Source organism: Paractinoplanes toevensis, assembly GCF_018332695.1.
Taxonomy (GTDB): domain Bacteria; phylum Actinomycetota; class Actinomycetes; order Mycobacteriales; family Micromonosporaceae; genus Actinoplanes; species Actinoplanes toevensis.
Window position 1 is genome coordinate 165,635 of record NZ_BOQN01000087.1, and the last position, 47,075, is coordinate 212,709.

The 47,075-nt window shown below is 72.6% G+C and carries 47 protein-coding genes and 1 pseudogene (1 of these 48 cut by a window edge); 23 read left to right on the top strand and 25 right to left on the bottom strand.

Annotated elements, in window-relative coordinates:
• The 6 genes in view from fxsT to Ato02nite_RS33775 are tightly spaced (at most 60 nt apart) and all read right to left on the bottom strand, a layout consistent with a single transcriptional unit that may run on beyond the window.
• On the bottom strand, positions 1-2,466 hold the 5' portion of the coding sequence (gene fxsT, locus Ato02nite_RS33750; RefSeq protein ID WP_213010721.1) for an FxSxx-COOH system tetratricopeptide repeat protein. 1,404 nt of this gene lie to the left of the window's left edge; the window shows 2,466 of its 3,870 coding nt (coding positions 1-2,466); the start codon lies at positions 2,464-2,466; its stop codon lies beyond the left edge, outside the window.
• Positions 2,459-3,646 carry a TIR-like protein FxsC gene (locus Ato02nite_RS33755; RefSeq protein ID WP_213010722.1) on the bottom strand — a complete coding sequence of 396 codons (1,188 nt, stop codon included), beginning with the start codon at positions 3,644-3,646 and terminating at the stop codon, positions 2,459-2,461. Before Ato02nite_RS33755 ends, fxsT begins: the two co-directional genes overlap by 8 nt.
• A complete protein-coding gene (locus Ato02nite_RS33760; protein WP_213010723.1) occupies positions 3,643-4,311 on the bottom strand; it encodes a TIR-like protein FxsC in 669 nt (222 codons plus the stop codon). Before Ato02nite_RS33760 ends, Ato02nite_RS33755 begins: the two co-directional genes overlap by 4 nt.
• 55 nt (positions 4,312-4,366) lie before the next feature.
• Positions 4,367-6,427, bottom strand: a complete 2,061-nt coding sequence (locus tag Ato02nite_RS33765) for an FxsB family cyclophane-forming radical SAM/SPASM peptide maturase (RefSeq protein WP_213010724.1) — start codon at positions 6,425-6,427, stop codon at positions 4,367-4,369.
• 5 nt (positions 6,428-6,432) lie between these two features.
• Complete coding sequence (locus Ato02nite_RS33770; RefSeq protein WP_213010725.1) at positions 6,433-6,591, bottom strand: hypothetical protein; 159 nt, start codon at positions 6,589-6,591, stop codon at positions 6,433-6,435.
• Positions 6,592-6,651: 60 nt separating this feature from the next.
• Entirely contained in the window at positions 6,652-7,500 is an 849-nt protein-coding gene (locus Ato02nite_RS33775; RefSeq protein ID WP_213010726.1) for an EamA family transporter, read from the bottom strand.
• 83 nt (positions 7,501-7,583) lie between these two features.
• Here Ato02nite_RS33775 and Ato02nite_RS33780 point away from each other — a divergent pair, with 83 nt between their 5' ends.
• Positions 7,584-8,435: a LysR family transcriptional regulator gene (locus Ato02nite_RS33780; protein ID WP_213010727.1), complete on the top strand. Its 852-nt coding sequence runs from the start codon at positions 7,584-7,586 to the stop codon at positions 8,433-8,435.
• 27 nt (positions 8,436-8,462) lie between these two features.
• On the opposite strand, the gene Ato02nite_RS33785 is transcribed toward Ato02nite_RS33780, so the two are convergent.
• From Ato02nite_RS33785 to Ato02nite_RS33795, 3 genes are all read right to left on the bottom strand, one after another.
• On the bottom strand, positions 8,463-9,140 hold the full coding sequence (locus Ato02nite_RS33785) for an NADPH-dependent F420 reductase (RefSeq protein WP_213010728.1): 678 nt from the start codon (positions 9,138-9,140) through the stop codon (positions 8,463-8,465).
• Between the two features lie 57 nt (positions 9,141-9,197).
• Entirely contained in the window at positions 9,198-10,139 is a 942-nt protein-coding gene (locus tag Ato02nite_RS33790; RefSeq protein WP_213010729.1) for a WD40 repeat domain-containing protein, read from the bottom strand.
• 107 nt (positions 10,140-10,246) lie between these two features.
• Entirely contained in the window at positions 10,247-10,870 is a 624-nt protein-coding gene (locus tag Ato02nite_RS33795) for a nitroreductase family protein (protein ID WP_213010730.1), read from the bottom strand.
• Between the two features lie 21 nt (positions 10,871-10,891).
• Between Ato02nite_RS33795 and Ato02nite_RS33800 the strand changes: the two genes are divergently transcribed.
• Positions 10,892-11,230: a VOC family protein gene (locus Ato02nite_RS33800; RefSeq protein WP_213010731.1), complete on the top strand. Its 339-nt coding sequence runs from the start codon at positions 10,892-10,894 to the stop codon at positions 11,228-11,230.
• Between the two features lies 1 nt (position 11,231).
• Here Ato02nite_RS33800 and Ato02nite_RS33805 read toward each other — a convergent pair whose 3' ends face one another.
• Both Ato02nite_RS33805 and Ato02nite_RS33810 read right to left on the bottom strand, forming a co-directional pair.
• Complete coding sequence (locus Ato02nite_RS33805) at positions 11,232-11,870, bottom strand: hypothetical protein (RefSeq protein WP_213010732.1); 639 nt, start codon at positions 11,868-11,870, stop codon at positions 11,232-11,234.
• 74 nt (positions 11,871-11,944) lie between these two features.
• A complete protein-coding gene (locus Ato02nite_RS33810; protein WP_213010733.1) occupies positions 11,945-13,711 on the bottom strand; it encodes an ABC transporter ATP-binding protein in 1,767 nt (588 codons plus the stop codon).
• Positions 13,712-13,798: 87 nt separating this feature from the next.
• On the opposite strand from Ato02nite_RS33810, the gene Ato02nite_RS33815 reads away from it, so the two are divergent.
• Positions 13,799-14,206: a MarR family winged helix-turn-helix transcriptional regulator gene (locus tag Ato02nite_RS33815; RefSeq protein ID WP_213010780.1), complete on the top strand. Its 408-nt coding sequence runs from the start codon at positions 13,799-13,801 to the stop codon at positions 14,204-14,206.
• Here Ato02nite_RS33815 and Ato02nite_RS33820 read toward each other — a convergent pair.
• Complete coding sequence (locus tag Ato02nite_RS33820; RefSeq protein WP_213010734.1) at positions 14,181-15,026, bottom strand: tetratricopeptide repeat protein; 846 nt, start codon at positions 15,024-15,026, stop codon at positions 14,181-14,183. The genes Ato02nite_RS33815 and Ato02nite_RS33820 overlap by 26 nt on opposite strands.
• Positions 15,027-15,190: 164 nt before the next feature.
• On the opposite strand from Ato02nite_RS33820, the gene Ato02nite_RS33825 reads away from it, so the two are divergent.
• Together Ato02nite_RS33825 and Ato02nite_RS33830 are read left to right on the top strand one after the other, a co-directional pair.
• On the top strand, positions 15,191-15,400 hold the full coding sequence (locus Ato02nite_RS33825; protein WP_213010735.1) for a hypothetical protein: 210 nt from the start codon (positions 15,191-15,193) through the stop codon (positions 15,398-15,400).
• 38 nt (positions 15,401-15,438) lie between these two features.
• Complete coding sequence (locus Ato02nite_RS33830; protein ID WP_213010736.1) at positions 15,439-16,644, top strand: sulfite oxidase; 1,206 nt, start codon at positions 15,439-15,441, stop codon at positions 16,642-16,644.
• Here Ato02nite_RS33830 and Ato02nite_RS33835 read toward each other — a convergent pair.
• Entirely contained in the window at positions 16,631-20,410 is a 3,780-nt protein-coding gene (locus Ato02nite_RS33835) for a PAS domain S-box protein (RefSeq protein ID WP_213010737.1), read from the bottom strand. The two genes, Ato02nite_RS33830 and Ato02nite_RS33835, sit on opposite strands and share 14 nt — an antisense overlap.
• 75 nt (positions 20,411-20,485) lie before the next feature.
• On the opposite strand from Ato02nite_RS33835, the gene Ato02nite_RS33840 reads away from it, so the two are divergent.
• Positions 20,486-22,510 carry an ATP-binding response regulator gene (locus tag Ato02nite_RS33840; RefSeq protein ID WP_213010738.1) on the top strand — a complete coding sequence of 675 codons (2,025 nt, stop codon included), beginning with the start codon at positions 20,486-20,488 and terminating at the stop codon, positions 22,508-22,510.
• On the opposite strand, the gene Ato02nite_RS33845 is transcribed toward Ato02nite_RS33840, so the two are convergent.
• Genes Ato02nite_RS33845 through Ato02nite_RS33855 form a run of 3 tightly spaced genes read right to left on the bottom strand, consistent with a single transcriptional unit; the run spans position 22,476 to position 24,559 of the window.
• Entirely contained in the window at positions 22,476-23,063 is a 588-nt protein-coding gene (locus tag Ato02nite_RS33845; RefSeq protein WP_213010739.1) for a TetR/AcrR family transcriptional regulator, read from the bottom strand. The genes Ato02nite_RS33840 and Ato02nite_RS33845 overlap by 35 nt on opposite strands.
• Positions 23,063-23,932 carry a class I SAM-dependent methyltransferase gene (locus Ato02nite_RS33850; protein WP_213010740.1) on the bottom strand — a complete coding sequence of 290 codons (870 nt, stop codon included), beginning with the start codon at positions 23,930-23,932 and terminating at the stop codon, positions 23,063-23,065. Before Ato02nite_RS33850 ends, Ato02nite_RS33845 begins: the two co-directional genes overlap by 1 nt.
• Before the next feature lie 54 nt (positions 23,933-23,986).
• Complete coding sequence (locus tag Ato02nite_RS33855; protein WP_213010741.1) at positions 23,987-24,559, bottom strand: peptidase inhibitor family I36 protein; 573 nt, start codon at positions 24,557-24,559, stop codon at positions 23,987-23,989.
• A 52-nt stretch (positions 24,560-24,611) separates the two neighbouring features.
• Between Ato02nite_RS33855 and Ato02nite_RS33860 the strand changes: the two genes are divergently transcribed.
• Together Ato02nite_RS33860 and Ato02nite_RS33865 are read left to right on the top strand one after the other, a co-directional pair.
• Complete coding sequence (locus Ato02nite_RS33860) at positions 24,612-25,382, top strand: phosphotransferase family protein (RefSeq protein WP_246607763.1); 771 nt, start codon at positions 24,612-24,614, stop codon at positions 25,380-25,382.
• 21 nt (positions 25,383-25,403) lie between these two features.
• Positions 25,404-26,228: a GNAT family N-acetyltransferase gene (locus tag Ato02nite_RS33865; protein ID WP_213010742.1), complete on the top strand. Its 825-nt coding sequence runs from the start codon at positions 25,404-25,406 to the stop codon at positions 26,226-26,228.
• A 543-nt stretch (positions 26,229-26,771) separates the two neighbouring features.
• Here the strand turns inward: Ato02nite_RS33865 and Ato02nite_RS33870 are convergent.
• The 5 genes from Ato02nite_RS33870 to Ato02nite_RS33890 are packed head-to-tail and all read right to left on the bottom strand — an operon-like array spanning position 26,772 to position 31,147.
• Positions 26,772-27,608 carry a TauD/TfdA dioxygenase family protein gene (locus Ato02nite_RS33870; protein ID WP_213010743.1) on the bottom strand — a complete coding sequence of 279 codons (837 nt, stop codon included), beginning with the start codon at positions 27,606-27,608 and terminating at the stop codon, positions 26,772-26,774.
• On the bottom strand, positions 27,605-28,366 hold the full coding sequence (locus tag Ato02nite_RS33875) for an ABC transporter ATP-binding protein (RefSeq protein WP_213010744.1): 762 nt from the start codon (positions 28,364-28,366) through the stop codon (positions 27,605-27,607). The genes Ato02nite_RS33870 and Ato02nite_RS33875 overlap by 4 nt, the downstream gene beginning before the upstream one ends.
• Positions 28,353-29,378 carry a taurine ABC transporter substrate-binding protein gene (locus tag Ato02nite_RS33880; RefSeq protein WP_213010745.1) on the bottom strand — a complete coding sequence of 342 codons (1,026 nt, stop codon included), beginning with the start codon at positions 29,376-29,378 and terminating at the stop codon, positions 28,353-28,355. The genes Ato02nite_RS33875 and Ato02nite_RS33880 overlap by 14 nt, the downstream gene beginning before the upstream one ends.
• A 14-nt stretch (positions 29,379-29,392) precedes the next feature.
• Entirely contained in the window at positions 29,393-30,244 is an 852-nt protein-coding gene (locus tag Ato02nite_RS33885) for an ABC transporter permease (protein WP_438873090.1), read from the bottom strand.
• Between the two features lie 45 nt (positions 30,245-30,289).
• Positions 30,290-31,147, bottom strand: a complete 858-nt coding sequence (locus tag Ato02nite_RS33890; RefSeq protein WP_213010747.1) for a LysR family transcriptional regulator — start codon at positions 31,145-31,147, stop codon at positions 30,290-30,292.
• A 99-nt stretch (positions 31,148-31,246) separates the two neighbouring features.
• Here Ato02nite_RS33890 and Ato02nite_RS33895 point away from each other — a divergent pair, with 99 nt between their 5' ends.
• The 6 genes and pseudogenes from Ato02nite_RS33895 to Ato02nite_RS33915 all read left to right on the top strand — a co-directional run bounded on the left by Ato02nite_RS33895 (position 31,247) and on the right by Ato02nite_RS33915 (position 37,338).
• Entirely contained in the window at positions 31,247-31,954 is a 708-nt protein-coding gene (locus Ato02nite_RS33895) for an alpha/beta hydrolase (protein WP_213010748.1), read from the top strand.
• Positions 31,951-32,841, top strand: a pseudogene (locus Ato02nite_RS53350) (ketopantoate reductase family protein); the annotation flags it as partial. The gene Ato02nite_RS33895 and the pseudogene Ato02nite_RS53350, both read left to right, overlap by 4 nt.
• A gap of 99 nt (positions 32,842-32,940) precedes the next feature.
• Positions 32,941-33,780, top strand: coding sequence for a sulfurtransferase (locus tag Ato02nite_RS53355; RefSeq protein WP_438873091.1), 840 nt, complete (start codon positions 32,941-32,943; stop codon positions 33,778-33,780).
• Positions 33,777-34,931, top strand: a complete 1,155-nt coding sequence (locus Ato02nite_RS33905) for an acyl-CoA dehydrogenase family protein (protein WP_213010750.1) — start codon at positions 33,777-33,779, stop codon at positions 34,929-34,931. Before Ato02nite_RS53355 ends, Ato02nite_RS33905 begins: the two co-directional genes overlap by 4 nt.
• A gap of 22 nt (positions 34,932-34,953) precedes the next feature.
• Entirely contained in the window at positions 34,954-36,264 is a 1,311-nt protein-coding gene (locus Ato02nite_RS33910; RefSeq protein WP_213010751.1) for an FAD-binding oxidoreductase, read from the top strand.
• 69 nt (positions 36,265-36,333) lie between these two features.
• Positions 36,334-37,338, top strand: a complete 1,005-nt coding sequence (locus Ato02nite_RS33915) for an aminoglycoside phosphotransferase family protein (RefSeq protein WP_246607765.1) — start codon at positions 36,334-36,336, stop codon at positions 37,336-37,338.
• A 1,487-nt stretch (positions 37,339-38,825) separates the two neighbouring features.
• Here the strand turns inward: Ato02nite_RS33915 and Ato02nite_RS33920 are convergent.
• Positions 38,826-39,668, bottom strand: coding sequence for an SDR family NAD(P)-dependent oxidoreductase (locus Ato02nite_RS33920; protein ID WP_246607767.1), 843 nt, complete (start codon positions 39,666-39,668; stop codon positions 38,826-38,828).
• 61 nt (positions 39,669-39,729) lie between these two features.
• Here Ato02nite_RS33920 and Ato02nite_RS33925 point away from each other — a divergent pair, with 61 nt between their 5' ends.
• Together Ato02nite_RS33925 and Ato02nite_RS33930 are read left to right on the top strand one after the other, a co-directional pair.
• Entirely contained in the window at positions 39,730-40,296 is a 567-nt protein-coding gene (locus Ato02nite_RS33925) for a TetR family transcriptional regulator (RefSeq protein ID WP_213010752.1), read from the top strand.
• Positions 40,293-40,694 carry a GNAT family acetyltransferase gene (locus Ato02nite_RS33930; RefSeq protein WP_213010753.1) on the top strand — a complete coding sequence of 134 codons (402 nt, stop codon included), beginning with the start codon at positions 40,293-40,295 and terminating at the stop codon, positions 40,692-40,694. The genes Ato02nite_RS33925 and Ato02nite_RS33930 overlap by 4 nt, the downstream gene beginning before the upstream one ends.
• On the opposite strand, the gene Ato02nite_RS33935 is transcribed toward Ato02nite_RS33930, so the two are convergent.
• Entirely contained in the window at positions 40,691-41,083 is a 393-nt protein-coding gene (locus Ato02nite_RS33935; protein WP_213010754.1) for a hypothetical protein, read from the bottom strand. The genes Ato02nite_RS33930 and Ato02nite_RS33935 overlap by 4 nt on opposite strands.
• A 137-nt stretch (positions 41,084-41,220) precedes the next feature.
• On the opposite strand from Ato02nite_RS33935, the gene Ato02nite_RS33940 reads away from it, so the two are divergent.
• The 6 genes from Ato02nite_RS33940 (at position 41,221) to Ato02nite_RS33960 (ending at position 45,206) form a co-directional block, all read left to right on the top strand.
• Positions 41,221-41,553, top strand: coding sequence for an NUDIX hydrolase (locus Ato02nite_RS33940; RefSeq protein ID WP_213010755.1), 333 nt, complete (start codon positions 41,221-41,223; stop codon positions 41,551-41,553).
• Complete coding sequence (locus Ato02nite_RS52660; RefSeq protein WP_281419867.1) at positions 41,523-41,654, top strand: hypothetical protein; 132 nt, start codon at positions 41,523-41,525, stop codon at positions 41,652-41,654. The genes Ato02nite_RS33940 and Ato02nite_RS52660 overlap by 31 nt, the downstream gene beginning before the upstream one ends.
• 109 nt (positions 41,655-41,763) lie before the next feature.
• Positions 41,764-42,486, top strand: a complete 723-nt coding sequence (locus Ato02nite_RS33945) for an ABC transporter ATP-binding protein (protein ID WP_213010756.1) — start codon at positions 41,764-41,766, stop codon at positions 42,484-42,486.
• Complete coding sequence (locus Ato02nite_RS33950; RefSeq protein ID WP_213010757.1) at positions 42,483-43,256, top strand: ABC transporter permease subunit; 774 nt, start codon at positions 42,483-42,485, stop codon at positions 43,254-43,256. Before Ato02nite_RS33945 ends, Ato02nite_RS33950 begins: the two co-directional genes overlap by 4 nt.
• A gap of 16 nt (positions 43,257-43,272) precedes the next feature.
• A complete protein-coding gene (locus Ato02nite_RS33955) occupies positions 43,273-44,559 on the top strand; it encodes a sensor histidine kinase (protein ID WP_213010758.1) in 1,287 nt (428 codons plus the stop codon).
• Entirely contained in the window at positions 44,556-45,206 is a 651-nt protein-coding gene (locus Ato02nite_RS33960) for a response regulator transcription factor (protein WP_213010759.1), read from the top strand. The genes Ato02nite_RS33955 and Ato02nite_RS33960 overlap by 4 nt, the downstream gene beginning before the upstream one ends.
• A 10-nt stretch (positions 45,207-45,216) precedes the next feature.
• Here Ato02nite_RS33960 and Ato02nite_RS33965 read toward each other — a convergent pair whose 3' ends face one another.
• Complete coding sequence (locus tag Ato02nite_RS33965; protein ID WP_213010760.1) at positions 45,217-45,531, bottom strand: hypothetical protein; 315 nt, start codon at positions 45,529-45,531, stop codon at positions 45,217-45,219.
• A 22-nt stretch (positions 45,532-45,553) separates the two neighbouring features.
• A complete protein-coding gene (locus Ato02nite_RS33970) occupies positions 45,554-46,240 on the bottom strand; it encodes an SDR family NAD(P)-dependent oxidoreductase (protein WP_213010761.1) in 687 nt (228 codons plus the stop codon).
• A gap of 104 nt (positions 46,241-46,344) precedes the next feature.
• Here Ato02nite_RS33970 and Ato02nite_RS33975 point away from each other — a divergent pair, with 104 nt between their 5' ends.
• Complete coding sequence (locus Ato02nite_RS33975) at positions 46,345-47,004, top strand: NADPH-dependent F420 reductase (RefSeq protein ID WP_213010762.1); 660 nt, start codon at positions 46,345-46,347, stop codon at positions 47,002-47,004.
• Positions 47,005-47,075 lie beyond the last annotated feature (71 nt).

The following is a 47,075-nucleotide window of genomic DNA, read 5'->3' on the forward strand; positions in this document are numbered from 1 at the left end:
CCGCCAGTTGCCCGGGTCGTCGACCTCGCCGGACGGGCGGGCCGCGGCCAGCACCAGGTGCACCTCGCGGCGGGCCTCGTCGCGCTGCTGCGACGTCATCTGCTGGCGCACCACGTGCTGCACGATCCGGTGCACCCGGATCTGGCCGCCGCTGACGTCCACCTTGAGCAGAGCCAGCCGGTTGATCTGCTGGACCAGCGCGCCGCGGTACATGGTCTCGGTGACCATCGGGTCCAGCGGCCGCAGCAACTCGGCCATCCGGTCGCTGTAGACCAGGTCGAGCGCGACCTCGGGGGCCAGCACCGAGCACAGCTGCAGCAGCCGGTAGGCGGCCGCCGACCGCTCCTTGAGGCGCTGGAGCGACAGGTCCCAGATCGGCTGGAGGTCGGACGGGCCGTACTCGTCGAGGTGACCGAGGTATTCGGCGACCGGCTTGCCGGTGTCGGCGAGCCAGGCGCCCGCGGCCGCCACCGCGATGGGCAGGTCGCCGAGCGCGTCGGCGAGCCGGCCGGCGTCGTCCGGCCGCATCGCCGGCACCCGGCGGCGCAGGTGCGCGATGCTCTCCCGGCGGTCGAACACGTCGACCTGGATGGATTCGGCGCGCTCCGCCCAGCCGGCGTCCCGGGACGTGATGATCACGTGGCCGCCGGGGCCGCGGGGCAGGAACCGGGTGACCGTCTCGACGTCCTCGGCGTTGTCCAGAATGACCAGCCAGCGGCGCAGCGACTCGCCCCGGGCCAGCGCCGACAGCACCGCCCGGGCCTGCTCGACGATCGAGCCGCCGCCCGGCAGGCCGAGTTCCCGGCCGAGCTCGGACAGCTGGGTGTCGATGAACGTCACCGGGTCCGAGTTGATCCACCAGACGAAATCGTAAGCGTTGCGGAAGCGGTGGGCGTACTCCATCGCGACCTGGGTCTTGCCGATACCGCCCATGCCCTGCAGCGCCACCGGGGAGGCGCCGGAGAGCACCACCGGGCTGGAGGTGGTCTCCAGCCGGCTGCGCAGCTCGATCAGGTCGTCCTCGCGGCCGGTGAACTGCACGTTGCGGATGGGCGCGTTGAACAGCAGCGTCGCCCGGCCCGGGTAGCGCAGGCCGACCCGGCCGCGGTCGAAGTTGTCGACCGGGTGGCCGACCAGCTTCAGCAGCCGGGTGATCGCGATCTCCTCGGGCTGGCCGACCAGGAAGGCGGAGTCGGCATCGGACTGTCCGCGCAGCGGCCGCACGTCGGCCACGTAGACGACCAGCGGGGCACGCGGGTCGGTGCGCTCCCGCGGCACCCGCGCCTCCTCCCGCTCGGCGTTGGCCGGCGAGATGACGGTGAGCAGGCGGCCGTCCGGGATCGCCCCGCTGTCCGCGTCGAGCCCGCTGGTGACCAGGTTGACGGTCACCCCGGCGGTCTCCAGCACCCGGGCGATCCACTCCGCCCACAGCCGGTCGTCGGGGGCGTGCCGCAGCGCCACCGTGGTCTCCGGCAGCACGGCCGCGCGCACGAACCGGGCCGCGGTGCGTTCCCGCAGCGACTCGTCCATCAGCGGCAGGCCGGTCACCTCGCCGCCGGTGAGGTAGTCGGTCAGCGTCTCGTAGGCGGCCAGCATCGAGGTGCGCGAGCCGGGCCGGTCGCCGAACGTCGCGAGGGTCTCCTCGTACGCGTAGAAGGGCTGATAGGGCACCTCGACGGTGGCCCAGTACGCGTCCCGTTCGGACGGGTTCATGCCGGCCGGCAGGCTGGTGAAGCGCTGCCGGGCGACGAGCCGGCCGGCGTCGGCGCGTTTCTTCTCGGCCAGGTCGACCCGCATCGGCACCGGCAGGATCCGGATGGGCCGGCGGCCGGTGAGCCGGGTGACGTTGGCGGCGACCGTGGCGGCGCCGTCGATGCCCTGCTCGCTGAAGGTGAAGCAGTCGATCAGCACGTCCGGCATGTGCACGGTGCAGATGCCGGCCACGTCGCTCCACCCGGTACGGCTGTCGATCAGCGCGTAGTCGTAGTGCGCCTTCATGTCGTCGCGGAGCGCGTCGAACAGCTGGCCGCCGCCGTAGCGTTCGTAGAACTCGTCCCAGTCCCGCTCGTAGATGCTGCGCGCGTAGTTCTGGTCCTGGTTGCCGGCCGCCAGGAAGTCGATCACGCCGCCGGCCGGGAAGTGCGGCCAGTCGATGCTGAACGCGTGCCGGCTGACCCGGGCGAAGTCGCGGTGCCAGTCGCCGGGCCGTTCCACGTTCTGCATGGTGGCCTGCTCGTAGCGGCGGACCAGCTCGACGACGCCGCCGGAGGAGGCGAGGGCGCCCGGGTCGATGAAGGGCCGGAAGAAGCGGTGCAGGCCGGGTGAGTCGAGGTCCCAGTCGGCGACCAGCACGCGCTTGCCGTTGGCGGCCAGGATCCAGGCCACGTTGGCCAGGGCCATGGTCCGGCCGGTCCCACCCTTGTACGAGTAGAACGTGACGACCTTGCCGCCCGAGTCCTCAAGCATCTGGTGATCCCTCTCCCCCGGAAATCCTGGGCAGGACGGAGTCGGCGCCCTTGGGCAGGAACACCGGGGCGTTCTTCCGGTAGACGGTGCAGGCGTTGTCGATGATGGACGGGAGCCGGTCGACGAGCCGGCCGATGTCCACGATGAGCGTGATCCGGCTCTGGGCCACCCCGGCGGCAGTCAGCGTAGCGGCGACCGACTCGTACAGGCGGGCGCCGCGCGCGACGTACTGCGGATCGGAGTGGTCGGCGACCAGCAGCACCGTCGCCCAGTCGGGCAGCCGGCCGGCCAGCTCACGCAGCCGCTCCTTGCCGCCGGTGGTGCCGGCCAGCCACGGGTCGATCAGCACGAGGGCGGCGCCCTCGGCCAGCCGCAGCAGATCGGTTGCCCGGTCGGCGATCCGGGCCGGCTGGCCGAGACGCTCGGCGACGTTCGCGACGTACTCCGCGATGGGGAACTTCTGCACCCCGCGGTACGGGTTCCAGCTGCGCGGGGACGACCCGTAGGGTGCGGCGGCCCGCCCGCCGGGCCGCTCGGCGCGGGACGGCGCGAGCACCCCGACGGTGAACTGGATGTCGGTGGAGTCGGTCGGTTCGACCTCGACCTCGTCGATGGCGACCGCCTCGCGCCCGGGTCGCGGCGCCGCGGCGGCGGCCGTCACGATCTCGCGGGCCATCCGGGTCACGACGGTGCGGTACTGCCGGCGGTACATGGCCAGCCGGACCATCGCCTGCAGGCCCTCCTCGGCGTACTCCGGGATGCCGGCGCCGAGCCGCAGCGCCGCCGCCCGTTCCGCCTCGCGTTCCCAGCGCGGCCAAGGCACCCACAGCACCGGCAGGACGAACCGCTCGGCGTCGGCCTCGCCGTCGAACCGGCCGGTGAACGATGCCCTCTCGCGCAGCGGCCACGACTTGTTGAAGTAGCCCGGCGAGTAGAGCGCCACGAACACGTCGGTGCTGCTGAGCACCCCGGTCAGCTCGGCCTTCCAGTCGCTCATCGGGCGGACCAGGTCGTCGTAGTAGCCGACCGGGGTGGACGGTTCCGCCCCGGTCAGCTTCGCCACCTCGGCGGACAGCTCGGTGAACAGCCGGCCGGCCCAGTGGTCGGTGTCCGGACGGTCGTCGGCGCGCAGCCGCACCGAGTGGCCGTAGGAGAGGTAGAAGTAGTAGCGCGAGGTCACGGGCCACTCCTCTCGAACGTGGTGCGCAGGCCGTCCTCGCGCTCGAGGTACAGCGGTTTCACCCAGTAGGTGCGCCGGATCCGTTCCACGTGCTGCGCGATCCGCCAGACGACCGCCTCGTACACATTGACCTGCCCGGTCTTGAGCAGCCCGAGCATGCCCTCGGCCTCGTAGGCGGCGCGGTCGGCCGACGGCAGCCGGGGTGGCCGGAAGTAGTTGACCTCGGCCACCACCGGCGGCAGGTCACCGGTCACCGGGGTCCACAGCACCGGGACGATGGCGCTCTCGGCCGGGTCGGCGTCGGGCGCCCGGGGCACCACCTCGCGGCGGGCGAACAGGTCCCACTCGCGGGCGCACCACTCGCTGCGATGCAGGTAGGGCATCGAGAGCAGGCAGACGAACACCTGGCAGGAGCCGGCCGCATAGAGCACCCGGCGGCGCCACAGGTCGCCGCCGGCGGTGTCCACGTCGATGAAGCCGGCGCCCCGGCCGGGCATCGCGCCGACCAGATCGTTGACGTCGGCGGTGAGATCGTCGAAGAACCGGGTGACGAACCGCCCGGCCTCGCGGGGCGGGCCGACCGCGCGCAGGGGCGGCTTGGGGCGCGAATAGCTCAGGAAGAAGACCGGTGCGGCCGGATCCTCGTTCTTGAACTCGCCAGTCACCCGTCGTGCCTCCCCAGGACCCGGTGATCTCAGTCAACCATGCGCGGGCAACCGGTCACGACCACCCGGCCACCGTCTCGGCCATCCGCGCGGTGAACCGGCGGCCGGCCTCGGTGAGCCGCTCCCCCGATCGCAGGGCGGTCAGGGCGGCGGCCGTCCAATCGCGATACATCACATAGTTCGGCCGGGCCCCGGGAACCCCCCGCTCGGTGCGCCGCCGCCAGATGTCGGCGATGGCCAGATGGGCGTACGTGCCCTGGATGGCGGCCTCGATCGGGCGCGGGTCGGGCCGCCAGCCGACGGACAGCCGGTCGGCCACCGCGCTGTCCGGGACCAGGTCGATCAGGTCGAGCACGGCGCCGAGCTTGGTGTGCTGGAACTCGTGCACCAGCATCACGGCCATGGCGGCCGGATCGTCGGTGTAGGCGATACCGAGCGCGCCGTACGCGTGCCGGGAGGTGGCGCTGCGCAGGGTGCCGTCCGGGGCGGGCACCAGCGGGGTGATCACCGTGACGCCGCGGCGCAGCCCGTCCGCCTGGTCGGGGGCGTCCCGCTCGACCCATTCCCACGCCCGGTCCAGCACGGACACCCAGGCCGAGGCGTCGCCGACCGGGCCGGCAGCCGGATATCCGAACCGGTCGCGGTACGGGTCGGCGTCGTCCAGCCGCACCGGCTTCCCGCCCAGCCGCACGTAGGTGGCGGCGGCGGACTTCTCCACCTCGGCGGCGAGCACCCCGAGGCGCCCGAAGTCGGGTTCGGAGTTGGACTCGTCGAGGCAGGTCACCGCCCAGGACCGCACGAACGGGCCGGCGATGACCTGGTTGAACGCGACCGGCGACCGGCGCTCCACCTCGGGCAGCGTCTTCCAGTCCCCGGCAAGCGCCGCCACCTCGCTCACCAGCGCCCGGTTGATCGCCAGTTCGGCGTCGGCCAGCAGCTCGACCGCCTCGGCGTCGCCGAATCCGTAACCGAGCTGGTCGAACACCGCGGGCGGGAGCGAACCGAGGTCGCCGGGCGGCGCCGGCCGTTCGTTGATGGTGATGATGAGCTCCTTCAGGTCGTCGCAGTAGACCGACGGATTGTCGAAGCCGTTCGCGGCCCGGTAGCGGTGCGCGGTCATCCCGCCGCCGCACTGCCGCACCACCGGGCAGGCCCGGCAGGTGGCCGAGAGCACGGCCAGGCCACCCCGGCGGCGGCGCATGGCGGGCTGCTCGGTGACCTCGTCGGCGCCGGCGGTGAAGACGGTGAGACCGGTCGCGCCGCCGCCGTCCACCGTGGTCTTCATCGAGTCGGGTTCCTCCCAGGCCCCGTCGGTCTCGATCACCACGATGTCGCCGGCGTCGATCCCGATGGCCTCGGTGGCGCTCGGGCCGCCGGCCGCGAGTGCGGCGATCGAGTCGAACAGCCTGATCGGCACCGGCCGGCCGTCGGCGACCCAGCGCTCGTGCACGGCCAGCAGCCAGGCCGCGTACGAGCCCGGCGGGGGCGGGTCGGCCCAGGTGGCGTGGGGCAGCAGCAGATCGATGCGGGGCGCCTTCTCGGCGAGCAGCGCCTCGTAGACGGCGATCGGGTCGTTGGTCAGGTCCACCGTGCACAGCAGGCCGGCGTAGAGCGGCCGGTAGCGGGGCTGCCGCAGCAGGGCGAGGGCGCGCAGCGTCTGCGGATGGCTGGTGGCGCCGTTGCGGAACCGCCGGTGGAGATCGTTGGCGGCCCGGTCGCCGTCCAGCGACACCCCGACCCGGACCCCGGCCTCGAGCAGCACCTCGGCCATCGGGGCGTCCAGGCGTACGCCGTTGGTCTGCATCCGCAGGCTCAGTTCGGCGGCCGGGCCGATCGTCTCGCGCAGCTCGCGCAGGACCTCGCGAAGGCGCGCAGCGCCGAGCAGCAGCGGTTCGCCGCCGTGCAGGATGACGCCGACCCGGGCGATGTCGTGCGCCCGGGCGTGATCGGCGATCCGCCCGGCGGCCGCCCGCACCGTCGCCATGCTCATCACCGGTGGACGGCCGCGCCACGACTGGTCGCGATGCTCGTAGACGTAGCAGTGGTCACATGCGAGGTCGCATCGGCTGGCGACCTTCAGCACGAAGTGGCGCAGCGGACGCCACGGAACCTCCACCCGGGTCAGATCCCCGAGCCGAAGGAGGCAGTCACCTCGGACCGGTCACGTCGCACGATTCGATGCACGATCCGCGCCGCCGCGGTGCGATCGATCCGGTCGATCGGGCTGTTGCGCGCCTCGTCAAGCGGCGCAGGCGTGCCCGTGGTGGTGCTGCGTTCCACGTCGTGTCCCCCAAACGAGCGCTCAGGTGCGGCCGTTGCGAGCATAGACAACACCCGACGTCATGTCACGGCGACGGTTGGTGATCCAGTTGGGGTGCGGGCGCCCCGGCGGGTCGCGCCGATTCCGGCGGCGACCACCAGCGTGACGCCGGCGGCGCCGGCCACGCCGGGGATCTGGTGCAGGCCGACCGCCCCGATCAACAGGGCGAATGCCGGCTCGAGAGCCATCAGCGTGCCGAACGCGGCCGTCGTCAGCCTGCGCAGGGCGAGCATTTCCATGCCGAACGCGATGAGCAGCACCACGCCGAGCAGGAAGCCGCGCAGCAGCTGATCTCCCGTCAGTTTGCCCAAAGTGGACGGATCGACGGTAAGCGTGGCGACCAGGGCGGCGACCGGCATCGACACCGCGAGGCCCTTGATCCCGTCGACCCGGTCGCCGACCCGCTGGGTCAGGATGATGTAGGCGCCCCAGCAGACCGCCGCACCGAGCGCGTAGACCACGCCCAGCGGATCGGCGCCGCCCTCCCACGGTGTGGTCAGCAGCAGCACGCCGACCGCCGCGCAGGCCGGCCAGAGCACCGAGCGGCGGTTCTGGGCGGCGGCGACGCCGAGCGGGCCGAGGAACTCGATCGCGCTGGCGGTGCCGAGCGGCAGCCGGCCCACCGCGGCCATGAACAGGATCGTGGCTCCGGCGGTGGCCACCCCGAGCAGCGCGGCCGCGCCGAGGTCGCGGGCGGTGAAGTCGCGGGCTCTCGGCCGGATCAGGATGAGCAGCAGCAGGCCGGCCCAGGACAGGCGCAGCCAGGCGGCACCCTCGGCGCCGAGTTGGTCGATCAGGCCGACGCTCGCCGCGACGCCGGCCTGAACGGTCAGCATCGCGGCCACGGCCAGTGCGGTTCCCCTCGTCATACCTTGGTTCTACGGTGCCGGAACTGTTCGTGTCCACGTGCCGATGCTGGACATACCGTTCGGCATTTCCGCACAATCATCCGATGGAGACGCGCAGGCTGCGGTTACTCGTCGAACTGGCCCGGCTCGGGTCGATGCGCGAGGTCGCCGAGGAGATGGGGCTCACCACCTCGACCGTCTCGCAGCAGCTCGCGATCCTGGCCCGGGACACCGGCGCCGCGCTCGTCGAGCCGGACGGGCGGCGGGTGCGGCTCACCCCGGCCGGGCGGCGCCTCGCCGCGCACGGCGTGACGATCCTGGCCGCCGTCGAGGCGGCCCGGCTCGATCTGGACCCGTCCGCGTCGCCCGCGGGGGAACTGCGGGTGGCCGGGTTCGCCACCGCGATCCGGCGCACCCTGCTGCCGGCGCAGGCGCGGCTGGCCCGCGACCATCCCCGGGTGCGGCTGCTGATCCACGAGCACGAGCCGTTCGAGGCGTTCGCGCTGCTCGACGGCGACGACGTCGACCTGGCCCTGACCTACGACTACAACCTGGCCCCCGTCGCCTTCCCGGACCGTTACGAGACGCGGGCGCTCTGGACGGTGCCGTGGGGGCTGGCCGTGCCGGCCGGCACCACCCTGGCCGACGCCTGGGAGCGGGACTGGATCGTCAACTCCCGCAACACCGCCGACGAGGAGGTGGCCCGCACCCTGGCCTCGCTCAACGGGTTCACCCCGCGGATCGTGCACCGCTGCGACAGCCTCGATCTCGTGCAGGACCTCATCGTGGCCGGGCTCGGGGTGGGCCTGCTGCCGGCGGACGAGACCGTCGTCGCCGGCATCGAGGTGCTGCCGCTCCGGGCCCCGGCGGTCGAGCTCCGCGCGTACGCGGTCAATCGCCGCGGCCGGACCGCCTGGCCGCCGCTCGCCCTGGTGGTCGGCCTGCTTCGCTCCTGAAAGCGAAGCAGGCCGATCCGGTCGGTGTCAGCTCGCCGGCCGGCTGGCCGCGGCCACCGCGGCCCGCACCGTCTCGGCGCTCGCCGGGGTGCCGATCGGGTCCTCGAAACTGCCGTAGGGCGGGCCGTAGGCGGGCTGGCCCGGCTCGACCCGCCAGCTCTCGCTCAGCGGGCCGACGTCCACCGCGTCGTAGCCGATCGCGTCGAGGAACGCCGTCGCGGCCTGCTTGGCCTCGGCGTCGTCACCGGCGATGGTCAGCGAGGTGCGGTCGCCGGCGCCCTGCGGGCGGGCCAGGTTGCCGAGGTGCTTGAAGAAGATGTTGTTGAACACCTTCACGACCTTGGCCGCCTTGAGGTGCTGCTGCTCCAGCTCGGCGCTGGTCAGTGTGCCCTCGTCGAGCTCGGCGACCTGCCCGTCGCGCTGCGGGTAGTAGTTGTCGGTGTCCAGCACCACCTTGCCGGCCAGTTCCTCGGCGGGCAGCGTGGTGTGCGCGTGGAACGGCACGCTGACCACCACGATGTCGCCCGTGGTCGCCGCCTCGGCCGCGGTCGCCGCCCGGGCCTTGGGCCCGATCTCGGCCACCAGGCCGGCGAGGGTCTCCGGCCCGCGCGAGTTGCTCACCACGACGTCGTAGCCGGCTTTCGCCGCCAGCCGCGCCACGGTCCCGCCGATGTTCCCACTACCGATGAATCCCACAGTCGTCATGCCCGCTGCCAACAATCATCCGGCCCTGATCATTTCGTGACGCCGGATACCCCGGGCTCAACCGCCGGACAGCAGCGTTCCGCTGCCGAGATCGACGAGGACCGGGGCGAAGTTGTAGCAGCCGACCGCCAGCAGGTCGCCGGCCACCGACATGGCGGCCGGCTCCGGGGTGAGTGCACGTTCCCACAGCAGCGTGCCGGTGGTGTCGAAGGCGGTCAGGGTGCGGGTGGTCCGCTCGGCCACCACGATCGTGGTGTCGTGGTGCCAGGCCAGGATCAGCGGCAGGGTGGTCGGGACCTGGCCGGTCCAGCGGACGTACAGGTCCTCGTTGTGGACCTCGAAGAAACCGTGCTGGTGGGCCACGGCGAGGGTCCGGCCGCTCGGCGACCAGGCCGCGGCGGTGATCGGCGGGAACTGCTGCGAGCCGGGCAGGCCCGGCTGCAGCAGCGGGCTGGTGCGGCGCAGGGTGCCGTCGGCGTACGCGCCGTGCAGGATGTCGTCGGCGGCGTGCAGGGCCAGGCAGACCGACGGGCGGCCGAGGATCTGGGCGTGCCGCACGCTGCTCTCGACGTTCCACACGCTGACCACGCCGTCGGCCGGGGCGCAGGCCAGGTAGCGGCCGTCGGGCAGCCAGGTCAGCGGGCCCGGGCCGGCCGTGGGTGAGCGCAGCGACAGCAGCGCGACCGGCGGGCGTTCGCCGTCGAGCTCCCAGACCGTCACCCGGCCGTCCATGGACAGGGTTGCCAGGATGCCGGTGGTGACCGGGTGCCAGGCCGCCGCGACCACGCGGTAGCGGTCACGAAGGCGGGTGAGGAGGCGCGGGCGTCGCGGGGAGTCGACGGTCCACAGTTTCAGGTCCCCGTTGGGGGCGGTCGTTGCGAGCAGGCGGCCGTCGCCGCTGAAGGACGTGACTGTTGCCAGTGGATGGGTGCCGATTTCTGATCCCCAGATTACGAGCCGCCGCCACGGCAAAATGGCCCGAACGAGGTGCAAAGCCATATTCGAGTATGGATACCTCCATAGCAAGAGCCGGGCCCAACTTTTGTGAGCGAATGCCTACGCTCCGCCCGGGACCATACCGGGCGGAGCGCTCCCAGCCCGTACGGCTAAGGGGTCTGGAATTTCTCGAAGAAGACGACCTCGTCGAGCGGCCGTCGTTTCGGCTGGGACCACCGCCCCTTGGCCGGGTAACCCAGCGGGATCAGGGCCATCGTCAGCGCGTCGGACGGCAGGCCCAGCAGTTCGCGGACCTCGGCCTCGTGGCCCATGTAGAGCGTGGTCAGGGTGGAACCGATGCCGTGCGCCCGGGCCGCCAGCATCAGTTGCTGGACGGCGCCGTAGATGGACGAGCCGAGCCGGGGGTTCTGCGATCTCGCGGCGCCGAGCAGGACCGGGAAGATCCAGACGGGGGCCTCGGCCAGGTGGTTGGCCAGGTGGTCGGCGGCGTTGAAGCTGGCCGCGCTCATTCCCTCCGGGTCGGCGAGGATCTGCTCGCGGCGGGAACCGTAGGCTTTGTTCCAGCCCTCCAGGTAGTACTCGGCGATCTTCGCCTTGACCTCCGGGTCGCGGACCACGATCCAGGCCCAGCCCTGGGAGTTGCCGCCGCTGGGGCCGCGCACGGCGGCGTCCAGCAGCTCTCGGATGATCTCGTCGCTGATCGGCTCGGGCGACAGGTAACGGCGGGCGGGGGTGCTGTGCAGGGCTTCCTGCACGGTGAGCGGTTCCGGCATGGTCACACGATAATTGGCGGCATGGGCAGCTACGTGAAATCGGTGACGTTCGACTGTGCCGACGCGCTCGTGGTCGGGCGGTTCTGGGCGGCCGCCCTCGGCGGTGAGCTCGACGAGAACGCGACGCCGGCCAAGGCGTTCGTGGAGGCGCCCGGCTGGGGCGGTCCGAACCTGTGGTTCCAGCGTGTTCCGGAAACGCGAACCGCCAAGCTGCGCATGCACTTCGACCTGCGCGCGCCGGGCGGTGTCCCGGAGGAGGTGAAACGGCTCGAAGGGCTGGGGGCCACGGTGTTCGCCACCCACGGGGACCTGGTCGTGATGCAGGACCCCGAGGGCAACGAGTTCTGCGTGGAGGCCTGAACTACTTCTTCTTCTTGCCCTTGCCGGCCGCGGCCAGCTCCTTCTTCGGGTACTTCTCGTTGAAGCTCTGGATGATCGGCATGCCGACGTGGACCATGTCCCGGCTGCGGTGCGCCACGTCCTCGGGGGTCAGCGGGTGCTTGGCCGGAGGCAGCTGCGCGGCGATCGAGCCGGTGAAGGCCAGCAGGTCGTTCACCGAGCCCGGGAAGCTGCGGCACAGCTCGACGGCCGCGCGCAGCTGCGACTGCGGCACGCCGGCGGTGTACTCGCGCATACCGGCCACCCAGGCGCCCGGGTGCACCAGGTAGCCGGCCGGCAGGCCGCCGGGACCGCCGATCGGGTCGAGCGCCTTGCGCCGCTCGACCGGGGCCGGCCTGGTGTTCAGCACCATGAAGAGGGCGCCCGCGCCGAACAGCAGCAGCGGGATCATGATGGCGGCGCCGGTGCCGACGCCGGCGATCAGCAGCCCGACGAAGAGGATCGCCAGGATCATCGCGCCGGCCATGTACTCGCGGACGCCGTCGCGGGAGGCGCCCGCCTCGGCGTCCGACGCGCAGCGGCGGATGAGGCCTTCCAGGACCGGGTCGGTGGGCCGCCATTTGTCGGCCCGGATCGGCATTTCACGCTGGGGCTGCGTCACCGTCGCTGGTCCTTTCGCACGCTGCAGAGGAGGTCGCAGCGAGTATCGGTCGCCGGACCGGCCGGGTTGAGGTTTCAGGCGGCCAGGGCCGCATATCGGCCGCCCGCGCCGACCAGCGCCTCGTGGGTGCCGGCCTCCAGGACCCGGCCGTGGTCGACGACGACGATCTGGTCGGCGTCGCGGATGGTGGACAGCCGGTGGGCGATCGTCACCGTGGTGCGGCCCCTCGCCAGCTCGTCGAAGGCACGCTGCACGGCCCGCTCGGTCTCGTTGTCGAGGGCGCTGGTGGCCTCGTCGAGCACCAGGATGCGCGGGTCGCGCAGCAGGGTGCGGGCGATCGCGATGCGCTGCTTCTCGCCGCCGGAGAACCGGTGCCCGCGCGAGCCGACCTGGGTGTCGTAGCCGTCCGGCAGGGCGGCGATCCGGTCGTGGATCTGCGCGGCCCGGGCGGCCGCCTCGATCTGCTCGTCGGTGGCGTCCGGGCGGGCGTACCGCAGGTTTTCCCGGACGGTGGTGTGCAGCAGGTAGGTCTCCTGGCTGACCACGCCCACGATCGACGTCAGGTCGGCCAGGGAGAGGTCGCGCAGGTCGACACCGTCGATGGTGATCCGGCCCGCGGTGGGGTCGTAGAGGCGGGCGATCAGGGCGGCCAGGGTGCTCTTGCCGGAGCCGGTCTCGCCCACCAGGGCCAAGGAGGTGCCGGCCGGGACGTCGAGGCTCACCCCGGCGACCGCGGCGGCCTCACTGCCGGGGTACGCGAAGGTGACGTCCTCGAAGCGCAGGTGGCCCTTGGCGTCGATCTTGACGGGCTGGTCCGGCTCCTGGATGTCGACCGTGAGATCGAGGTATTCGAAGATGCGGGCGAACAGCGCCAGCGAGCTGGTCAGCTGGACACCGACGTTGAGCAGGCCCATCAGCGGGCGGAACAGCCCGCTCTGCAGGGCGGTGAAGGCGACCAGGGTGCCGATGCTCATCGTGCCCCGGGTGAACGGCAGGCCGGCGGCCAGGTAGATGACGGCCGGGATGGCGGCGAAGACGATCGACATGGACGCCATCCGCCAGCGCCCGGCCAGCTCGGACCGCAGCTCGAGGTCGATCAGCCGGGTCGACGAGCCGGTGAACCGCTCGATCAGCGCCGGGGCGGTGCCCATGGTCTTGGCCAGCTGGACGCCGCTGATCGACAGGCCCTCCTCGATCGTCACGTTCAGGTCGGCCAGCTCACGCTGCCGCTGCGCGGTGATCTCGCGGCGCATCTGGGCGACCCGCCGGGACAGGAGGATGGCGGGTGGCAGCACGACCACCGAGACCAGGGTGAGCTGCCAGGACAGCGCGGCCATCGCGACCACGGTGGCGACCGCGGTGGTCAGGTTCGACGCGATCGACGTGGCGGTCGAGGTGACCACCGACTCCATGCCGCCGATGTCGTTGGTGATGCGCGACTGCACCTCGCCGGTGCGGGTGCGGGTGAAGAACCCGATCGACTGCCGCTGGAGGTGGGTGAAGACGTCGACGCGCAGCCGGTGCATGACCTTCTGGCCGACGGCGGTGGAGATCCAGGTCTGGACGACGCCGAGCGCGGCGGTCACGGCGGCGACGGCGACCATGCCGATCACCAGCCAGACCAGCAGGCGTACGTCGGCGTGCGGCAGCGCGTCGTCGATCACGGCGCGCAGCAGGAACGGGGAGGCCATCGCGATGATGGAGGAGAGCACGATGATCAGTACGACGATGCCGAGCGACCATCGGTGCGTGGTGAAGAGGGAGCCGATGCGGCGCAGCGAAACCTCGCGTGCCTGCGCCTTCTCGGCGGCGGTGGGTTTCTTTCCGGATGGGCGAGCCAAGTGTGTCTCCTGTTCGTCAGTAATTACTGAGGTTACCTCATCTTGAGGTAAGAACAGGAGTTGCTGCTACCGTATTCCTTCGTGGAGATCGAGGACAGCCTCGCGGAGGCGTTCTGGGCGGTGGCCCGGCGGCTGCGGCACCGCACCCGGGTCGCCCTGGAGCCGTGGGACCTCTCCCCCTCGCTCGCCCGCGCGCTGAGCGTGCTCTCCCGGCACGGTGACGTGCGGCTGAGCACCCTCGCCGATCATCTGCGGATCGCGCCGCGGAGCGCCACCGAGGTCGCCGACGATCTGACCCGGCTGGGCCTGGCCGCCCGGCTGCCCGACCCGGACGACCGGCGGGCGACGCTGCTGACCCTGACCCCGGCCGGCCGGGAGACCGCCACGGCGATCCAGGCCGCCCGGCTGACCGAGGGCGACCGGTTCTTCGAGGTTCTGGACGAGAAGGAGCGCGCCGACCTGTCGAGGATTATGCGAAAGCTCTCATCCGGCTGATCGCCGTCGCGCACGCCGCCGAACCGGCCGCGCACAGCAGGGCCAGGGTCAGCGCGGACGGCACGTTCATCCCGCCCACCCGGTCGAGGATGCCCAGCACCAGCAGCGCCACGATGCAGACCGCGAAGACGACGGTGGCCAGATGGGTCAGCACCCCGCCGGCCGGGGCCGGGTGCGGGCGGATGCCGCCGGGCGGGATCCGCAGCGACTCGGCGAAATCATCGGTGATCCGCACCAGCGACTCGGCGTCGACGATGCTCTGCTCGGCCGCGGTGATGCGGCGCAGCTCGGTCTCGGCCCGGGCGTGGCCGGGTTCGAGCGTGAGCGCCCGGCCGTGCGCCTCGCGCGCGCTCAGCGGCCGCCCGGCGGCGAACAGCGCCACTCCGTGCGCGACCTGAAGATCGGCGTCGTAGTGGGCGAACTCCGCCCCGGCCGCCATCACCCGCTCGGCCTCGGTGACCCGCCCGGCCGCGAGCAGCGCCCGGCCGTGCCGCTCGATCAGCCGCGGGTTGCCCGGGTCCTCGCCGCACCCGGCCGACGCGGCGGTGATCGCCAGGTCGTGCCGGCCGGACGCCGTGTAGGCCGCGCTCACCCAGTACAGCGCCTCGGCACCGCTGGGCTCGAGTTGGAGGGCGTGCCGGGCGGCGTCCAGGGCCTCGGCCGACTGCCGGAGCTCGAGGTGCGCGCGGGCCAGCAGCAGCCAGGCGTCCACGTTGCCGGGCTGCTTCCCGACGACGGGGGCGAGCAGGGTCGCGGCCTGGCCGGCGCGGCCGCTGGTCAGCAGGGCGCCGGCCTGGTCGAGGAGGAGTTCGGTATGCACGCCCGACACGTTCGGCCCCGGCCGCGCCGACCTGCGAAGGGTGCCGGGAGCGCTCCGGTTGTCGCTCGTTGCGAAAGTGGTCCAGGTCACCGGGCCGACTCTCAACCGGCGGGTGCGAGCAACCGATGCATGAGGTTGCAACACAGGAGCGGAAGGAGACGACGATGACCATTCGAACCGGGGGCATCGAGAACACCCGCTGGGTTTCGCACATCGCCCAGATCCACCTGACCACCGACCGCCGGCGGCTCGACGCCGATGTGGTGGCCGGCGCCGACCAGCGGGTGATCGCCGCCGACAAGGCCGCGGTCGTCGAGAGCCGGCAGGACTACGCCCAGGTGCTCGGGCGGACCCGCTTCGACGTGACGGTCTGATCTACCCCATCTCCCATCGGCCCGATAGAGTCACGGTCATGGATGAGATGGGGTACGACGAGCGGCGCTTGCGGCAATGGACGGCCGGTGTGGCCCGCGGGTTCTCCCGGCGGGACTTCCTGAAGCTCAGCGCCGCGGTCGGCGGGGTCGCGGTGCTGCCCGACGTCGCGGCGGCCGGCCCCATCCTCAAGCCGCTGCCGCCCGAGCTGTTCACCGTCTTCGGCACCAATGCCGAGATGCGCTGGTCGGCGATGCGTGACCAGGGCTTCCACGTGCCGATCGACCGGTTCTTCGTGCGCAACCACACCAGCACGCCGGTCATCGACGCCGCGGCGTGGCGGCTCGAGATCTTCGGCGCCGGGCTGCGCGGCGGGCCGGTCACTCTCAGCCTCGCCGACCTCAAGCGGTTCCCGGCCGAGACCCACTCGGTCGCGGTCGAGTGCGCCGGCAACGGCCGCAGTTACTACACCAAACAGCAGGGCCAGACCGTTTCCGGTACGGCGTGGGGGCTCGGCGCGGTGGGGGTGGCCCGCTGGCGGGGCGTACGCCTCGGGCACGTCCTGCGCCGGGCCGGTCTGAGCCGGCACGCCGTGGACGTGCAGCCCGAAGGCCTGGACCCGCACTACGTCACCGGCGGCGTCGACCTCGGCCCGGTGCGCCGCCCGATGCCGATCGGCAAGGCCCTGGACGACGTGCTGCTGGCCTACGAGATGAACGGCGAGCCGCTGCCGGCCGACCACGGCCACCCGGTGCGCGTGGTGGTGCCGCACTGGATCGGCATCTCGTCGATCAAGTGGGTGGGCCGCATCGAGGTGTCCGCCGAGCCGCTCTTCTCCCCGTGGAACACCCAGTTCTACCGGCTGTTCGGCGAGGGCTACCCGGTCGACGGGCAGCCGTTCGACCGGCAGGTCGTCAAGAGCGCGTTCGAGCTGGACCCGGGCGCCACGTTCCCGGCCGGGGTGCGCACGACGCTGCGCGGCCGGTCCTGGTCGGCGAACGGCTCGATCCGCCGGGTCGAGGTGAGCACCGACGGCGGCGCGCACTGGCACCGGGCCCGGCCGTTCGGCCCGGCCGGCGGCGCGTGGCAGCGCTGGGAGCTCGACTGGACGCCGGCGGCCGGCCCGCACGAGCTGCTCGCCCGGGCCACCGACGTGCGCGGGAACACCCAGCCCGACGTGGCCCGGCACAACGCCCTCGGCTACCTGTTCGACGCGGTGGTGCGGGTCCCGGTCAGCGCGGGCTGACCAGGCCGCCGAGGATCGCGTCGATCGCGGACAGCATCTCCCGGGTGCGGGGGCGCAGATCGGCGAGCGGCTCGACGGCCGCGTCCAGGTCGCCGGCGCGGGCGGCCTGTTCCAAGCGGTCGCACACGTCGGCCAGGTCGCGCGCGCCCAGGTTGGCGGCCACCCCCTTGAGCTGGTGGGCCTCCTCGCGCAGCCGGTCCGCGTCGTCCATCGCGACCGCCTGGACGATCTCCTCGACGTGGCCGGGTGCGTGCGCGCTGAGCTTGCTCAGCAACCCGCCCAGTTCGGCCGGGCCGAGCGCCGCCCCGGCTCCGCGGAGCAGGTCGAGGCGTTCCTGGATCTGCTCCCGTACGCCCTTGCGGGCCCACCGTTCCAGGGCCTTCGCGACCCCGGCCGGCATCAGCGGCTTGGCGATGTGGTCGTCCATCCCGGCCGTGAGGCAGCGTTCCCGGTCCTCCGGCAGGGCGCCCGCGGTCATCGCGATGATCGGCACGTGCCGCCCCTCCCCCTCGGCCCGGCGGATCGCGACCGTCGCCTCGTAGCCGTCCATCTCCGGCATCAGGCAGTCCATCAGGATGGCCTGGTAGTCCCGCCGGGCCGCCATCTCGACCGCCTCCCGGCCGTTGCCGGCCACGTCGGCGGTCCAGCCCAGGTTGGCCAGGATACCGAGGGCGACGGTCTGGTTGATGTCGTTGTCCTCGACCAGCAGCACGTGCCCGCCGCCCGGCGACGGCTGCACCGCGGCGTCCTCGTCCGGGCGGGAGAGCAGTTCGGCGGGGTTCACGGCCGGCCACAGCGGCACGGTGAACCAGAACGTGCTGCCCTTGCCGGCCTCGCTGGTCAGGCCGATGTCGCCGCCGAGCACGCCGACGAGCTCGCGGCTGATGGCCAGGCCGAGGCCGGTGCCGCCGAAGCGCCGGGTGGTGCTCGCGTCGGCCTGGATGAACGGCTCGAACAGCCCGGCCTGCTGGTCGGCGTCGATGCCGATGCCGGTGTCGGACACCTCGAACCGCACCGGGACCCGGCCGGCCGGGAAGTCGCCGGTGGCCGGGGTGGCGGTGAGCGAGACCCGGCCGCGCGCGGTGAACTTCACCGCGTTGCCGGCCAGGTTGAGCAGCACCTGCCGCAGCTTGCCGGGGTCACCGCTGACCGGGGCGGCCAGGTCCGGGTGGCAGTGCGACGTGACGACCAGGGAGGTGGCGCCGGAGACGTCGGCGACCAGGCCGACCACCTCGTCGAGCAGCCGCCCGATCTCGAAGTCGGCCCGTTCCAGCACGACCTTGCCGGCCTCCAGCTTGGAGAAGTCGAGCACGTCGTTGATCACCGACAGCAGGGCCACCCCGGCGTTGTTGATGCCCTGCGCGTAGCGGCGCTGGGTGTCGCCCAGCTCGGTGTTGAGCAGCAGGCCGGACAGCCCGATCACGCCGTTCATCGGGGTGCGGATCTCGTGGCTCATCGACGCCAGGAACTGCGACTTCAGCCGGGCGGTCTCGACAGCCTGGTCGCGGGCCTGGGCGAGGGCCTGCTCGGTCTGCCGGCGGGCGGTGATGTCGCGGGCGAACGCGTGGAACGTGGAACGGTCGTCGCGGCGGACCCGCCACATGGTCAGCTCGATCGGCAGGTGGGTGCCGTCGGCGCGGACGGCGGCCATCTCGGTGGGCCGGTCGAGCAGCCAGTCCCAGCGTCCTTCGAGGACCCGGCCGAGGGCGGCGCCGTAACGCCGGGGCAGGATCGTGTCCACCACGTGCCGGCCCAGCACCTGGGCCCGGGTCCAGCCGAAGACCTGCTCGGACTGCCGGTTCCACTCGGTGATCAGGCCGCGGTAGTCCATGCTGATGAACGGGTCGCTGGCCGCCGTCATGATCATCTGGAACTGCTCGCGCTCGAACCGCAGGCGCTGCTCGGCCTCCACCTCGGCGGTGATGTCGTGCGAGATGGTGGAGGCGCCCACGATCGTCCCGCTCGGGTCGCGGATCGGCGCCATGCTCAGCGACACGTAGATGGTGGTGCCGTCCTGGCGTACCCGCCGGGTCTCGTGGTGTTTGATCAGTTCCCCGGATCGCACTCGGGCGAGCAGCCGGCGTTCCTCGTCGGGCCGGTCGGCCGGCAGGATGACCGTGACGTCCCGGCCGATCATCTCCTGCGCGGTGTAACCGTAGAGGCGGGCCGCGCCCGGGTTCCAGGTGAGGATGGTGCCGTCCAGGGTCTTGGAGACGATGGCGTCGCTGGAGGCGGCCACGATGCCGGCCAGCTGCGCGTCCGACTGGGCCTGCGCGATCCGGTCGGTGACGTCCTGCACGGTGGCGAACACGACCGTGCCGCCCTCGCCGTCCAGCGCGGCCAGGCTGATCTCGACCGGGCATTCGGTGCCGTCGCCGCACAGCGCGGTCAGCCGCAGCCCTTCGCCCATCTTGCGCGGGACCGGCGCGGCCAGGTAGTCGCGGCGCATCTGCCGGTGCCGGTCCCGTTGCGTCGCGGGGATCAGCGTCTCGACCGGCATCCCGATCAGCTGCTCCCGGCGGTAGCGGAAGACCTGCACGGCGCGCGCGTTCGCGAGCATGATGACGCCGTCGGAGTCCACGCAGATCATCGCCTCCGGCGAGGCGTCGAGCAGGGCCTTGAACTTACCCTCGGCGATCCGCAACTGGGTGATCTCGGTGGTCACCCCGCAGACGGCGTACGCCTCACCGCGGTCGTCCCGAAGCGCGAAGACGGTGGTCACGAACGTGCGGCTGCCGCTCTCGACCTCGAACACCAGCGGTTCCTCGGAGCCCACCACGAGCCGGTCCCGGCGCTCGATCTCGGCCATCTTCTCCTCGGTGTGGATCTCCCGGTCCAGCCGGCCGGCGGCGGTGCCCGGCGCGATGCCGTACATCTGCTCGAAGGCGGCACTGGCCATCCGGTAGCGGCCGTCGAGGCCCTTGATGAAGAACGCGGTCGGGGTGTGCCGCATGATCGTCTCGAGCTGGGCGTGCCGGCCCAGCTCGACCCGGGCGGCGCTGTCGGCCGCCTCCATCCGGGCCGCGCGGGAACCGGTCACCAGGCTGACGATCACGACCAGGGCCACGTTCACGGCGACCAGGACGGCACCCCGCTCGCCCGCGTCCACCAGCCAGCCGGCCACCGGCAGCGCGATCATCGCGGCGGCCAGCATGCGCCGGGTCATCATGGCGCTGACCGTGCGGTCGCCGAGCACCCAGACCAGGCCGGTGCCGGCCGGGGCGGGCAGCAGCGCGGCCGCCGCCGCGATCACCGCGATCGCGGTGCCGAGCGGCAGGCTGCGGTAGCCGGGCAGGGCGGGCGCCTGCAGCAGCACGCTGTAGACGGTGAGTACGCCGATCACGCCGGCGCAGATCGCGGCGCCCTGCCCGGTGGCGACCGCGCGCGGCCGGTCACTGCCGAGCAGCTCGACCTGGGCCGCCGCGAGCAGCAGGAACGCGGCGACCGCGGTGGGCGAGAGGTCCAGTCCGGCCTGCGTTCCCGGTGCTGTCCCGGCCAGCGCCGACCCGATGGCGACCGCGGCGGCCAGCAGCGGCAGCGCGGTGGCTTTGCGGCGGCGCGGCCCGGTGAACCGGGCGTGGCCGATCGCGCCCGCGCCGAGCAGCAGCAGGCAGAGCGCGGCGGCACCCGGCCCGCTCTCCTGCTTCAGGGCCGCGAAGATCAGCAGCCCGGCACCGAACACCCCGGTGAGGGCACCCATCGACTGCGAGAAGATCGTTCCGAGCCGGGAGGCCGGCCGGTCGGCGGCGCCCGGAACGAGAGACATATATCCGGAATATCACCTTCGGACGGTGTTTGCGACGGTAACTTCCCAGGAGAGCGATCTTCGGGAGGGGATGCGGTGGCGACCGTGCTTGTCGTGGACGATGTGGCGGCGAACCGGGAACTGATGGCCATGCTGCTCGGCTACCGCGGCCACGAGGTCATCGAGGCGTGCGACGGCGCCGACGCCCTCGCCCTCGCCCAGAGCCGGCACCCCGACGTGGTCGTCTCGGACGTGCTGATGCCCGGCATCGACGGCCTGGAGATGGTGCACCGCCTGCGCAACGCGCCCGACGAGCAGGCCGCGCACGTCCCGGTGATCTTCTACACGGCCAACTACCTCGAACCGGAGACCCGGCCGATCGCCGAGGCGTGCGGCGTCTCCCAGGTGGTGCTGCGCAGCGCCGACCCGCGCGAGCTGCTCGACGCGGTCGAGGTGGCCCTGCGCAACGGCCCGGTCGAGATCACCCCACGGCCGGCCGACGAGTTCGCCGCCGTGCACGCGCGCGCCATCAACGCGAAGCTGGTGGAGAAGGTCCGGGCGCTGCGGCACACCGAACGCCGCTTCGAGGCGATGGCCGCGTCCTCCCCGGTGGGCATCGTGCTGCTGGACGCCGACGGGGACGCCACCTACGTCAACCCGCGCCTCTCCGCGATCGCCGGCGACCAGGCCGACCGGCTGCTCGGGCGCGGCTGGCTGAACCTGCTCGACCCGGAGACCCACGACGAGGCCCTGGCCGTGGTGCACGCCGGTGCCGCCGAGGCGGTCGAGCACCGCTACCGCGCCCGGATCGTCCGCCCCGACGGGGAGGCGCGCTGGCTGCGCGTACACCTGCGGCCCGTCCGGGACGCCGAGGCCGAGCTGTCCGGTGCCGTGGTGATGGTCGACGACATCACCGACGTGGTCGCGGCCGAGGAGCGGGCCGGCTGGGAGGTGCGCCAGCGGCAGGCCGAGGCGCGCCGCCGCGACGCCGAACGCCTGGACAGCCTGCGCCGGATGGCCGGCGGCATGGCTCACGACTTCAACAACCTGCTCGGCGCGATGCTCGGCTTCCTGACCCTGGCCATCGAGCAGATCACCGACGAGATCGAGGCCGGCCGGCTGGCCCGCACCACCGGCGAGGCCCTGCTGGACGACCTGAGCCAGGTCACCAAGGGCGGCGAGCGGGCCACCAAGCTCACCGAGCAGCTCCTGGCGTTCGGCCGCCGGGAGATCAGCCAGCCGGAACTGGTCGACCTGGACGCGTTTCTGGCCAACGCGGCCGGCGGCCTGGCCGAGGCGGCCGGCGCCGGCATCAAACTGGACCTGCGCCCGGGCGACGTCCCGCCGGTGCGGATCGATCCGAAACTGCTCGACCGGCTGCTGAACATCCTGGTGCACAACGCCCGCGACGCCATGCCGGACGGCGGCACCATCACCGTCACCAGCGGCCGCTCGGCCCACGGCCAGGCCACCATCACGGTGGCCGACGACGGCCGCGGCATGCCGCCCGACGTGCTGGCCCGCGCGTTCGAGCCGTTCTTCTCCACCAAGGCCGGCAGCCGCACCGCCGGCCTCGGCCTGGCCACCGCCCACGGCGTGGTCAGCCAGGCCGGCGGCGACCTGACCCTGGACTCCGAGGTGGGCCGCGGCACCACGGTGCTGATCCGGCTCCCGGCCGCCGAGAACGCGCCGGTCCGCGCGCGGGAGACCGCCGCACCGGTCACCCCGGCGATCCCGCAGCCGGCCAACGGCGACCTGACCGTCCTGCTGGTCGACGACGAGAAGGACCTGCGCGAGGTGACCGCCCGGTTCATCGCGAAGGCCGGTTACCGGGTGCTGACCGCCGGGAGCGGCGCCGAAGCCCTGATCGTGGCCGCGCGGCACCACGACCCGATCCACTGCCTGGTCACCGATGTGGTGATGCCCGGCATGGACGGCCGCCAGCTGGCCCACCGTTTCCTCACCGACCGCCCCGACACCAAGGTCATCTTCATTTCCGGGTACGCCGAGGCGCTCATCGACGAGAACGGCCGCTCCCTCGAACCGGGGCGGACGATCCTGGCCAAGCCGTTCAGCAGCGCCGAGCTCATCGGGGCACTGAAGGCGGCGCTGGCGGGATGAGCACGGCGAGCATCGCCGCGACGGTGCCGACGTACGCCTCGTTGTCGACCGTCTCGTCCCACACGGTCTGCACCAGCAGGCCCTGGTAGAGCGCGATCAGGATGCGGGCCAGCGCGTCCGGGTCGAAACCCGGCGCCAGCTGCTCGATCAGGGCCGCCACCGCCGCACGCGGACCATCGACGTTGCGCCGGGACAGCTCCCGCACCCGCGGGTTGCGCACCGCCTCGGCCCAGATCTGCACGCTGAGCCGCAACCGCTCGGCCGACTCCGGCGCGCCCACCGACCGCAGGTAGTCCAGGTAGGCGGCGACCCGCTGGTCGGCCGGGCCGGTGGCGAACACCTGCCGCTGGTCGTGCCACTCGGCGACGATCGCGGCGATCACGTCGTCCTTGCCCGCGAAGTAGCGGTAGACCAGGCCGGCACTGATCCCCGACTCCCGGACGATGTCTTGCATGGACGTACGGTGGAAGCCGTCCCGGGCGAAGCAGGCGGCCGCCGCGTCCAGGATCTGCCGCCGGCGGGCGGCCAGGTATTCGTCGCTGACCTTGGGCATTACTGGATCTCCGCCGCCGCGACCCGGTAGAAGGTGGCCGCCTCCTCGTGCCGCCCGAGCGGCTCGAGATAGCGATCGGCGGCCTCCCGGGTGGACATGTCGAGGGCCAGCCGCATGCCCCGCTCGGCAAGATAGCCACCGAGGCGGGCCGGGTCGAAGCCGAACGTCCACGGCTCGCCCTGGCGCCGCACCGCTTCCGGCCACGGCCCGGCGTCGATCGCGCCGTCCAGCACCCGCCGGTCGACGTAGGTGAGGATGAGCCGGCTGCCGGTGGCGGTCAGGTCCGCGATCCGGCGCAGGGTGGCGTCGACGGCCGGCGCGGTCAGGTAGTTGGTGACGCCCTCCCAGACCACGACGGTCGGCTCCAGCGCCGCGAAACCGTTGCGCAGCAGGGCTTCGCCAAGATCTTCAACCAGCAGATCCACCGGTACGAAGTGGACGTGCCGCCGCCGCTCGGGTCGCACCGCGCCCCGGATCAACCGGCGCTTCACCGCCTGGGTGGCAGGATGGTCGGCCTCGAACACGGCGACCCGATCGATCCCGGGCAGCCGGTAGGCGCGACTGTCGTAACCGGCCCCGAGCAGCAGCACCTGCCGCGCTCCCCCGGCGAGAGCCTCGCCGACCAGATCGTCGATGAGCCGGGTGCGCGCCACCGCCGAGGGCCGCGGCCCCGGCCAGCGCGAGTCGATGAACCGCGAGAGCCGCAGCCCGACCGGCCGCACCCGCGCGGCCCGGGCGAGCAGCCGATAGCCCCCACCGAGGAACCGCACCGCGAGCGGGTCGTCGAACACCCGGTCGTGCCCGCGCGCCGTCTCCAGCGCCCGGAACAGGGCCACTTGCTGCGCGGTGCGGCTCGCCTTGTTCTGCACAAGCCCGACAATAATGAACGAGCGTCCATTTTTCCAGGCCGGCTCTACCCTCGGCTAGGCGCTGGCCCGCACGCTGGTCGGGAACAGCGTCGTGCACCAGTTGCCGGGACTGATCCCCTGGCAGTACGCGCTGTGGCCGCTGTTCTGTCGCGCGTAGACCTTGAAGTTCTCATTGCCGTTGCAGTTGACCCAGTTGTAGATCGTGGCCATCCGGTCGCTGCTGTTGTACCAGGACTTGGTCTTGTTGTTGTAGGCCGAGGCCAGGTTCCAGCAGTGCGCCACCCCGTTCTCGGTGTGGCTGTAGATGTCGTTCATCTTCAGGGCCCACAGCGTTCCGTCCTGCAGGTCCCCCTCCCACAGGCAGAGGTAGTCCAGGCTGGGACAGGACGCGGCCGCCACTCGCACCTCGGTGACCGACCTGCTGACGGCCTGGTCCACCTTCTCCATGGTCACGAGCTCACCGGAGGGCAGCAGCTGCAGCCACTGCTCGCCGACGGCCGCGCTCGCCTGGTTGAGTTGCGTGGGACGGGCGGCCTCGAGGGGTGCCGCCTGGGCGAGGGGCGTTCCGATCCCGAAGGCAAGCGTGAAGGCCGCGGCCGCGGCGAGTATCCGGAGGGTACGGTTCATGATGTCTCCCCGTGAAGATCAAGTAGGACGCGCCGATCGTAGGGGAGATCCGTTGTGGACGCTGCCCCCCTCGGTCCAGGCGGGCGTGGCCGAGGTCCAGGTCGTCGTCGCCCACCAGCTGTGCGCCACGCTGCGCGTCGGGGACGTGTTCCTCAAGATCGACGGCGACCAGGCGCGCACCGACGTCGAGGTCGCCGCGATGGCGCTGGCCCCGATCCCCACCCCGCGGGTTCTCTGGCGGAAACCGCCGGTGCTCGCGCTCGCCGCCCTCCCCGGCACCGCCCTCGGCCGGCTCGGCGAGCCGTCCCCCGCGTCCCCGGCGGCCTGGGTCGCCGCGGGTGCCGCCGTCCGCCGGCTGCACGACACGCCGCTGCCGCCCTGGCCCGGCCGCAGCCCCGAGGATCTCGCCGCCGAACTCGACGCCGAGTGCGCGTGGCTCACCACCAACGACGTCCTGCCGGCCGGCCTGATCACCCGTAACCGCGAGCTGGCCGAGACCGCGCTCCGGCCGTGGACACCCGTGTTCATCCACGGCGACCTGCAGATCACCCACGTGTTCACCGACGGCGACGAGATCACCGGCGTGCTCGACTGGTCCGAGGCCGCCCGCGGTGACGCCCTGTTCGACCTCGCCACCCTGACCCTCGGCCACGAGGAGCACCTGGACGACGTCCTCGCCGGCTACGGCACCGCGGCCGACCGGGATCTGATCCGCGCGTGGTGGTCGCTGCGCAGCCTGCTGGCCATCCGCTGGCTGGCCGAGCACGGCTTCGACCCGTCCGCACCCGGCTGCGAGGTCGACGTGCTGCGGAAAAACGGTTGACCTGCGTGATGGGGTGGCACCATGGTCACCCTCTCCGCCGGGCTGTCACCGGCCGCTCTGCAAGCCATCGCCGATCTGGAGCACCGCGTGGTCGCGGCCGACGGCGGGCGGCTGAAACTGGAGTGGAACGCGTTGCGCCACCGCTCCGGCGAGACAGTCGAGGACGTCCTGTGCTGGGACGGCGAGCGGCTGCTCGGGTTCCTGGGCGTCTACGCGCACGGCGCGCCGGCCCTGGAGCTGGCCGGCATGGTCGATCCGGCGGCCCGGGGCCGAGGGATCGGCACCGCGCTGCTGAGCGCCGGCCTGAAGCTGTGCCAGGAGCGCGAGCACAGCTCGGTGCTGCTGGTCGTGCCCCGGCCCTCGGTCGCCGGCCGGTCATTGGCCGAGCGGCACGGCGGCCGCCCCGACCACAGCGAGCATGCCCTGGAGATGCCCGGCGACCCGGTCGACGTGCCCGCCGACCCCCGGATCACCGTGCGCCCCGCCACCGAGGCCGACCAGCCGGCCGTGCGGGAACTCCTGCGGCTAGGTTTCGGCTGGGAGCCGCCCGAGTCGGCCGGCCACGACCCGAACACCCTCGTGGTCGAGCGCGACGGCCGGCCGGTCGGCACCGCCCGCCTGCACCGGGAAGGCGACCGGGCCGGCGTCTACGGCTTCGTCGTCCACCCCGACCTCCAGGGCCGCGGCATCGGCCGGGACGTCCTGCACCGCCTGTGCCGAACGGCCCGCGCCGACGGCGCCACCGTCGTCCACCTGGAGGTGGAGACCAGCAACGACCGCGCCCTGAAGCTCTACACGTCGCTCGGTTTCCAGCCGGTGATCACCGAGGACTACTACGCCTTCTAGAAATCTTCGCGGGTCGAAGGCTCGCCAGTATCCAGAAAGGAAGGATTCCCAGCTTCGGCGCGCTTTCAATCAAACCTTTTCCGTACGGGCCGGCTCAGTCCCCTGACACGCGGTCCCGGCAGGTGCACCCCACCCTCCGCGCACCCGCTGCGGGCGGGCCCGACCCCGATCTTGTGGACTCACCGTGCGGACAGAGCCGCAAGTCCGCACGATCTGCAATGGCGCCGGGCCGGGTGGGCGCGTGAGAGGTTGTGCGGTTTCACCCGCCGCGTTTTCCCGCGAGATCTTGGAAAGTGCGGCACAGAGCGGGATGCGAACTCGACAAGTTCGCCGCGGGTCGTCCGGTCGTTGCCGGATATAGACGGCATATCGGGGTGCCGTGCCCGGAAAATGGGAGCGTCGCCCGCAGGGCGGGATCGTGGGCCCGCGATATGGAATGCCCGCCCGGCCGCGCTCAACGTCGCCACGGCCGAGTTGAACACGTCTTCTGGTAGCTGTCGATCAGGGCGGCGGGGCCGGGGCGCTGCCGCCCCGGCCCGTGTCTCAGACGCCGACCGGGACGTCGCCGCGCAGGGTGATGCGGTGCATGACGCGGCGCTGGGTGCCGTAGTCGCGGTTGGCGTAGTGGGCGGTGCTGCGGTTGTCCCACATGGCCACGTCGCCGGGGCGCCAGCGGTGCTTGACGATGTGCTCCGGCTTGGTCAGGTGGGCGTAGAGCAGGTCGAGGATGCCCCGGCTCTCGAACTCGGACACCCCGACGATGTGCGAGGTGAAACCCGGGTTCACGAAGATGCCCTTGCGGCCGGTCTCCGGGTGCACCCGCACCACCGGGTGCTCGACCGGGGTCAGCTGGGTGACCACCTCGCCGTCCCACTCGTTGCCCTTGCCGCCGCGGCGCTGGGCCAGGTAGTAGCCGAACTCCCGGTTGCCGTCGTGCACCGCGGTCAGCGAGTCGGCCAGCCGCTGGACCGGCGCGGACAGCGAGTCGTAGGCCAGCTGCGCGTCGGCCCACTGGGTGTCGCCGCCGGTCGGGGGCAGCGTCACTGCCCGCAGGATCGAGCCGAGCGGCGGGCGGCGCATGAACGTCACGTCGGTGTGCCACACGTCGGCGAAGCCGTTGTCGGCGCTGTCCAGCGCGTACACCTCGGGGTGGGCCTCGTCGACGCCGCCCACCACCGGGTGGGAGGCGGTCAGTTCGCCGATGCGCCGGCCCAGCGCCACCTGGCCGTCGTCGTCGAGGAGCTGGTCGCGGAAGAACAGCACCTTCCGGTCGACCAGTGCTTCGCGCAGCGCGGCCAGCTCGGTGTCGGGGACCGAGGCCAGGTCGACGCCGTGCACGATGGCCCCGAAGTGCGGGCCGAGCGGTTCGAGCTCTTTCATGCGAACACTCCCGGGTGTCGGACCGCGGCACCCACCTGGGTGCGCGCCGCGGCGAAGGCGGGCCGGCCGCGCAGTTCCTCCGGGTCGATCCCGGTGCGCGGCAGATCGATCGGCAGGTCGAGGGCGATCCGGCCGGGCCGGGGGGTCAGCACGACCACCCGGCTGCCGAGGAAGACCGCCTCGTCCACGCTGTGCGTCACGAACACGCAGGTGCGGCCGGTCTCCGCGCTGACCCGGCGCAGGTCCTCCTGCAGCCGTTCCCGGGTCAGCGCGTCGAGGGCCGCGAACGGCTCGTCGAGCAGCAGCAGCGGGTTGTCGACGGCCAGGGCGCGGGCGATCGCCACCCGCTGCTGCTGGCCGCCGGAGATCTGCCAGGTGCGGCGCTTGGCGACGTCCTGCAGGCCGACCCGTTCGAGGAGGGCCTCGATCCGGGCCGTCGTCGGGGTCTGGCCGGCGTAGCGCAGCGCCATGGCGATGTTGCCGCCGACCGTTCGCCACGGGAACAGCCTCGGCTGCTGGAAGACCAGCCCGGCACCGCGGCCGGGCACCGGCGGCACCCCGGCCGCCAGCACCGTGCCCGCGGTCGGCTGCTCGAACCCGGCGATCAACCGCAGCAGCGTGCTCTTCCCGCAGCCCGACGCACCGACGAGGACGAGGAACTCGCCGGACGGCACGGAGAGGGAGATCGGCCCGACCGCGGTGACGTCGCCGTAGGAATGTTCGACGCCGGACAGGACGACCGCGTCAGCCGAGGACACCGGGCAGGCCCTTCACGTAGATGGCCTTCTGCACGTCGGCCAGGGCGGGCACGGCGTCGATCTTCTGCTGCTTCTTGAGGAAGTCGGCCGCGCTGACCAGGTTGTCGGCGAGTTTGCCGACGCTGCCCTCGGTGCCCAGCCACTCCGGCGAGGAGATGTCGGCCGGCTTGAGGAACACGCCCTGCGACAGCTGGTCCTGCGCCTCGGCCGGGCTGAGGTTGAGTTCGGCGCCGATCGACTTGGCCGCACCGGCCGGGTCCGACGCGATCAGGTCGAGCGCCTGTGCCTCGGCCTTGCGCCAGGCGTCGACCGCCTCGGGGTGGGCGGTGGCGAACGCGGTGGACACCACGCCCAGGTCGAGCGTCGGCTTGCCGGCGGTGGCCAGCTCCCGGCTGCTGATCAGCACCTTGCCGTCCTTCTTCAGCGCGGCGAGCGACGGCAGCCAGGTGTACGCCGCGTCCAGGTCGCCGCGGGTCCAGGCGGCCTGGATGTCCTGCGGCTCGAGGTCGACGATGGTGAGCTCGGATTCCTTCACGCCCGCCTTGTCCAGGGCGGCGAGCAGGCTGTAGTGGGCGGTCGATGCGAACGGCGTGGCCACCTTCTTGCCCTTGAGGCCGGCCACGTCGGTGACGCCGGACCCGTTGCGGGCGACCAGCGCCTCGTTGTCACCGGCCACATCCAGCACGAACGCCACCTGGTAGGGGATGTTCAGCGGGGCGGACAGTCCACGGGCGACCGGGGACGAGCCGATGGCCGCGATGTCCAGGCTCTTCGCCACGAATGCCGTGTTGATCGAGGCACCGGAGTCGAACTTCGTCCAGGTGATCTTGTAGTCGGGCAGCGCCTTCTCCAGCAGCCCCTGATTCTTCACGACCAGGTCGCCGCTCGGGAACGCCTGATAGGCGATGCGAATCGACTTGTCGGATGCCGAGGAGCCCCCGCCGCTGGCGGCACCGTTGCCGCAGCCGGCGAGGACGACGGCGGCGGCCAGCACGCCAATGATCTTCTTCATGGAAACTCCCCTATCTAGGCGCGACCCCGCCACGGGATCAGCCGTTTCTCGGCGATCTGCAGCAGGGCGTCGATGAGCAGGCCGGAGAGGCCGATGGCGAACAGTCCGAGGACGACCACGTCGGTCTGCGAGTAGCGCTGGGCGTCGCGGACCATGCCGCCGATGCCGGGAACGCCGTTGATGGTCTCGGCGGCGACGACCGACGAGTAGGCGACGCCCACCGCGATCCGCACGCCGGTGAAGATCTCCGGCAGGGCGTGCGGCAGCACCACGTCCCGCACCGCCTGCCACTTGCCGGCGCCGAGCGCCCGGGCCGCCTCGACCAGGCCGGTGGGCGCGCCGAGCACGGCCGCGGCGGTGGCCACCGCGACCGGCGGCAGGGCGGCGATGGAGAGCAGCCACAGCTTCGGCGTCTCGTCGATGCCGAACCAGATGATGAAGAGGCTGAAGTACGCGAGGGGCGGCAGCGCCCGCACGAACGTCACCACCGGCTCGGTGACCACCCGGAACCAGGTGACCGTGCCCATGATCAGGCCGAGCACGAGGCCACCCGCGACACCGATCGCCGAGCCGATCAGGATGCGCCGCAGCGAGACGCCGAGGTGCTCGATCAGCAGGTGCCCGCTGTAGCCGCGGATGCCACCGTGGACGGTCGAGGTGACGATCAGCTGGTGCCAGACCGCCCCGGGGGATGGGATGAAGGTCGGGTTCCGCGTGGTGCGCGCCGCGATCTCCCACAGCCCGTACAACACGACCAGCGCGACCAGGCGCAGGAGGATGCGGCGCTTGCGCCGCGGCGAGGCGAGGGTCGCGCTCGGCGCGACCGCCACGGGACGGGTTTCCAGCGATGTCGACAAGGGGGTCACTCCAGGAGGGGCGCGAGTGACCAATTCCTATCTTGCCTATCGGTTTTATGCAACCAGTTGTCCCGGCTGCTGGACACCCAGCACCGACCGGATCTCGGCGGCGACCGCCTCGGCCACCCGCGGGTCGGATCCGTTGCGGGCCCGCAGCAGCAGGTCGGCGGACTGCACCGGCGGCAGATCGGGCCGGGCGACCACGCCGTCCGGAGTGGAGGCCGTCTCGGCCATCAGGGCCACCCCGAGCCCGGATCGCACGGCGTCGAGCACCCCGGCCGCATAGCCGGAGTCACACACCACATAGGGGTCCAGACCTCGCGCGGCCAGCGCGGCCAAGGCCCGGCGGCGCAGCACGCACGGCTCCTCGATGGCCACCACCGGCCATCCGCGGCCGGCCGGCGGCTGCCAGCCGGGCGCCGCGTACCACCGCAGGGGCAGCGAGCCCACCGGCACACCGGTGGCGCTGGACGCCTCGGCCAGGTGCACGGCCAGGTCGATCACGCCGCGGTCGACCGCGTCGTCGAGGCGCCGGGTGCGGTCGATCCGGAAGCGGACCTGATGGCCGGGCAGCGCCGCGGTGACGGCGGGCAGGATGAGATCGGCGGCGTGCTCAGTGGTCCCGACGGTCACCGTGGGCCGGTCGGCACCGACCAGCCGGCGCAGCGCGTCGTCGTGCGCGCCCAGGATGCGGCGGGCCTCGCCGAGCAGCGCCTGCCCGTCCGGGGTGAACGCGGCGCCGCGACCCTGCCGCTCGAACAGCGGCCGGCCGATCACCTTCTCCAGCCGGCGAACATGCTGGCTGACCGCCGACTGACTGATCAGCAGCGTGGTCGCGGCCCGGTGGAAGCCACCGCAGTCGGCGACCGCGACGAGGCTGCGCAACGCGACGATGTCCAGCACGTGTCCCATGGCGGCGACGCTAGCAGCGAACTGATAAGAAATTCTATTTAATTCCGATGGGATATCAGTATTGGACATCACCGCCGGGCCGACCGCATGCTGGCGTTCATGACGACTGCGTACGACGAACCCAGCGGCATCGCCGCCCGCGGCACCGTGCTGGTGGCGGCCGGCCGCGGTGAGACCGAAGCCGCCTACGAGCGGTTCGGCCGCCGCATCGCCGCCGACGGCTACCGGGTCCGGGTCCTGCCGGACGTCACCGCCGATCTGGAGGCCGGCTTCGCCGAAGCCGGGAAACTGCTGGTGGACGACGCCCTGCCGGGCCCGCGGGTGGTCGTCGGCTCGGACACCGGCGCCCTGTTCGCGCTCACCCTGGCCGCCCGCCGCGCCCCCGGCCTGGACGCGCTGATCCTGGCCGGCCTGCCGGTGGCGACCCCACGGCCGGCGTCGGTGAACCTGCTGGGCTGGGCGGCCGAGGTCGAGGCCCGCACGGCCTGCCCGAACCACCAGCGGGTGCTGGGCAGTGGCGCGGCGACCCCGGGCGCCCTTCTTTCGGCCCAAATTCCTACCGAACTAATCGGCCATGCAGGCAATGTGGCGCTGCCCACGCTGGGCGTGCACGGCGACGCCGACACGGTTAGCCCGCTCGCCGAGGCGAGCGCCCATTACCCCGGCCCGGTCGTCGCGATCACCGGCGGCCGGCACGACGTGCTCAACGACGTCACCCACCGCACGGTCGCCGCCACCATCATCCTCTTCCTCGAGCGCCTGCGGCTCGGCGCCGACCTGCCGGTGATCGCGACGGTCCGGTCGTGAGCCGCTACATCGTCATCGGGGCCGGCGCGGTCGGCGCGTCGATCGCCGCCGAACTGCACCGGGCCGGAGTGGACACCCTGCTGGTGGCGCGGGGCACGCACCTCGAGGCGCTGCGCGCGAACGGCCTGCGCTACGTCCGCCCGGACGGCGAGCACAGCCTGCACCCGCCGGTGGTGAGCGGCCCGGCCGAGGCCGAACTGGCCGAGGGCGACGTGCTGCTGCTCGCCACCAAGACCCAGGACACCGCCGCCGCCGTCGCCGCGTGGGCGTGGCAGCCGGTGAAGCGGGCCGACGGCAGCACCGGCACGGCCGCCGCCGAGCTGCCGATCGTCACCCTGCAGAACGGCCTGGAGAACGAGCGGATCGCACTGCGCTCGTTCGCCCGGGTGATCGGCGGCGTGGTGTGGATCCCGGCCCTGCACGTCGAACCGGGCGTGGTGGTCAACCGGGGCGCGCCGGAACCGGCCGTGCTGTGGCTGGGCCGCTATCCGGACGGCACCGAGCGGGTCACCGCCATCGCCGAGGACCTGCGCCGCGGCGGTTTCACCACGCACGTGGTGCCGGACATCGCCGCGCACAAGGCCGCGAAGCTGATCGGCAACCTGGTCAACGGGCTCGACGCGCTCTACCCCGCCAGTCCGCTGCGGGCCGCCGCCCTGGCCGCGCTGCGGGACGAGGCCACCGCCGTCTACGCCGCGGCCGGCATCACCCCGGCCAAGCCCGATCCGGGCGGCTTCCGCGCCGCCGAGATCCCCGGCCACGAACGCGGCGGCAACTCGACCTGGCAGAGCCTCGCCCGGCAGGTGCCACCCGAGATCGACTACCTGAACGGCGAGATCGTGCTGCTCGGCCGCCTGCACGGGGTGGCGACCCCGCACAACGAGGCGATCCGCCGGCGGGTGCAGCGGGCGGTCGCCGAGGCCACCCCGGCCGGCACGCTCGGCGACGCCGACCTCGCCGCCACCCTGCCCGGCCTGACCGTCGAGGTGGAGCGCCCGCCGGTGCTGATCACCGCGGCCGACCTCTACCGCCGGGTGGCCGAGCCGGACGGCCCGGTGCTGCTCGACGTGCGCTGGCAGCTGGGCGACCCGCACGGCGCCGACCACTACCGCGAGGCCCACATCCCCGGCGCCCGCTACGTCGACCTGGAGACCGAGCTCTCCGGGCCGCACGCGCCCGGCGCCGGCCGCCATCCCCTGCCGGGCATCGAGCAACTCCAGAAGGCGGCCCGCCGCTGGGGCATCACCCGAGAACGCGGGGTGGTCGTCTACGACAACACCGGCGGACTGGCGGCCGCACGGGCCTGGTGGCTGCTGCGCTGGGCCGGCGTACCCGACGTACGCATCCTCGACGGCGGCCTAACCGCCTGGCGGACCGAAGGCTACGGCGTCGGCCAGGGCGAAGCCCGGCCGCGCCCGGCGAGCGACATCGTCCTCGACGGCGGGCACCTGCCGGTCCTGAGCGCCGACGAGGCCGCCACCCTACCGGCCACCGGCACCCTGCTGGACGCCCGGGCCGGCGAGCGCTACCGCGGCGAGGTGGAACCGATCGACCCGCGGGCCGGGCACATCCCGGGCGCGATCAGCGCACCCACCACCGGCAACCTGCGCGCCGGCGTACCCCTCTTCAAGAGCGCCGACGAGCTGCGCGAGCGGTTCGCCGGGGTGCGGGGCCAGGTCGGCGTCTACTGCGGATCCGGGGTCACCGCCGCCCACGAGATCGCCGCCCTGGCGGTGGCCGGCATCGACGCCGCCCTATACCCCGGTTCCTGGTCGGCCTGGTCGGCCGACCCGGACCGGCCGGTCGCCACCGGCGAGACGCCATGAAACCCGTCGACCTCGCCCAACTGCCGGCGGTCACGGCCGCGTTGGCCGCAGGAGCCGGAGAGTACGACCGGAGCGGCGCGTTCCCGCACACCGGCATCCAGGCGGTGCACGAGGCCGGCCTGCTCACCGCCACGGTGGGCCGGCAGTACGGCGGGCCCGGCCTCGGCGTCGACGGCCTAACCCGGATCCTGCTCGCCCTGGGCCGCGGCGACCCGTCGGTGGCCCTGATCGCCTCGATGACCCAGCTCCCGCACCTGTTCCAGGCGCTGCGCCCGACCTGGCCGGCCACCGTGTACGCCGACGTGCTGGCGGCGTCGGAGTCCGGGCCGGCCCTGCTGAACACCTGCCGGGTCGAACCCGACCTCGGCTCCCCGTCCCGGGGCGGACTGCCGGCCACGGTCGCCCGCCGCACGGCGAACGGGTGGTCGCTGTCCGGCCGGAAACGGTTCGTCACCGGCGCGGCCGGCCTGCGCTACTTCCTGGTCTGGGCCGGCACCGACGAGCCGGCACCCCGGGTCGGCACGTTCGTCGTCCCGGCCGACACCCTCGGCATCGAGGTGGTGCCCGCCTGGAACCAACTGGGCCTGCGCGCCAGCGGCAGCCACGACGTGGTCTTCACCGACGTGCCGATCCCGCGCGACGACGTCCTCGACCTGGTCCCGGCCGACGACCCGGCCAAACAGGACAACCTCGCCGGTGGTGCCCTGCACCTGCCGCTGGCCGCCATCTACGTCGGCGTGGCCCGCGCCGCCCAGGACTGGTTCCACCGCTTCGCCCACGAACGCGTCCCGGCCAACCTGGGCCGGCCGATCGCCACCACCGACCGGTTCAAGGCGGCGGCCGGCGAGATCGAGACCCTGCTGTCCACCGCGGAACGGCTGCTGCTGGAGGCCACCGCCCGCTTCGCGGCCGGCACCCCGCCGACCGGTGCCGAGGCTCTGGCCGCCCGGGTGATCGCCAACCGGCATGCGGTCGCCGCCGTCACCCTGGCCACCCGCCTGCTGGGCAACCCCGGCCTCAACCGCGACAACCCGCTCGAGCGGCACTTCCGCGACGTGCAGTCCGCCCTGGTGCACGCCCCGCAGGAGGACGTCGCCCTGCAGGCGATCGGCGCGGCGGCACTGACCTCGGCCACCCTGGAGAACGCGTGATCCGCCCGGCACGGGAGCGCCGATGACCGGGCCCGTGGACTGGCTCGACACGACCGCTGTCGAGTGGACCGCGGAGCCGGAGGCGCTGGCCATCGCGCGTCTCGACCGGTCCGGGGTGGAACCGGACGGAACGCCGTCGGCGGTCGCCTTCCCGCGGACGGCGGCCGAGGTCCAAGCCGTGTTGCGGGGCGCCTCTGCCACCCGTACACCAATAGTGCCGCGCGGCGCCGGAACCGCGCTGACCGGCGCGACCACCGCCGGGGCCGGCGAGATCGTCCTCGATCTCAGCCGGATGAACCGGATCGTCGACCTGCGGCCGGACGACGGCATCGCCGTCGCCGAACCCGGCGTCATCACTGCCGACCTGGACCGGGCGGCCGCCGCGCTCGGCCTCGCCTACGCGCCCGACCCGGCCAGCGTGGAGATCTCCACCATCGGCGGGAACATCGCCACCAACGCGGGCGGGCTGCGCTGCGCCAAGTACGGCGTGACCCGCGACGCGGTGCTCGGCCTGGACGTCGTGCTGGCCGACGGCCGGCTGATCAGCACCGGCCGGGCCACCCTGAAGGGCGTCGCCGGATACGACCTGACCGGCCTGTTCGTCGGCTCCGAGGGCACCCTGGGGGTGGTGGTGTCGGCGACCCTGCGGCTGCGGCCGCTGCCCCCGCCGACCGCGACGATCGCCGCCACCTACCCCTCCCTCGCGGCCGCCGCCGACGCCTCGGTCGCGCTGACCGCCGCCCGCATCCAGCCGGTCATGGCCGAGTTGCTCGACGCCGCCACCCTGGCCGCCCTCGGTCTCGCCGGGGCGGCCCTGCTGATCGTGCAGGTCGACGACGACCCGGCCCCGGCCGAAGCGGTGCTCAAGCAGGGCGCGGTCGAGGTGCGCAGCAGCACCGACCCGGCCGAGGCGGCCGCCCTGCTCGCCGCCCGGCGGCAGGCCCTGCCCGCCATCGAACGGCTCGGCCGGCCACTGATCGAGGACATCGCCGTCCCCCGCTCGCGCATGGCCGCCGCCATCCGGTCCATCGAGGAGATCGCCCGCCGCCACGACGTGCGGATCTGCACCCTCGCCCACGCCGGCGACGGCAACCTCCACCCGATCATCGTCACCGGCCGCGGCGCCATCGCCCCGGCCGCGCACCGGGCCGCCGAGGACATCTTCGCGCTGGCCCTGGACCTCGGCGGAACGGTGACCGGCGAGCACGGCGTCGGCACGCTGAAACGGGCCTGGCTGGCCCGCGAACTCGGCCCCGACAGCCACGACCTGCAGCGGCAGATCAAGGCCGTCTTCGACCCGCTCGGCATCCTCAACCCCGGGAAGGCCCTGTAGCTAGGGTGGACGGCGTGGAGCGGATCGGGAGCACGCACGCCTATACCCGCCTGATCGAGCTGCTCACCGATGCGTGACCGCCCCGGCGTCACCGACGCCGACGTGCGAGCGGCCCTGGCCGACGGCTGGGGCATCACCGCCCACCAGCTCGAATATCGGCCGATCGGGGCCGGCAGCTACCACCGGGCGGTGGACGAACGCTGGTTCGTGACGGTGGACCGGCTCGGGTTCGCGTCCTCGTTCGCGCCGCTGACCCGGGCGCTGGAGACCGCGGCAGTGCTGCGCCGCGACGCCGGCCTCGCCTTCGTGGTCGCACCGATCGACGGCCCGCAGGTGCTGTGGCCAGTCGGCGACGGGCATGCACTGGCGGTGTACCCGCTGATGCCCGGCACCTCCGGCGACTTCGGACCACACCCAACGGCGTCCCGCGAGGCGGTGCTGGACCTCGTGGCCGCCCTGCACCGGGCGACCCCCGCCGTGGCGGGCGTCGCCGAGGTCACCGACCTGCGACTGCCGGGCCGGGCGGAGCTGTTCGACCGCCCCTGGGCAGGCGGCCCGTACGCCGCACCCGCGCAACGCCTGCTCGCCACCCACCAGCGCAAAATCCACGCCTGGCTGGACCACCGGGACCGGCTGGCCGCCGAGCTGAAGGCCGGCGCGGCCAGCTGGGTGATCACCCACGGCGAGCCCCACCCCGGCAACGTCCTGCACGGTCCGACCGGCCCCCTGCTGATCGATTGGGACACGACCCGGATAGCGCCACCCGAGCGGGACCTATGGCTACTGACGGAGCATCCGTTCGACCCCGGCCCTGCCGGACTCGCCGGCCCGGCCCGACTCGCTGACGCTGCCCGGCTCGCCGATCCGGCCGGACTCGACGGCCCGGCCGGGCTGGCTCGCTACGCGGAAGCCACCGGCCACCAGCCGTCCGCGGTCGCCATCGCCTTCTATCGGCTGACCTGGATCCTCGCCGACATCGCCGCCTACACCGCCGACCTGCGCCGCCCGCACGGCCCCGGCGGCGACGCCGAGGACGCTCTGACCTACCTCGAGGCCCAGATCTCGCTAATTTGACATATGGGGCCGACAGATTTACCGCCGATACGCCGTCGACACAATTCCGGTGCACCCGTTCAGGCTCGGCGATATAGTATCTCTGTTTCCACCCAAAATTACTTCTCCGCGCTCCCGTAGGACGCTGCGCCGGAGGCGAATTCGTCCTTTCCTTCCCTTTCCCGATCGGGTGCCGGCCGACCAGTTCGGCACCGGCAATATCGCCGACAACGTTTAGGCCAACTGGTGTCGCGGGTCGGGCGAGAGTCGCGGACGAACGGGACGTCGACGGTGCTCCGATAGTGGGCGGCCGACGTCGTTCGTCGTGGCCGCGCCGATCCGCCACTGCGGGCGGGCCCGGTCCGCCGCGCCGACTCGACGCGACGGGTGCCGTCCCCACCGCCCGCTCTGCCCCCGCACTGTCCCCGCTGCCCGCGCTGCCCCCGCTGCCCGCACTGCCCGCACTGCCCGCACTGCCCGCGGGCCGCGCGGCCTGCACTGTGCGCCCGGCGCGCAGCATGCGCCGGCGTCGCTGCTGCGGCCGAGCGTGCGGACACGGCCCAGGCAGTGGCTTCCGCCCGGCGTCCAGGCTCGACGCACGTGAGGACCGCCGGTCGGTACCCGGGCTCAGCGCACACCGTGGCCTCTGACCGATGCTCGGGGGCGGCCCGATCAGCTCGGCCGGACGGCTGCGTGCCCGGTGACGACAGGTCGCCCTGGACCGCGACGTCGCACCCAGGTGACGGCCGCCGGGTCAAGGTCGCCTCGTCGGGCCACAGCAGCGGCGGGACCGGTTCGGCCTCATCATGCAGGCCCAGCTCGGCGCACTCGCGGGAGCAGCCGTGCAACCGGCATTGCTTGATCGCGTGCCGCCGAGCAAGTCCCCAATGCCGACGACGCGCATGCTCCCGCCGAAACTCCGCATTCGACGGCGAATAGTTACGCGCCCGGGTGCGATCACGCATCGCGGCAGTCGCCGGCCGGGTGAATAGCTGAAGCTGCTGGCACCGCATGGACATATTCTCCCGCGCCACGAACCGCGTCCGCTAATAAGCGATCATGCCAACCTCGGAAGACATCCCAGAGCCGGTCGATAAGTTGCGTGACCGATCAAAAAACAATTCATTGCCGTGAAACGAAACGCCAAGCGGGCTACCTCGTGACAGGCCCGCGGCCCTAGGCTCAGCTCGTGCGACAGGGCAAGAACATGGCAGGTCCTCGTGTCTGACCCGGACGAGGAGCCAGCCCTGGCATTGGCCCGCCGGCTCGCAGCCGAACTCGACGGCGCCGCCGAGATCGAGATCGACCGAACGGGTCCGGGCTTATGTCGGTCGTCGCCGGTCGGGTGTCGGAGGTCTTCGCCTATCGACGCTCCCGGGTGACCGTGACGCTTCCGGACGGGTCGGCCGCGGTCGAGACGGGGTACGACGGGCTGACCGCTTGTCTTCCGCTTCCGCTGTGGCCGCGATGGTCACCGACCACGCACTACCTGCCATACCGTTGAGCGGTCAGGCCGAAGCCGCGACCAACTGCTCGGAAACGGCCCACAGGCGGCGGCCGGCCTCCGGGTCGGTGGCGGCCGGGGACGGCGTCAACGCCTTCGGCGCGCCGCGCATCTCCCCCGGCCCGCCCGGCCCGATCAGCTCCCCACTCGTCACGCCGGGCGCGGTGGCCGCATGGAGCAGTGGCCGCGCGCCCTTCTCGGCGGAGACCGCGATCAGCGGGTTGCCGATCCGGGTGAGCAGGAACCGGTACAGCCCGGGCGGCACCGAACCCTGCAGCCCGGTGGCCGCGTAGCCGGGGTGGGCGGCGACGCTGACGCCCGCCCACCGCCGGCTCAGCTCCAGCGCGAAGACCATGTTGGCCAGCTTGGACCGGTTGTAGGCGTCGGTCGGCGAATACCCGTTCGCGGCGGTCAGGTCGTCGAGGTCGAGGCGGCCCTTGCGGTGCAGCACCGACGTCACGGTGACGACCCGCCCGTCGATGCGGTCGAGCAGCCCGGTGGTCAGCGCGAAGTGGCCGAGATGGTTGACGGCGAACTGAAGCTCGTACCCTTGCGCGCTCAGCGTCCGGGGCACCGCCATGATGCCGGCGTCGTTGATCAGAAGATCAAGGCGGCCATGGCCGCCGCGCACGGCCGTCGTGAACTCGCGCACGGATTCCAGATCGGCCAGATCCAGGGTGTACGCCGTGTGCCCCGTCCCGGGAAGCGGGGCGATCCTCGCCGGGTCGCGGGCCCCGATGATCAGCTGGGCCCCGGCCCCGGCCAACTCGCGTGCCATGACGAGGCCGAGCCCGCTGGTGGCGCCGGTGATGACCGCGACCCGGCCGGTCTGATCGGGAATCCCCATGCGACACATATTGCCGTCGATGGCACTGAGTGTCAACGGAGGCGTACCGTATCCTCACCGCATGAATCTCGCCGACCGGAAGCGTCAGTTGGTGGTCGACGAGCTGACCGAGGCCGCTCTGCAACTGATGGCCGTCAAGGGTTTCGAGGTCACCACGGTCGACGAGATCGTGGCCACCGCCGGGGTGTCCCGCCGCACGTTCTTCCGCTATTTCGCGTCCAAGGAGGACGTCCTCGTCCAGCTGCTGGCCTACCTGGGCGACGTCATGCGCGACACGATCGCCTCCCGCCCGCCGGCCGAGCCACCGGCGGTGGTCCTGCGGCACGCCCTCGCCGAAGCGATCGACGACTGCCGCGACTCCCGCGACAAGGCGCTGCGGGTGGTGCAGCTGGTCCTGGTCACCCCGTCCCTGCTGGCCCGCTTCCTGGAACGCCAGTCCCAGTGGCAGACCATGCTGGCCGACGCCCTGACCGCCCGCGGTGTCGAGCCGTTCCGGGCCGATCTGGCCGCCGGCACCGCCCTCGCCGCCTTCGTCACGGTCCTGCGCCGCTGGTCCGCCCCCGGCGCTACCGACGACCCGGTGGCCCTGCTCGACGAGGCCTTCGTCTACCTCGGGCCGGCGCTGTGAGGATCCGCCAGTTCGCCTGGCCCGACTACGACGCCGTCGCCGCGGTGTGGGCCACCGCCGGCCGCGAGGTCGTGCCCCGCGCCGAACTGGCGGCGAAGCTGACCCGCGACCCGGAGTTGTTCCTGGTCGCCGAGGACGGCCTCGCCGTTGCCGGCGTGGTGATGGGCACCTACGACGGCCGTCGCGGCTGGATCCTGCGCCTGGCCGTCCACCCCGGCCATCGCCGCCGGGGCATCGCCAGTGCCCTGGTCGGCGAGTTGGAGCAGCGCCTGAAGGCCCTCGGCTGCCCGCGGGTCAACCTGCTGGTGCTGCCGGACAACACCGCCGGCCTGCGCTTCTGGCAGGAGCTCGGCTACCTGCCGATGCCGGATGTGCTCTGCACCAAGGCGATGACCTAACGAAAGCGGACATGGTCGAACGGGATCGACTTGTAGGCCAGGGTGATGCCGGTCGCGGCCAGCGCCGGCGCGAACAGCCACACCCAGAACGGGTTGCCGGTTTCGCCGACCGCCGGGACGATCACCGCCTGCACCGCGACGATCAACACCAGAACGGCCGCGATCGTGTACGTACGAGCCGGGTAGCGGCGCACCACCGGCCGCCGCGACACGGTGTGCACGCCCGGGTTGCGCTCGATCCACTGCTCGGCCACGGCGGCCGGCACACCACGCACGAACAGGTCACCACCGCGGATCGGCGCGGGCCTCGCCCCGCCCGTCTCCGGGATGGACAACCGAGGCACCACCTCGGCCGGAACCAGCAGGTTCACCCGTTCCGCAGTTGTCATTCCGCCGCCTCCCCTGGATCTTCGGCGAGCGGAATTTACTGCATTCGATCATGCCGAGTCCACACCTGTCCCGCGCCGGCCCAGCACCCCGAGCCGGTCGGCCGGGGACCTAAGCTCCGGGTAAGGAGCATCCGGCGGTGCAGGAGGACGTCGCCGACCGCTCCGCGGCCCGGCTGCGCGAGAATGGCCGGCCCGAGGAGTACGGCGACATGGGCGTGATCTACGAGGACGCGTTCGTCATCGCGCTCCGCGACACGGTGGAGTTCCGGGACGGCTCGACCGGCCCGTACATCCGGGTGATCGGCCAGGCGGCCGGCGCCGGCGCGGTGATCCTGCCGGTCTTCGGCGACGGACGGATCCTGCTGACCCGCCAGTTCCGGCACAACATCCGCGACCGGCAGTGGGAGACCCCCGCGGCTTCGCCCTGCCCGAGGACGCCATGCTGGAGGGCGTCGACGAGTTCCGCCTGATGACGGCGGACGAGTTGCGTGCGCTGATCGCGGCCGGCGAGATCACCGACGGCGCCCTGCTCGCCGCGTACGCGCTGGCCACCGCGAAGGGCCTGCTCTGAGGCTGTGGGGGTAATCCCCCAGCCGAAGACGGGCGTCAGCCGGATCCTTTCCGGACGCCCGCGTCCCTAGCGTCATCTTCCGTAAGCACCAGCTACGGAAGGAGCTCGGATGATCGAGGCCCGGGAACTCACCAGGCGGTACGGACCGACGATCGCGGTCGACGCGCTCAGCTTCGACGTGCGGCCCGGCAGCGTCACCGGCTTCCTCGGCCCCAACGGGTCGGGCAAGTCCACCACCATGCGGCTGATCCTCGGGCTGGACCGGCCCGACGCCGGCCAGGCCCGGATCGGCGGCCGGCGCTACCGCGAGCTGCGCTGGCCGCTGCGCGAGGTCGGCGCTCTGCTCGAGGCCAGGGCGTTCCACCCGGGCCGCAGCGCACGCGGTCACCTGGCCGCGCTGGCCGCCGGCAACGCGATCCCGCGGACCCGGGTCGACGAGGTGATCGACATGGTCGGCCTGACCGGCGCGGCCGGGCGGCGGGCCGGGAAGTTCTCGCTCGGCATGGGGCAGCGCCTCGGGGTGGCCGCGGCGCTGCTGGGCGATCCGGCGGTGCTGCTGCTGGACGAGCCGGTCAACGGGCTCGATCCGGAGGGGGTCCGGTGGATCCGCGACCTGCTGAAGTCGCTGGCGGCGCAGGGCCGCACGGTGTTCGTGTCCAGTCATCTGATCAGCGAGATGGCGCTGACCGCCGAGCGGCTGGTGGTGATCGGCCGGGGCCGGCTGCTCGCCGACACGACCGTCGCCGAGATGTCGGCCGGGTCCGCGTCGCTGGAGGACGCCTTCTTCCGGCTCACCGACACCGAGGTCGAATACCGGGGAGCGACGTCATGAGCGGAACCACGGACCGGTACGGGCTGGCGCAGGCGGCCCGGATGGAATGGATCAAGCTGCGCAGCCTGCGCTCCACCTGGTGGACCCTGGCCGTCACGGCGGCCGGAACGGTCGGCATCGCGGTCGCGGTCGGCCGGAACAGCCGCGACGCCTCCGCCGACCTGGTCAACAACGCGCTGGCCGGCGTGGTCCCCGGCCTGCTGCTGGCGGGTGCGCTGGGCGTACTGACCATGACCGGCGAGTACAGCTCGGGAACCATCCGGGCCACGCTGGCCGTCATCCCGCGGCGCCCGCTGGCCCTGATGGCCAAGGCGGTGGTGTTCGGCGTCGTGACCCTGATCGTCGGGGAGGCGGCGGCGTTCACCGCGTTCTTCGCCGAGGCGGCCACGCTGCGGCACGGCATCGCGGCACCCACTCTCGGCCAGCCCGGCGTGCTGCGGGCGGTGGTGCTGACCGGCGCCGCGTTCTGCCTGATCGGGCTGCTCGGCCTGGGCCTCGGCGCGATCGTCCGGCACAGCGCGGCCGCGGTCGGCGTACTGGTGGCCGGCGTCTACGTGATCGCGCAGGTCATCGGCTTCCTCGCGCACGGCGCCGCGGCGTACATGCCGATCCTGATTTTGGAGAACTCGCTGAGCACGACCAGACCGGTCGACTGCGGACCGTCCTGTCCGGAGTTCCTGTCCGCGTGGGCCGGACTCGGCGTGCTGGCGCTGTACGCGGCGATCGCGCTGACGGCCGGCGGCTGGCTGCTGGCCAAGCGGGACGCGTAGGCAGGAGGATGACGACATGGGCCTACCGGTGATCACGCCGTTCACCCGGCGCGCGGGCCGCGAGCTGCTGTTCTGCCTGGCCGGACTGCCGCTCACGCTGATCAGCCCGCCGGTCCTCGTCGTCACCACGGCGGCTCTGATCGGGCGGGGTGACCCGTCTCCGGCCGAGATGGCCGTCGCCGCCGCCGCCGTCGGACTGCTGCTCGTGCTGCTGGTGTCGACCGCGGCGGCCCGGCGCCTCGGCTCGGCTCGGCGCTCACTCGCGACCCGGTTGCTCGGCGTACGGGTCGGCGCGCCGCCGCCGGCCCGGCCGGGCCCGCTCGACGGCGGCGGCTGGCGGGTCGTCGTCTACCTGCTGGCCCGGCTGCCGGTCGGGCTGCTCCAGCTGTACGCCGTGTTCCTCTGGATCGCCGGGCTGGTCAATCTGAGCTACCCGCTCCTGTGGGGCGGGTTCCGCAACCACCCGCCGGAGGTTCGGCTGAGTCCGCTGCCGTTCTTCACGCCGTTCGGTGCGTTCCACGTTGCGACCTTCCCCGGCACGTTCGCCGCCGCCGCGGCCGGCGCGGCGATGCTGCTGGTCGCCCCCTGGGCCGTCCGGGCCGTGACATCCGCCGACGCCTGGCTGATCCGGGCTCTGCTCGGGCCGGGCCGGCTGGCGCAACGGGTCCACGACCTGGAGCGCAGCCGGGCGCTCGCGGTGGACGACTCCGCCGCCCTGCTGCGGCGGCTCGAACGGGACCTGCACGACGGCGCCCAGATGCGGCTGGCCACGCTGGCCATGAACCTCGGCATGGCCCGGGAGAAACTCGGCGCGAGCGGCGAGGTGCCGGACGCCACGGCGGCCCGCGAGTTGGTCGACGCCGCGCTCCGGGGCGCCAAGGACGCCCTCGGCGAGCTGCGCGGCCTGGTCCGCGGCATCCACCCACCGGTGCTCGACAACGGCCTGGCCGACGCCCTCGCCACGCTGACCGCCGACAGCGCGATCCCGGTCGAACTGACGGTCAGCATCCTGGTCCGGCCCACCCCCGCGATCGAGACCATCGCCTACTTCTGCGCCACCGAACTGCTGGCCAACGCGGCCAAACACAGCAATGCCGACACCATCGGCGTACGGGCGGCCCGGCAACGCGACGTGCTGGTGCTCAGCGTCGCCGACGACGGCAGCGGTGGCGCCGACCCGGCCCGCGGCTCCGGCCTGTCCGGCCTGGCCCAGCGGGTCGCCGTGGTGGACGGCCGCCTCACGATCGCCAGCCCGCCCGGCGGCCCGACGAAGGTCACCGTCGAACTCCCCACCCGCGCATGACCGCGCACGTCGTGATCGCCGAGGACGCGGCCCTGTTCCGCGCGGGCCTGACCCGGCTGATCGAGGACCACGGCCACCACGTGTGCGCCGCCGTCGGCGACGGCGAAGCGCTGCTGGCCGCGGTGGCCGAACACCAGCCGGACGTGGTGGTGGCCGACATCCGGATGCCGCCGACGCACACCGACGAGGGCCTGCGCGCCGCCCTCGAGATCCGCCGCCGGCACCCCGGCACCGGCGTGCTCGTGCTGTCGCAGTACATCGAGACCGAATACACCGCCCGGCTGCTGGAAGGCAACGCGGCGGGAGCCGGCTACCTGCTGAAGGAGCGGGTGGCCGACGTGGCCGAGTTCACCGACGCTCTGGAGCGGGTCGCCGCCGGCGGCACGGCCCTGGACCCCGAGGTGGTCGGCCGGCTGCTGCGCGTCGGCCGCCGCGCCGACGGCCTGGCCGCGCTCACGTCCCGCGAACGCGACGTCCTCACGCTGATGGCGGAGGGCCGTTCGAACGCCGGCATCGCCCGGGCGCTCGTGGTGACCGGCGGGACCGTGGAGAAGCACGTGGCGAACATCTTCGACAAGCTGGGCCTGCCGCCCGGTGAGGCCGACAACCGCCGGGTCCTCGCGGTCCTGCGCCACCTCGGCCCGTAGGTGCCCGGGATCAGGCGTACAACACCGCGAAGAAGCCGTACACCACGGCGAGGATCAGCGCGAGCGCGACGGTGACCGGCCACCGGCTCCGCGGCGCCCGCACCGCGACGAGCAGCGCGACACCGTAGAGAACCGCGGTGATCAGGGACCACAGCGCGGCCACCGCAACCCGCCCGGCGCCACACCCGGCGGGCGCCGGAAACGTCAGTGCGCAGATCTCGTGCCGCGGCACCGCCAGCCACCAGAACGCGCCCCACCCCACCACCAGCAGAAAGCCGCAGGCAACCAGCCCCCACCGGCGCGCTCCGCGGCCCGCAACGAACACGACCAGACGATAGACGATCCCGTTACCAGGCGAGTTCTCCGTTTTCGTCGCGGAAGGTACCGGTCGGGCCGTCCGGGTCGAGGGTGGCCAGGTGCACGACTACCTTGGCGCTCTCGGCCGGTGGCCGGCCGATGCCGAAGGCCGCGGTCATGTCGGTGGCCGTGGTGCCCGGCTCCACCGCGTTGAACTTGATGCCCGGCTGGGACTTGGCGTACTGGACGGTGAGCATCGTGGCGGCCGCCTTGGACGCGGAGTACAGCGCCAGCGGCAGGTGGAACTCGGGCCGGTCGGGGTTGTTCACCGCCCAGAACGAGCCCGCGCTGCTGGACACGGTGACGACGGTCGGGTTCGACGATTTGCGCAGCAACGGCAGGGCCGCCTCGGTGACCCGGACGATGCCCACCGCGTTGGTGTCGAACGCCCGCAGGGCCGACGGCCCGTCCAGGGGGCCGTCGGCCAGGATGCCCGCGTTGTGCACCAGGACGTCGAGCTGGCCCTCGGCCGAGCCGATCGTCGCCAGTGCGTCGTTCGCCGAGGCGTCGTCGGTCACGTCGAGCCGCACGAACCGTGCGCCGATCGCGGCCGCCGCCTTCTCGCCGCGGTCGGCGTCACGCGCGCCCAGATAGACGACGTGGCCCAGGTCCCGAAGCTGCCGGGCGGTCTCGAATCCGATGCCCTTGTTGGCCCCGGTGATCAGTGTGATGGTCATGCGAACGACGTTAGGCACGGCGACCGGCGGCAAGCAGAGCTCTGCCGAGACCGGGGACCGGCAGGACCCCCTCTACCGGCCCCGCTCCGCCCTAGCCTGGCCCGGTGAGTGAAACGACGATCGGAATCATCGGCGCCGGCGAGGTCGGCAGTCAGATCGCGCGCGCCGCGACAGCGAACGGCTACCGGGTCGTCATCGCCAACTCGCGGGGACCGCACACCCTGGGCGACCTGATCGCCGAGCTGGGGCCGGCGGCGCGCGCCGGGTACGCCGCGGAGGCCGCCGCGGCGGGTGACTTCGCCGTCGTCGCCGTGCCGCTCAAGGTCGTCAACGACATGCCGGTCGACGAACTCGCCGGCAAGATCGTGCTGGACACGAACAACTACATGATCTGGCGCGACGGCCACATCCCGGTGATCGACTCCGGCGCGAGGACCGAGCACGAGCTGCGCCAGGAACAGCTCCCGGCGTCGAAGGTCGCCAAGGCCTTCACGCACATCCAGGCGCCGCGCCTGTTCAGCCTGGCCCGGCCGGCCGGCGACCCGGCCCGGCTGGCGCTGTCCGTGTCGAGCAACTACCCCGAGGCGGTCGAACTGGTCACCCGGTTGTACGACCAGTTCGGCTTCGACACGGTGGACAACAGCCCGCTGCGCGAATCCTGGCGGTCCGGTCCCGGCCAGCCCGCATGGGTGCACGCGGCCCGGCAGAACCGCGAGGATCTGGCCCGCAACCTACGGCGGGCAAAGCCGCTCGGCCCGGCCTAGACACCTTTGAGGTCAGGGTCGCGAGAATCAAACCCACTTTCCGGTACGGAAGACACCGTCACCAACCGCAC

Bases quoted from the DNA above. Each gene is read 5' to 3' on its own strand.
- Ato02nite_RS33775 (WP_213010726.1), bottom strand. From the start codon at position 7,500: ATGACGAGGGGAACCGCACTGGCCGTGGCCGCGATGCTGACCGTTCAG.
- Ato02nite_RS33780 (WP_213010727.1), top strand. From the start codon at position 7,584: ATGGAGACGCGCAGGCTGCGGTTACTCGTCGAACTGGCCCGGCTCGGG.
- Ato02nite_RS33785 (WP_213010728.1), bottom strand. From the start codon at position 9,140: ATGACGACTGTGGGATTCATCGGTAGTGGGAACATCGGCGGGACCGTG.
- Ato02nite_RS33790 (WP_213010729.1), bottom strand. From the start codon at position 10,139: ATGGCTTTGCACCTCGTTCGGGCCATTTTGCCGTGGCGGCGGCTCGTA.
- Ato02nite_RS33795 (WP_213010730.1), bottom strand. From the start codon at position 10,870: ATGCCGGAACCGCTCACCGTGCAGGAAGCCCTGCACAGCACCCCCGCC.
- Ato02nite_RS33800 (WP_213010731.1), top strand. From the start codon at position 10,892: ATGGGCAGCTACGTGAAATCGGTGACGTTCGACTGTGCCGACGCGCTC.
- Ato02nite_RS33825 (WP_213010735.1), top strand. From the start codon at position 15,191: ATGACCATTCGAACCGGGGGCATCGAGAACACCCGCTGGGTTTCGCAC.
- Ato02nite_RS33830 (WP_213010736.1), top strand. From the start codon at position 15,439: ATGGATGAGATGGGGTACGACGAGCGGCGCTTGCGGCAATGGACGGCC.
- Ato02nite_RS33835 (WP_213010737.1), bottom strand. From the start codon at position 20,410: ATGTCTCTCGTTCCGGGCGCCGCCGACCGGCCGGCCTCCCGGCTCGGA.
- Ato02nite_RS33845 (WP_213010739.1), bottom strand. From the start codon at position 23,063: ATGCCCAAGGTCAGCGACGAATACCTGGCCGCCCGCCGGCGGCAGATC.
- Ato02nite_RS33855 (WP_213010741.1), bottom strand. From the start codon at position 24,559: ATGAACCGTACCCTCCGGATACTCGCCGCGGCCGCGGCCTTCACGCTT.
- Ato02nite_RS33865 (WP_213010742.1), top strand. From the start codon at position 25,404: ATGGTCACCCTCTCCGCCGGGCTGTCACCGGCCGCTCTGCAAGCCATC.
- Ato02nite_RS33870 (WP_213010743.1), bottom strand. From the start codon at position 27,608: ATGAAAGAGCTCGAACCGCTCGGCCCGCACTTCGGGGCCATCGTGCAC.
- Ato02nite_RS33880 (WP_213010745.1), bottom strand. From the start codon at position 29,378: ATGAAGAAGATCATTGGCGTGCTGGCCGCCGCCGTCGTCCTCGCCGGC.
- Ato02nite_RS33890 (WP_213010747.1), bottom strand. From the start codon at position 31,147: ATGGGACACGTGCTGGACATCGTCGCGTTGCGCAGCCTCGTCGCGGTC.
- Ato02nite_RS33895 (WP_213010748.1), top strand. From the start codon at position 31,247: ATGACGACTGCGTACGACGAACCCAGCGGCATCGCCGCCCGCGGCACC.
- Ato02nite_RS33905 (WP_213010750.1), top strand. From the start codon at position 33,777: ATGAAACCCGTCGACCTCGCCCAACTGCCGGCGGTCACGGCCGCGTTG.
- Ato02nite_RS33910 (WP_213010751.1), top strand. From the start codon at position 34,954: ATGACCGGGCCCGTGGACTGGCTCGACACGACCGCTGTCGAGTGGACC.
- Ato02nite_RS33915 (WP_246607765.1), top strand. From the start codon at position 36,334: ATGCGTGACCGCCCCGGCGTCACCGACGCCGACGTGCGAGCGGCCCTG.
- Ato02nite_RS33920 (WP_246607767.1), bottom strand. From the start codon at position 39,668: ATGGGGATTCCCGATCAGACCGGCCGGGTCGCGGTCATCACCGGCGCC.
- Ato02nite_RS33925 (WP_213010752.1), top strand. From the start codon at position 39,730: ATGAATCTCGCCGACCGGAAGCGTCAGTTGGTGGTCGACGAGCTGACC.
- Ato02nite_RS33935 (WP_213010754.1), bottom strand. From the start codon at position 41,083: ATGACAACTGCGGAACGGGTGAACCTGCTGGTTCCGGCCGAGGTGGTG.
- Ato02nite_RS52660 (WP_281419867.1), top strand. From the start codon at position 41,523: ATGCTGGAGGGCGTCGACGAGTTCCGCCTGATGACGGCGGACGAGTTG.
- Ato02nite_RS33945 (WP_213010756.1), top strand. From the start codon at position 41,764: ATGATCGAGGCCCGGGAACTCACCAGGCGGTACGGACCGACGATCGCG.
- Ato02nite_RS33950 (WP_213010757.1), top strand. From the start codon at position 42,483: ATGAGCGGAACCACGGACCGGTACGGGCTGGCGCAGGCGGCCCGGATG.
- Ato02nite_RS33955 (WP_213010758.1), top strand. From the start codon at position 43,273: ATGGGCCTACCGGTGATCACGCCGTTCACCCGGCGCGCGGGCCGCGAG.
- Ato02nite_RS33960 (WP_213010759.1), top strand. From the start codon at position 44,556: ATGACCGCGCACGTCGTGATCGCCGAGGACGCGGCCCTGTTCCGCGCG.
- Ato02nite_RS33970 (WP_213010761.1), bottom strand. From the start codon at position 46,240: ATGACCATCACACTGATCACCGGGGCCAACAAGGGCATCGGATTCGAG.